38 protein-coding genes and 2 pseudogenes are annotated in these 46,758 nt (G+C 68.0%); 16 read left to right on the forward strand and 24 right to left on the reverse strand.

Going from position 1 to position 46,758, the window contains the following annotated elements; genetic code table 11:
• The first annotated feature begins 396 nt into the window (after window positions 1-396).
• The 3 genes from WDC87_RS15995 to WDC87_RS16005 are packed head-to-tail and all read left to right on the forward strand — an operon-like array spanning window position 397 to window position 2,802.
• The gene (locus WDC87_RS15995; protein WP_005420172.1) at window positions 397-969 is read left to right on the forward strand and encodes a DUF1190 domain-containing protein; all 573 of its coding nucleotides are present in this window, start codon (window positions 397-399) and stop codon (window positions 967-969) included.
• A gap of 7 nt (window positions 970-976) precedes the next feature.
• Entirely contained in the window at window positions 977-2,155 is a 1,179-nt protein-coding gene (locus WDC87_RS16000; RefSeq protein WP_139727962.1) for a glutathionylspermidine synthase family protein, read from the forward strand.
• Complete coding sequence (locus tag WDC87_RS16005; protein ID WP_111201605.1) at window positions 2,155-2,802, forward strand: hypothetical protein; 648 nt, start codon at window positions 2,155-2,157, stop codon at window positions 2,800-2,802. The genes WDC87_RS16000 and WDC87_RS16005 overlap by 1 nt, the downstream gene beginning before the upstream one ends.
• 85 nt (window positions 2,803-2,887) lie before the next feature.
• On the opposite strand, the gene WDC87_RS16010 is transcribed toward WDC87_RS16005, so the two are convergent.
• The 10 genes from WDC87_RS16010 to baeS form a co-directional block, all read right to left on the reverse strand.
• The gene (locus WDC87_RS16010; RefSeq protein WP_072168021.1) at window positions 2,888-4,186 is read right to left on the reverse strand and encodes a DUF58 domain-containing protein; all 1,299 of its coding nucleotides are present in this window, start codon (window positions 4,184-4,186) and stop codon (window positions 2,888-2,890) included.
• Complete coding sequence (locus WDC87_RS16015) at window positions 4,183-5,169, reverse strand: MoxR family ATPase (protein ID WP_061479013.1); 987 nt, start codon at window positions 5,167-5,169, stop codon at window positions 4,183-4,185. Before WDC87_RS16015 ends, WDC87_RS16010 begins: the two co-directional genes overlap by 4 nt.
• Window positions 5,166-6,350 carry a DUF4350 domain-containing protein gene (locus WDC87_RS16020; protein WP_072168019.1) on the reverse strand — a complete coding sequence of 395 codons (1,185 nt, stop codon included), beginning with the start codon at window positions 6,348-6,350 and terminating at the stop codon, window positions 5,166-5,168. The genes WDC87_RS16015 and WDC87_RS16020 overlap by 4 nt, the downstream gene beginning before the upstream one ends.
• Window positions 6,347-7,963, reverse strand: coding sequence for a DUF4129 domain-containing protein (locus WDC87_RS16025; RefSeq protein WP_252744924.1), 1,617 nt, complete (start codon window positions 7,961-7,963; stop codon window positions 6,347-6,349). Before WDC87_RS16025 ends, WDC87_RS16020 begins: the two co-directional genes overlap by 4 nt.
• Window positions 7,953-8,945: a stage II sporulation protein M gene (locus tag WDC87_RS16030; RefSeq protein WP_065177881.1), complete on the reverse strand. Its 993-nt coding sequence runs from the start codon at window positions 8,943-8,945 to the stop codon at window positions 7,953-7,955. The genes WDC87_RS16025 and WDC87_RS16030 overlap by 11 nt, the downstream gene beginning before the upstream one ends.
• Window positions 8,942-9,631, reverse strand: coding sequence for an RDD family protein (locus WDC87_RS16035; protein ID WP_111008351.1), 690 nt, complete (start codon window positions 9,629-9,631; stop codon window positions 8,942-8,944). Before WDC87_RS16035 ends, WDC87_RS16030 begins: the two co-directional genes overlap by 4 nt.
• Window positions 9,632-9,755: 124 nt before the next feature.
• Window positions 9,756-10,286: a gamma carbonic anhydrase family protein gene (locus WDC87_RS16040; protein ID WP_061479018.1), complete on the reverse strand. Its 531-nt coding sequence runs from the start codon at window positions 10,284-10,286 to the stop codon at window positions 9,756-9,758.
• A complete protein-coding gene (locus WDC87_RS16045; protein WP_336331312.1) occupies window positions 10,283-11,155 on the reverse strand; it encodes a nucleotidyltransferase domain-containing protein in 873 nt (290 codons plus the stop codon). The genes WDC87_RS16040 and WDC87_RS16045 overlap by 4 nt, the downstream gene beginning before the upstream one ends.
• Window positions 11,156-11,286: 131 nt before the next feature.
• Complete coding sequence (locus WDC87_RS16050) at window positions 11,287-11,976, reverse strand: response regulator (protein WP_072168014.1); 690 nt, start codon at window positions 11,974-11,976, stop codon at window positions 11,287-11,289.
• Window positions 11,973-13,364 carry a sensor histidine kinase efflux regulator BaeS gene (gene baeS / locus WDC87_RS16055; RefSeq protein WP_252744923.1) on the reverse strand — a complete coding sequence of 464 codons (1,392 nt, stop codon included), beginning with the start codon at window positions 13,362-13,364 and terminating at the stop codon, window positions 11,973-11,975. The genes WDC87_RS16050 and baeS overlap by 4 nt, the downstream gene beginning before the upstream one ends.
• 128 nt (window positions 13,365-13,492) lie before the next feature.
• Between baeS and smeA the strand changes: the two genes are divergently transcribed.
• From smeA to smeC, 3 genes are read left to right on the forward strand one after another with little or no spacing between them, the layout of a single operon-like run.
• A complete protein-coding gene (gene smeA, locus WDC87_RS16060) occupies window positions 13,493-14,689 on the forward strand; it encodes a multidrug efflux RND transporter periplasmic adaptor subunit SmeA (RefSeq protein ID WP_227837105.1) in 1,197 nt (398 codons plus the stop codon).
• Window positions 14,690-14,701: 12 nt separating this feature from the next.
• Window positions 14,702-17,851 carry a multidrug efflux RND transporter permease subunit SmeB gene (gene smeB, locus WDC87_RS16065; protein WP_252744922.1) on the forward strand — a complete coding sequence of 1,050 codons (3,150 nt, stop codon included), beginning with the start codon at window positions 14,702-14,704 and terminating at the stop codon, window positions 17,849-17,851.
• Window positions 17,848-19,263 carry a multidrug efflux transporter outer membrane subunit SmeC gene (gene smeC, locus WDC87_RS16070; RefSeq protein ID WP_252744921.1) on the forward strand — a complete coding sequence of 472 codons (1,416 nt, stop codon included), beginning with the start codon at window positions 17,848-17,850 and terminating at the stop codon, window positions 19,261-19,263. Before smeB ends, smeC begins: the two co-directional genes overlap by 4 nt.
• 133 nt (window positions 19,264-19,396) lie before the next feature.
• Here smeC and mnmG read toward each other — a convergent pair whose 3' ends face one another.
• Window positions 19,397-21,286: a tRNA uridine-5-carboxymethylaminomethyl(34) synthesis enzyme MnmG gene (mnmG, locus tag WDC87_RS16075; protein WP_005420137.1), complete on the reverse strand. Its 1,890-nt coding sequence runs from the start codon at window positions 21,284-21,286 to the stop codon at window positions 19,397-19,399.
• Window positions 21,287-21,872: 586 nt separating this feature from the next.
• Window positions 21,873-22,364, reverse strand: coding sequence for a hypothetical protein (locus tag WDC87_RS16080; protein ID WP_301655240.1), 492 nt, complete (start codon window positions 22,362-22,364; stop codon window positions 21,873-21,875).
• Between the two features lie 160 nt (window positions 22,365-22,524).
• Here WDC87_RS16080 and WDC87_RS16085 point away from each other — a divergent pair, with 160 nt between their 5' ends.
• A complete protein-coding gene (locus WDC87_RS16085) occupies window positions 22,525-23,487 on the forward strand; it encodes a pyridoxal-phosphate dependent enzyme (protein WP_088497029.1) in 963 nt (320 codons plus the stop codon).
• Window positions 23,484-24,116: a YdcF family protein gene (locus WDC87_RS16090; RefSeq protein ID WP_080376938.1), complete on the forward strand. Its 633-nt coding sequence runs from the start codon at window positions 23,484-23,486 to the stop codon at window positions 24,114-24,116. Before WDC87_RS16085 ends, WDC87_RS16090 begins: the two co-directional genes overlap by 4 nt.
• A 38-nt stretch (window positions 24,117-24,154) precedes the next feature.
• Here WDC87_RS16090 and bioC read toward each other — a convergent pair.
• The 5 genes and pseudogenes from bioC to bioB form a co-directional block, all read right to left on the reverse strand.
• A pseudogene (bioC, locus tag WDC87_RS16095) lies at window positions 24,155-25,024 on the reverse strand (malonyl-ACP O-methyltransferase BioC); the annotation flags it as partial.
• A 12-nt stretch (window positions 25,025-25,036) separates the two neighbouring features.
• Window positions 25,037-25,816, reverse strand: coding sequence for an SDR family oxidoreductase (locus tag WDC87_RS16100; protein WP_088497031.1), 780 nt, complete (start codon window positions 25,814-25,816; stop codon window positions 25,037-25,039).
• A gap of 29 nt (window positions 25,817-25,845) precedes the next feature.
• On the reverse strand, window positions 25,846-26,625 hold the full coding sequence (gene bioH / locus WDC87_RS16105) for a pimeloyl-ACP methyl ester esterase BioH (protein ID WP_072168004.1): 780 nt from the start codon (window positions 26,623-26,625) through the stop codon (window positions 25,846-25,848).
• Window positions 26,626-26,643: 18 nt separating this feature from the next.
• A complete protein-coding gene (bioF, locus tag WDC87_RS16110; RefSeq protein WP_252745194.1) occupies window positions 26,644-27,867 on the reverse strand; it encodes an 8-amino-7-oxononanoate synthase in 1,224 nt (407 codons plus the stop codon).
• Window positions 27,868-27,934: 67 nt separating this feature from the next.
• The gene (gene bioB / locus WDC87_RS16115; RefSeq protein ID WP_227837116.1) at window positions 27,935-28,978 is read right to left on the reverse strand and encodes a biotin synthase BioB; all 1,044 of its coding nucleotides are present in this window, start codon (window positions 28,976-28,978) and stop codon (window positions 27,935-27,937) included.
• Window positions 28,979-29,137: 159 nt separating this feature from the next.
• Here bioB and WDC87_RS16120 point away from each other — a divergent pair, with 159 nt between their 5' ends.
• Complete coding sequence (locus WDC87_RS16120) at window positions 29,138-29,446, forward strand: hypothetical protein (protein WP_072168001.1); 309 nt, start codon at window positions 29,138-29,140, stop codon at window positions 29,444-29,446.
• Here WDC87_RS16120 and WDC87_RS16125 read toward each other — a convergent pair.
• The gene (locus tag WDC87_RS16125; protein ID WP_180890741.1) at window positions 29,433-29,801 is read right to left on the reverse strand and encodes a hypothetical protein; all 369 of its coding nucleotides are present in this window, start codon (window positions 29,799-29,801) and stop codon (window positions 29,433-29,435) included. The genes WDC87_RS16120 and WDC87_RS16125 overlap by 14 nt on opposite strands.
• Between WDC87_RS16125 and WDC87_RS16130 the strand changes: the two genes are divergently transcribed.
• From WDC87_RS16130 to WDC87_RS16155, 6 genes are all read left to right on the forward strand, one after another.
• Complete coding sequence (locus WDC87_RS16130) at window positions 29,787-31,112, forward strand: chloride channel protein (RefSeq protein WP_252745195.1); 1,326 nt, start codon at window positions 29,787-29,789, stop codon at window positions 31,110-31,112. The two genes, WDC87_RS16125 and WDC87_RS16130, sit on opposite strands and share 15 nt — an antisense overlap.
• Before the next feature lie 145 nt (window positions 31,113-31,257).
• A complete protein-coding gene (locus tag WDC87_RS16135; protein ID WP_252745196.1) occupies window positions 31,258-32,427 on the forward strand; it encodes a major royal jelly family protein in 1,170 nt (389 codons plus the stop codon).
• 88 nt (window positions 32,428-32,515) lie between these two features.
• Window positions 32,516-33,199: a ComF family protein gene (locus WDC87_RS16140; RefSeq protein ID WP_252745197.1), complete on the forward strand. Its 684-nt coding sequence runs from the start codon at window positions 32,516-32,518 to the stop codon at window positions 33,197-33,199.
• A 39-nt stretch (window positions 33,200-33,238) separates the two neighbouring features.
• Complete coding sequence (locus WDC87_RS16145; RefSeq protein WP_252745198.1) at window positions 33,239-33,598, forward strand: hypothetical protein; 360 nt, start codon at window positions 33,239-33,241, stop codon at window positions 33,596-33,598.
• Window positions 33,599-34,665: 1,067 nt separating this feature from the next.
• A complete protein-coding gene (locus WDC87_RS16150; protein WP_049431885.1) occupies window positions 34,666-35,217 on the forward strand; it encodes an HdeD family acid-resistance protein in 552 nt (183 codons plus the stop codon).
• Window positions 35,214-35,684, forward strand: coding sequence for a hypothetical protein (locus tag WDC87_RS16155; RefSeq protein WP_065185868.1), 471 nt, complete (start codon window positions 35,214-35,216; stop codon window positions 35,682-35,684). The genes WDC87_RS16150 and WDC87_RS16155 overlap by 4 nt, the downstream gene beginning before the upstream one ends.
• Before the next feature lie 52 nt (window positions 35,685-35,736).
• Here the strand turns inward: WDC87_RS16155 and WDC87_RS16160 are convergent, their stop codons facing one another.
• The 6 genes from WDC87_RS16160 to WDC87_RS16185 all read right to left on the reverse strand — a co-directional run bounded on the left by WDC87_RS16160 (window position 35,737) and on the right by WDC87_RS16185 (window position 43,066).
• Window positions 35,737-37,515 carry an MFS transporter gene (locus tag WDC87_RS16160; protein ID WP_151354976.1) on the reverse strand — a complete coding sequence of 593 codons (1,779 nt, stop codon included), beginning with the start codon at window positions 37,513-37,515 and terminating at the stop codon, window positions 35,737-35,739.
• 192 nt (window positions 37,516-37,707) lie between these two features.
• Window positions 37,708-38,823 (reverse strand): N-acetylglucosamine-6-phosphate deacetylase, encoded by a 1,116-nt coding sequence (gene nagA, locus WDC87_RS16165; protein ID WP_188240528.1) that lies wholly within the window; start codon window positions 38,821-38,823, stop codon window positions 37,708-37,710.
• On the reverse strand, window positions 38,820-39,596 hold the full coding sequence (locus WDC87_RS16170) for a DeoR family transcriptional regulator (protein ID WP_049417055.1): 777 nt from the start codon (window positions 39,594-39,596) through the stop codon (window positions 38,820-38,822). The genes nagA and WDC87_RS16170 overlap by 4 nt, the downstream gene beginning before the upstream one ends.
• A 33-nt stretch (window positions 39,597-39,629) precedes the next feature.
• Window positions 39,630-40,964, reverse strand: coding sequence for a D-tagatose-bisphosphate aldolase, class II, non-catalytic subunit (locus WDC87_RS16175; protein WP_252745199.1), 1,335 nt, complete (start codon window positions 40,962-40,964; stop codon window positions 39,630-39,632).
• 16 nt (window positions 40,965-40,980) lie between these two features.
• Window positions 40,981-41,919: an ROK family protein gene (locus tag WDC87_RS16180; RefSeq protein WP_252745200.1), complete on the reverse strand. Its 939-nt coding sequence runs from the start codon at window positions 41,917-41,919 to the stop codon at window positions 40,981-40,983.
• Complete coding sequence (locus WDC87_RS16185; protein WP_252745201.1) at window positions 41,912-43,066, reverse strand: SIS domain-containing protein; 1,155 nt, start codon at window positions 43,064-43,066, stop codon at window positions 41,912-41,914. Before WDC87_RS16185 ends, WDC87_RS16180 begins: the two co-directional genes overlap by 8 nt.
• 322 nt (window positions 43,067-43,388) lie before the next feature.
• Here WDC87_RS16185 and WDC87_RS16190 point away from each other — a divergent pair.
• A pseudogene (locus WDC87_RS16190) lies at window positions 43,389-46,748 on the forward strand (TIM-barrel domain-containing protein).
• Window positions 46,749-46,758 lie beyond the last annotated feature (10 nt).

A 46,758-nucleotide genomic window follows, 5' to 3' on the forward strand; every position in this document is an offset into this window, starting at 1 on the left:
CTACGAACACCCGGAGGTGTGCGGGCGCCGGCCCGCCCCGCGCCCCCCAACCCCAAGGCTGAGCGGACCGCCGGGGCAGGGGGGGCGCCGGGGGGGGGGGGGGGTGGGGGGCCGCCCCCCAAACCACCCCCCGCCCCCCGCGCCCCCCCCCCCCCGCCCCCCCCCCCCCCCCCCCCCCCCCCCACCCCGCCTTCGACAGTTTGCTGCGATCTGTTGGGGCCGGCGCTCTGCCCTTGGTAGGTGTCGACCTTGGTCGACACGATGGATCCACGTCATGCGTGGCTGATGGGGAACGACGAAAATGAAATTCCGTTCATCTTTCCCACTTTGCCGATTCCGGTTGTTGGTGAGGATTTGGCATCATTGGGCATTGATCCGTATACAGGGCATGAGGCCATGAAACGTTCCCGCACCACCGCGCTGCTGCTGATGAGCGCTGCGCCGCTGCTGTTCACCGCCTGCCAGAAGGAGCCGGAGGTGAAGGTGCAGGAAGGCCTGTACACCTCGGTCGAGGCCTGCACCGAGGCCACCGGTGATCCGTCGTCGTGCCGCAATGCCTTTGCCGAAGCGCAGAAGCAGGCCGCCGATGCGGCGCCGAAGTACGCCAGCAAGGAAGCCTGCGAGAAGGATTACAAGCCGGAGCAGTGCGTGCAGCAGCACACCTCGGCCGGCACCTCGTTCATCGGCCCGATGATGATGGGCTTCTTCATGTCGCAGATGCTGAGCAACCGCGGCGGCCTCGCCCCGCAGGCGCCGGCGTCGGCACCGGCATACCAGGACAAGAACGCTGGCTGGGCGCGCCCGGCACCGGGCGGCACCGGTGGCCTGAACACCGCCAGCGGCATCGGTGCCGGCAAGGCCGGCCTGGCGCCGGTCACCAGCGAGCCGAACCGTGCGGTCACTGCCAGCCGTGGTGGCTTCGGCAACACCAGCGCACGCCGCAGCACCAGCGGCAGCTACGGCGGCTGATCGACCCATGCAGCGCATCCGGATTGCCGAGCGTGCCCAGTGGCGGGCACGCGCGGAGGAAGCGGGTTTCCGTTTCCATACCATCGATGGCCAGCCCTACTGGGATGAAAGCGCGTACTACGCGTTCACCCTGCGCCAGATCGAACAGGACATCGAAGACCCCAGTGCCGAGCTGCACCAGATGGCGCTGGATCTGGTCGGTGATGTCATCGGCAGCGAGCGGTTGATGGACCAGCTGGCGATTCCGTCGCATTACCGCGACTGGATCGCCGACAGCTGGCGCCAGCGCCAGCCGCACCTTTACGGCCGCCTGGACCTGGCCTACGACGGCACCGGTCCGGCCAAGCTGTACGAGCTGAACTACGACACGCCGACCTCGCTGTTCGAGGCCAGCTTCTTCCAGTGGCAGTGGCTGGAAGACCAGCGCAACGCCGGCCGCCTGCCGCAGCATGCCGACCAGTTCAATGCGATCCATGAGGCACTGGTCGAGCGCTTCGGCGAACTGGCCACGCAGCTGCCGCCGCCGCTGTACTTCAGCGCGGTGGGAAGCTCGGAAGAAGACCGTGGCACGGTCGAGTACCTGCGCGACTGCGCGTCGCAGGCCGGCCTGCATGGCCAGGCCATCGCGATCGAGGACATCGGCCTGTCCGAGGACGGCCGCTTCACCGCGCTGGATGATTCGGTGATCGGCACGCTGTTCAAGCTGTACCCGCTGGAAGACCTGATGGCCGAAGAGTTCGGCCGCGCGCTGCCCGGTTCGGGCGTGCAGTTGCTGGAACCGGCGTGGAAGGCAGTGCTGAGCAACAAGGGCATCCTGCCGTTGCTGTGGCAGCGCAACGTGGGCCATCCGAACCTGCTGGAGGCGCACTTCGATGACGGCAGCACGCTGGCCCCGGGCTGGGTGCGCAAGCCGCTGTTCTCGCGCGAAGGTGCCAACATCGAGATGCACCTGGCCGATGGCAGCACCCAGCGCAGCGACGGTCCCTATGACGGCCCGGCGATCATCCAGCGCGCCCATCCGCTGACCCGCTTCGAAGGTGGCTACCCGCTGATCGGCAGCTGGGTGGTGGGTGACCACGCCTGCGGCATCGGCATCCGCGAGGACGACAGCGCGATCACCCGCGACAGTGCGCGCTTCGTGCCGCACGCGATCGTCGACGAGGCGCCGACGCGGATCTACGTCTGATGACGGTGCGGCGTTGGCCTGGCCGGCATGGACGTGCCACGCCCGCGCCGGGCCGGCATTTCGATGACGGGCGCAGCCTGCAGGCCGTCGCGGACCGCGTCGCGGTGCGTTGCCACCGCTGCGATGCCCCCGGTTGGGTGATCGCCCGCTGGGAACCCTATCGATGGACCGCGCGTTTCCGCTGCACCGCTTGCAGCGCTGCATTGGACAGCGGCGACTGGGTGGGTGCAGTCCGCATTCTGGGCCGCCAGCCCTGTGGATTCTGCGGGCATCAGTGGCTGCATGTGTGTCGGCCGATTCCCGCCGGCATCCCCGCGCCTGCATCCTTCCCCGCCCGATGCGCACAGTGCGATCGCAGCACCGAGGTCACGGTGTTGACGCGTCCCCTGCGTGACGCCGAGCCTGCCGATCCGCATTTCGGTCTGCCGCTGCGCCTGGTCGAATCGACCCGCGCGGGCCTGCTGTGGGCCTACAACGCCGAACATCTGCAGGCACTGCACGAATACGCGGGCGCGACGCTGCGCGAGGGCCGCGGCCATCATCGATCCATGTTCTCGCGCCTGCCGCAGTGGATGAAGCTGGCCCGCAACCGGGTGCTGCTGCAGCGTGCGGTGGAGCGGTTGCAGCGGCGCTTGCTGCAGGGGTAGGTAGTGCCGGCCGCTGGCCGGCAGCCGAGCATGGGCTCGGCGCTACAGACAACCCGATTCTTGTAGAGCCGAGCCCGCGCTCGGCTCAGAGCCGCCCTTCGCGCTTCACCGCCAGGTAGCGCTCCACCAGCGCGCCGGGCAGGGCGTCGGCGGTGACGTCCAGCACCATCACCTTCTCGCTGCGCAGCGCTTCGTGCGCCTTCGCGCGCTGCTGCAGGTACAGCGCGGCGGCACCGGCCTGGGTGGCGTCTTCCAGTGTCTGCACTTCGCCCTCCAGCACGCCGTCCAGCTCGCGCTCGCGCAGGCTGGCCACGCACACCAGGTGGCGCCGCTGCAGCAGGCGCACCGCCGCCAGCAGGTCTTCGATGTCCTCGTCGCGCACGTTGCTGACCAGCATCACCAGTGCTCGCCGGCGCTGGCGCAGCGACACCTCGGTGGCAGCGGCCAGGTAATCGGTGGCCACCGCGCGTGGCTGCAGGTCGTAGCTTGCGCGCAGCAGGTGCTCGACCGTGCCCATGCCGCGCTGCGGCGCGACCCAGCGGCGTTCGCCACCGGCAGCGAACAGGCCGGCGGCATCGCCCTGGCGCAGCGCCAGGTAGGCCACAACCAGCGAGGCATTCAAGGCATGGTCGAAGTGCGAGAGCCCGCCTTCGCTGGCCAGCATGCGCCGGCCACTGTCGAGCATCAGCAGCAACTGCTGGTTCTTCTCGTCCTGGTACTCGCGCGAGATCAGCTTGCGCGCACGCGCGGTGGCCTTCCAGTCCAGCTGGCGCAGGCTGTCGCCGACGCGATACTCGCGCATCTGGTGGAAGTCGGTGCCTTCACCACGGCGGCGCTTCACGTGTGCACCGACCAGCCGCGAGGCCTGGTCGGCACTGAACAACGCAAAGCGCGTGAGCGGGACGAAGTTCGGATAGACCCGCACGTCCAGTACGGGCGGCAGCGTGCGTTGCTGCCACCACAGGCGCCACGGCGAGCGCATGCGCAGGTGCACGCCTTCGAAGCGGAAGTGCCCGCGCTGCAGCGGCTGCAGGTGATAGTGCAGCGTGGAGGCGCTACCGGCCCGCAGGCGCACGCGCTGTGGCAGCGATTCCAGCGGCCAGCCGCCGGGGACCAGGTCGAACACCTGCACCGTCATCGCTTGCTCGGCCTGCAGCCGCAGCGCCGCCTCGCGGCGCACGCCCAGCGCCAGCGCTTCGGGCAGTTCGCGCTGTACCTGAGGCGACGGACGCCGCGATTGCCGCCACAGGTCGAACAGCGCAGGCAACGCGATGGCCGCCGCGGCCAGCGCCCAGCTCCAGCGCGGCAGCAACCCGCCCAGCACCAGGCCGCCCAGGGCGGCCCAGGCCAGCAGCAGCGCCAGCAGCAGCGGGGCAGGCCTCATCGGCGCGGTGCTTCCACCTTGGCCAGCAGTGCGCCCAGCACGTCGTCGGCGTCCTGGCCTTCGATCTGCAGCTCCGGGGCCAGTGCAATGCGGTGGCGCAGTGCCGGGCGAGCAATGTCGCGCACGTCGTCCGGCGTGACGAAGTCGCGGCCGGCCAGCACCGCCTGCGCACGCGAGGCACGCACCAGCGCGATGCTGCCGCGTGGGCCGGCGCCGACCGCGATGCCCGGCCACTGCCGGGTCGCCGCGACGATGCGTACTGCGTAGTCGATCACTTCGTCATCGACGGTGATCGCCGCGGTGGCGCGCTGCAGTTCCAGCAGTTCGCCAGCCCCCAGTACACGCGGCACCTGGCTCAGGTCGAAGTCGCTGGCGGCACGGCCACTGGTGATCGCGGTCACCATGCGCTTCTCGTCCTCCAGTTGCGGGTAGTCGATCAGCACCTTCAGCAGGAAGCGGTCCAGCTGTGCCTCTGGCAGCGGGTAGGTGCCTTCCTGCTCCAGCGGGTTCTGCGTGGCCAGCGCCATGAACGGCGGCGCCAGGGTGAACGCCTTGCCTTCGATGGTCACCTGGCCTTCCTGCATCACTTCCAGCAGTGCCGACTGGGTCTTGGCCGGCGCACGGTTGATCTCGTCGGCCAACAGCAGGTTGGTGAACACCGGGCCACGGCGGATCCTGAAGCTCTCGCTCTTCGGGTCGTACACCGCATGGCCACTGACGTCGCTGGGCATCAGGTCGGGGGTGAACTGCACGCGGCCATAATCCAGCTCCAGCGCCTGCGCGAGTGCCCGCACCAGCAGGGTCTTGCCCAGCCCGGGCACGCCCTCGATCAGCACGTGGCCACCGGCCAGCAGCGCCACCAGGATCTGGTCCAGTACATCGGCCTGGCCAATGAAGGCGTGGCCGACGGCATCGCGGATGGCATCGACGCGTTCGATCAGGCGGGCGTTGGCGGCCGCCGGCAGCTCGGGGACTTCGGTCATAGCAGGGATCTCATCTGGAGCAGCAAGCGGATGCGCTCGCGCAGGGCGGAGGAATCGTGCGGCGGAGGGGGCGTGAGCGCGCTGGCAACGCGGTCTTGCGGCCACTTCAGCAGTTCGGCGATGGCCTGTTCGCGGGGGGCGCCCTCCAGTGCTGCAGCCACCGGTGCGCGCAGGCGCAGGCGATGCAGGAACAGGGCGAGCACGGCGTGGTACAGGCGCGCGCCGTGGCCGAAGCGCAGCAGCAGCTCGCCGCTGGCCCGCACGTGTTCCAGCAGCGAGCGGCGTTCCAGCACCGGCGACGGCAGGCGGCTGCCGAAGCGTTGCGAACGGCCCCACAGCCAGCCCAGCAGGGCCAGCAGCAGCGGCGCCCACACCGGCCAGCCCTGGTAGAACAGGCGCGCCCACAGCGACGGCGGGCGGCTGGCGTAGACCAGCCAGAAAGTACCCTTGCCGTAGTTCGGATCGAGCAGATAACGGGTCAGGTCGCGGTGCGAGAGATCGTGCAGGCCGTCGCTGGCCTTGCCCGCAGCCGACGCCAGGCGTGCTGCCGGCGAATCCACCTCGCCGCGCATGAACTCCATGTCGGCCAGCACGCTCACCTTGCCCTGCCCGTGGCGCAGTCGCGCGAACACCAGGTTGCGCTCGTTGCCCCAACGCCGTTCGGCTTGTGTACGGGCGGCAAAGCCCAGCGTGAAGCGGCGACCACCGCAGAACTCCACATGGCTGGGATCGTCGATGACGTGGAACGGCTGGCAGTCGCTCTGCTGGTACAGGCTGTCCACGCCGAGCTGGTCCAGCAGCGGTCCCTGCGTACTGCTGGCGTCGTCCTCTGCGGGTGGCGGCGTACGAACCAGCAGATGGCCACCACCATCGACCCAGGCCAGCAGGGCCCTGGCCGCCGGTGCCGGCAGTTCGCTGCTGTCCTGTAGCAGCACCACCGTATCGCGCGGACCCAGCGCCATCTGCTGCAGGTCCAGCCGCGGCCGCGAGTGCACGTCGATGCCATCGGCGCGCAGTGCCTGGCCAAGCACGTACAGCGGGTTGTAGCCAGCTTCGCCCTGCGGCGGCAGCTGCACGGTCTCGGTCACCCGCTCATGCGTGCGCAGAAAGAGGATCGTCAGCGGTACGCCGAGCAGCACCAGCCCGCCCAGCAACAGCGACCAGAACAGGCGCGGGCTCATGCCAGCCACCGGTATTGCTGGCGCAGCGTGTCGGCCAGTGCATCGAAATCGGCGCGGCTGGGCAGGCGGCCACCGTAGGCGGCGTACTGCCACATGCGCACGATGCGCGCGAACAGGTCACGGTCGGTGGCATCGGGCATGCGCCGCGACGCGCGCAGGCATTGCGCTTCGGTGGCACCGGGCGGAAGCGCGATGCCGCTGCGCTCGCCCACGGTGCGTACGCTGGCGCGGTACAGCAGGGCCAGCGCCTGACGTGGCCGGCCCTGGTCCCACAGCAGGCCGGCCTGGGTGGCCACGTCCGGCGGCAGCACGACCGGCAACTCCACCTGTTCCACCACTACCTGTGGTGCAGCCTCGGCCTTGCGCCGGCCACTGCCGCGCAGCCACGGCAGCCACAGACGGGCGGTCAACAACAGCACCAGCAGCAGGACGCCCAGCAGGCCCCACAGGCCCCACTCGGCCAGGCGCGCCAGCCAGGCAATGCCGGCCTTGCGGTTGCTGCGCTCGCCCTTGCTGCTGCCGTCGCTCTGCAGCGTCTTGTCTTCCTTCTTTTTTTCCTCGGCCTGTTCGATCGGCTTCCAGCGCGTGACCTGGCGGGTCGGGCGCTGCAGCGGATCCTCATAGGCGCGGTTCACCGCCTGGCGGAAACCGGCGGTGTCCACCGGCGCCGCACCGAAGATCATCGTCGGCGTATTGGCCGGATCGTTGGCCGCAGTGGCGGGTTCTTCCGCACGGTCCTCGTCCTCTTCGGCACCGTCGGCCTGCTCAGCGACTGTCTGCGCGTCCTGCGCATGCACTGGCGCGGAGGCCAGCGGCAGGGCAAGGCACAGCAGCAGCGCCAGCGTCGATGCTGCCGGCAGCAGCCGCTCGCGCAGGCGGCGCAGGGCGATCTCCACATCCCACGCTTCCATCTGCGTACGCCGGTTCAAGTACAGGCCGAAGCCGGCGCCGACATAGAACGGTCCGATCAGCACCGATGCCAGCCAGCACGCCAGGTTGAAGCCCAGCTGCGCCCAGGCAGGCGTGTCCTGGCCGATCATGTCCCATGCGGCACGCCATGATTCGGACATCAGCTCCAGTGGCATGAACATGAACACCGCGCCGATCGCGCCGGACACCAGCACGCCTTCAAAGGCCATGCAGGCCACGGTCAGCACGACGGCGGCGCCCGCGGCACCGGCCGCCACGGCGCGGCGGCGTGCACCGCGCTGGGCCGGCGCGCTGCCTTCCAGCAGGTTCACCGGCAGGCACAGGCTGCGCAGCACGCTGAAGCGGCGCCAGCCCAGGTAGCCCCAGAAGCCTGCATTGCCCCAGCTGCGCTGCGCACGCAGCGCTGCCAGCGCGCCCAACGGCTCACCGAAGATGCCGCGCGACAGCACGTACAGCGGTGCGCGCTCGAACAGCGGCTTGCACCACCACATCGCCAGCCAGGCCCAGCCGAACGCATCCAGCCACCAGCCCAACGCGTTGAAGATCACGAACAGCGGCGCACTGGCCAGCAGCCAGCTGCCCCATACCGCACGTGCGTGGCGGCGCGACAGGGCGCTGCCCAGCTCCATTGCTTCCCAGCCACTGCGCGCGCGCAGCGCCACGTCCAGGCGGTCAATGCGCATTGCCGCCTCCGCGCCCGCCGCGCCACAGCCACAGCAGCACGCCGGCCCACAGCACGCCGGCCACGCTGAACTTGCCCCACGCCGGCACTTCGGCAATCGACGACCAGAACGCTTCGATGAACGCGGCCACCAGCAGCATGAACGCCACGCCCAGACACAGCCGGGCCCCGATGCGGCCGCCTTCGACCAGGGCATCCAGGCGGCTGCGCCGGCCGGGGGCCAGCAGTTTCATGCCCAGCTGCAGGCCGGCACCGCCGGCGATCACGATCGCGGTCAGCTCGAACGCACCATGGCCTGCGACGAAGCGCCAGAACGGATCGCCATGGCCGATGTGCTGCAGGTGGCCGGCCACTGAACCGATGATCACGCCGTTGAACAGCAGCACCAGCAGCGTGCCCAGGCCGGCCAGCAGGCCACTGGCGAAGGTACGCAGGGCGATGCTGATGTTGTTCAGGATGTAGTGGCCGAACATCATCCAGTCCGTGCCGCTGTCACGCCCGAGGCGTTCGGCCGCTGGATCGTACATGCGCTCCATCTCGGCGATCTGGCGGTTGTCCATCACCATGTGGATCAGGTCCGGGTAGAGCTGCGCCAGCACGAAGCAGGCCACCGCCGGCAGCGCGAACATCGCCAGTGCCACCCACATGCTGCGCGCCTGGCTGCGCACCAGCAGCGGGAAGTCGGCCACCAGGAATTCCAGTGCACCGCGCCAGCGCGTCGGCGGCGTGCGGTACAGCACACTGTGGCCCTGCTGCATCAACTGCTGCAGGCGCTGCACCAGCTGCGGGCTGTAGCCGCGCTCGCGGGCCAGTGCCAGCTGCTGGCATAGGCGCCGGTAGCGCTGCGGGAAGGCGGCGTCGTCCACTGCCAGCGCGCTGGCCTTGCGCCGCGTGCGGCGCGCAGCACCAGCACGCAGCAGCAGCCAGTGTTCCAGGTCCTGCCATTCCTGCTGGTAGCGGGCGACGAACTGTTCCTGCTTCATCGCCGCCCCAACAGCCAGTTGGCCATGGCATACAGGCGCAGTACGCCGACCTGGCCGTGGGTGCCGGTCAGCGGTTCGGCGATGCCGGCCAGTTCCTGCTGGCGGGCCGCCGACAGCCGTGGCGCGCGCTCGGCGAAGGCCATCAGCGCGGCCTGCTCTTCCGGTCGCAGCGGCTGCGGCGGGACCAGCACGCTGTCGATGGTGGGCGGAGGCGGCAGGTACAGCACGGGCGCATGCACCACCACGGTGCCGGCCACCAGATCGCCCAGGCGACGGCCATGGGGATCGAACAGGCTGCTGATCAGGCCCAGTGCATAGCCGAACGGCAGCATGTCCACGGTGCGCAGCAGGTTGCGGGTGATGGCAGCCATCCAGCCTACCGGCGCGCCATCGCGCGCAAGCACGCGCAGGCCCAGCACGCGCTTGCCGAGGGTACGACCCCACAGCGCTTCGCAGACGATCGGGTAGGCCCAGTACACCAGGAACATCAGCACCAGGCCGAGCCCGGAGCCGAACGAATCCAGCAGTGCCAGTGGAATCGACATCACCACCAGTACCGCGATGCGCACGCCCAGATCCACCAGCCACGCCATCGCCCGTGGCACCGGGCCGGCTGCCGGCAGCTGCAGCGGCACACCCTCCGGCGTCACCACCTCGCGGTAGGTATCGAGCATCGGTGCGGCCATCAGTGCGATAGCCTTCGTTGTGGGCGCCGGAGTCCTCTCCGGCAGGCAGCCACAGGCATGGGGGGTCTCGACAGGTCCTGGTCGGGCCCAGACTTTAGCAGAGCCGCATGGCGGCGTTGGCTGCTCAGCCCAGGTATTCGTCCTTCAGCCGCACGTAGTGGTCGGCCGAGTAGTGCAGCGACTCGATCTCCTTGTCGCTCAGCGTGCGCGCCGGGCGGGCCGGATTGCCCACCCACAGCTCGCCTTCGCCGACCACCTTGCCCGGGCCGACCACCGCACCGGCGCCGACGAAGCCATGGCGCTCGACGCGCGCACCGTCGAGGATGCAGGCGCCCATGCCGATCAGGCTGTAGTCGCCGATCGTGCAGGCATGGATGATGCAGCCGTGGCCGACGGTCACGCCTTCGCCGATCAGGGTCGGGTAGCCGGCCTTGTTGTAGGGGCTGTGGTGGCTGACGTGGATGATGGTGCCATCCTGCACGTTGGTGCGCGCGCCGATGCGCACGTGATTGACATCACCGCGGATGACCGTGCCCGGCCACACCGATACGTCCTCGGCCAGCTCCACGTCACCGATGACGGTGCAGGCAGGATCGATGTACACGCGCTCGCCGAGGACGGGCATCTTGTCGCGGAAGGGGCGCAGCGGGTTCATCGATGTCTCCGGAAATCAGGGCGTTCGCGACGATGATACCCGTGTGGTAGTGCCGGCGCGTGCCTGGCCAGCACCTGCCGGAACAGCTCATCCAGCCACGCCGCATCACCGCGTCCAACGGGCAGCTGTGGCGCCTGCGCAGTCCGGGTGGCCAGCTCACGATCGATGAAATCGCTGATCGCCGCGATGCGTGGTCCGGCATTGACCTCGGCACTGGCGCGTTTCACTACCAGCAGGGCATCGATGGCTTCACGCACCGGGCCATGTGGCAGCAGTCGATCCAGCAGATCCTCGAAGGCCATCGGCGGAGGTGTCTGCTCGTGCTCGATCCACTGGCAGGCCAGCAGTGGGCGCAGCACGTACAGGTACTTCTTGGTGCGTACCATCTCGCCACGCAGGTACCCGCGATGGTTCGAGCGTGCCATGCTGAAGTAGTGCCACCACGTGCCCAGCGGCGAATAGAAGGACTTTGCGGCCTCCCACAGCTGCGCCACGGCGGCGTCGTCCTGCCGGTACACGATCGGCGAACGCAGCCATTCGATCAGTGTCGGATTGGATTTTGAGACCAGCCGCAGTGCCTTGCGCAGGTCCCAGCCGCTGACGTCGAGCTCATCGTCGATCGGCAGTTCGATCACATCGCGCTGCGCTTCGCCGGGACCGGTGCTCTCGTTGACGCTGAGATACCACGGCTGGCGATGCACGTAGATGAAGCGTGCGTCGTAGTCGCTGTCCGGGGAGGAAAAGCCCCAGCCACGGCTACCCGACTCGCAGGCCAGCAGCACGCGTACGTCGTAGCGCTGTTCGATGTCGGCCAGAGTGGAAAGGATGGCGGCGCGCTTGTCCGGCGCGATCGGATGAATGTCGTCCATGCAGTCGTGTTCGTAATGTCGAGCGTGCTCGACTTTAACGCAGGTGCGCACGGGTAGTGCCGGCCGCTGGATGGCAACCACGGAAATCCAGGCGTGCCACGAGGCTGCCGGCCAGCGGCCGGCACTACCGGCTAGGGTTCGTAGCTGTAGCCCATGCCATACACCGAACGGATCGGTTCGCCTTCCATGCCGGCGTCGGCCAGCTTGCGGCGCAGGTTGCGCACGTGGCTGTCGACGGTGCGGTCGACCACCACGCGATGGTCCAGATAGAGGCGGTCGAGCAGCTCGTCGCGCGCCCAGATCCGGCCCGGCGTGGCCAGCAGCGTGCGCAGCAGGCGGTATTCGACCGGGGTCAGGTCCAGGCCCTTGCCGTTCCAGGTGGCGCGGGCTGCCGGTTCGTCGATATGCAGCCCGCTGTTGGCCCGCGCAGCGGGGTCCGGGCGGTAGCGACGCAGCACCGCCATCACCCGTGCGACCACTTCGCGCGGACTGAACGGCTTGCAGATGTAGTCGTCGGCACCGACTTCCAGGCCCAGCAGGCGGTCGATCTCTTCCACCCGTGCGGTGACCATGATCACCGGTACATCGCTGCTGGCGCGCAGTTCGCGGCACAGGTCCACGCCATCGCGCTGTGGCAGCATCAGGTCCAGCAGCACCAGGTCGGGCTGGTAGCGCGCGAATGCGTCGATCACCTGGCCGCCATCGTCCACCCATTCGCTGGTCATCCCGGCGGCGGCCAGGTAGTCGCGCAGCACCGAGGCCAGGCGTGGCTCATCCTCGACGATCAGGATCTTCGCGGACGCGGCGGGGGACGGGCTCATGCAGGCTCCGGCAGGGTGATGACCACGCGCAGCCCGCCCAGCGACGAGGGCTCGGCGTGGATGAGGCCGTGGTGGGCGAGGATGATGTTGTGGCTGATGGCCAGGCCCAGCCCGCTGCCGCCGCTGGCCCGGTTGCGGGAGCTCTCCACCCGGTAGAAGCGCTCGAACAGCAGCGCGCACTTGTCGGCCGGCACGCCTGGCGCGGTGTCTTCCACGATCAGCTGCACGCCGGCAGGCGCGCGCGCTGCCTGCACGCGTACGCGGCCCCCGGCGTGGGTGTAGCGCAATGCGTTCTCCAGCAGATTGGCCAGCACCTGCTGCAGGCGCCGTTCGTCACCGGATACCTGCAGCGGTGTGGCGGGCAGGTCCTCCTCCAGTGCCAGCCCCGCCGTGGAGAAGCGCACGCGCATGCCATTGAGCTCGCTGCGCAGCAGCGCCGCCAGGTCCAGCGGCGCGAAGCGGTAGGCCAGGCCGCCGGACTGGGTCATCGACAGGTCGTGCAGGTCGTCGATCAACTTGCCCAGTTGGCGGATCTCGCCCTGCAGGGCACCGAGGTTGGCGCGGTCCAGCGGGCGGATGCCGTCCTCGATGGCTTCCAGTTCGGCACGAACCACCGCCAGCGGCGTGCGCAGTTCGTGCGAGATGTCGGCGATGAAGGCACGGCGGTTGCGCTCGGTGTCGTCCAGCGCCTGCGCCATCCGGTTGAAGTCGTTGACCAGTGCATCCAGCTCGTCATCGCTGGTGCGCTCGATGCGGGTGGCGTAGTCGCCAGCGGCGAGCCGGTGGGTGGCCGCCGCCAGTTTTGCAAGGCGCTGGCGCAGCGCGCGCGATACCAGCCAGGCCAGCAGTACCGTCACCAGCAGCAGCGCGATGCCGATCACCCACCACGCGCGCACCTGGGTGTTGTAGAAGTTCAGGTCGTTGGTGGCGATGACGGTCTGGAACGGCACCATGCCCAGCCAGCCGACCGTGTGCCCGTCCACCTGCACGGCGTGCGGCTCGTCGTCGCTGGTGGCGTCGGGGTTGCCGGCTACGAACCGATGCTGTGCATCGAACAGGCCCAGGCGGGAGGGAACGCCGGTCTGGTCGGACAGCGGTGGCACGGGCCCCTCGTGCCCATGGGCCAGATCCGGGCGCAGCAGCCGCGCCCAGCGGTCACTGTCGCCGCGCAGATGCGCCCAGCCGCCGTGTGCGCTGTACTCGCGCTGCAGGTGCGGCATCACGCGCTGCATGCGCAGATCGCCCTGGTCATTGAGGTAGTCCAGGAAGCCGGTCTGGAACGCCACTCGGCTGGCAATGCCGTTCACTGCCAGCACCAGCAGGCAGGCGGTGAAGATCGCGAGGAAGGTCTTCGCGGTCAGGCCGAATTTGAGTCGAATCTTCGCCATCGCGTGGCCATTAGCGGCGCATGCGGCGCCGAAAGCAAGCGCCCGCTGAGCCGGTCGCACAATCTCCATATTCTCTGCACAGTTCCACGGCAGCGTGCACGGGTCAACGCAAGGCCCCCACACCCCCCATGTCACTCCTGCGCCCGCTGTCCCGTTCTCCCCGTCCGCTGTTGCTGCCCCTGCTGCTGGCCCTTGCGGCCTGCTCGGCGGGCAGGTCCGAGGCCCCGGCCATCCCTGAAGTGGGCGTCATCACGGCCAGCGCACAGCCGCTGGCGCTGCAGCAGATCCTGCCCGGTCGCGCCGTACCGTTCGAGGTGTCCGAGGTGCGCCCGCAGGTCGGTGGGTTGATCCGCCAGCGGTTGTTCACCGAAGGCCAGCAGGTCAAGGCCGGCCAGCTGCTTTACCAGATCGATCCGGCGCCGTACCAGGCCGCCTTCGATACCGCGCGTGGCCAGCTGGCGCAGGCCGAGGCCACTGTGTTGTCGGCGCAGCCGAAGGCCGAGCGCACCCGCACGCTGCTGGGCATGGATGCGGCGAGCAAGCAGGACGCCGACGACGCCACCTCGGCGCTGAAGCAGGCCCAGGCCAATGTGATCGCCGCGCGCGCTGCGCTGCAGGCGGCCCGCATCAACCTCGACTACACCCGGGTGACCGCCCCCATCGACGGCCGCATCGGCACCTCCAGCGTGACCGCTGGCGCGCTGGTCGCCGCCGGCCAGGACGCGGCGCTGGCGACCATCCAGCGGTTGGACCCGGTCTATCTGGATGTCACCCAGTCCAGCACGCAGATGCTGGCGCTGCGCAAGCAGCTCGATGCCGGCCTGGTGAAAGCCATCGACGGCAAGGCACAGGTGAAGGTGCTGCTGGAGGACGGCAGCACGTATGCGCATGAAGGCACCCTGGAGTTCGTCGGCAGCGCAGTCGACCCGGGCACCGGCAACGTGGTGCTGCGCGCGGTCATTCCGAACCCGGAGGGCCTGCTGCTGCCGGGCATGTACCTGAAGGCGGTGCTGCCGATGGCCACCGATGCGCGCGCCCTGCTGGTGCCGCAGAAGGCGGTGCTGCGCAATGAACGTGGCGAGCCGTTGCTGCGCCTGCTCGACGCAAAGGATCGCGTGGTCGAGCGCCGGGTCAGCACCGGCCAGGTAGTGGGCAACCAGTGGCAGATCACGCAGGGGCTGAAGGCTGGCGAACGGGTGATCGTCAGCAACGGCAGCGCGGTAGCGCCTGGCCAGCAGGTGCAGGCGGTGGCGGCCACCACCGCGCAGCTGGCCGCAATGCCGGCGATCGACCCGACCGGCAACACCGACGAAACGTCGCACTGAGGCCTGCCGCGCATGGTTCGTTTCTTCATCGACCGGCCGATCTTCGCCTGGGTGATCGCCATCGCGGTCAGCCTGCTCGGCCTGCTCGCGATCCTGATCCTGCCGGTCGACCGCTACCCGCAGATCGCCCCACCCACCATCACCATCCGCGCCACCTACACCGGTGCCTCGTCGCAGACCGTGGAAAACGCGGTGACCCAGGTCATCGAGCAGTCCCAGCAGAGCCTGGACCACCTGATGTACATGACCTCCACCAGCGCCTCCGATGGTTCGGCGCAGGTCAACCTGGTGTTTGCCACCGGCACCAATCCGGACACCGCGCAGGTGCAGGTGCAGAACCAACTGCAGGCGGCGATGGCGACGCTGCCGCAGGCGGTGCAGCAGAACGGCCTGACCATCACCAAGTCCAGTGGTTCGATCTTCGAGGTGCTGTCGTTCACCAGCGAGGACGGCAGCATGGACAACTTCGATGTCGCCAACTTCATGGAAGCGCGCATCGACGACCAGATCAGCCGCGTCAGTGGTGTCGGCAACATCCAGCCGATCGGCCAGGAATACGCCATGCGCATCTGGCTGGACCCGGAGAAGATGCGCCAGTACGCACTGATGCCATCGGACATCGAGACCGCACTGCAGGCGCAGAACACCGACGTTTCGGCCGGTGAGCTGGGTGGCCAGCCGGCGCTGAAGGGCCAGCAGCTGGACGCCACGGTCACCGCGCGCAGCCGCCTGCACACGCCCGAACAGTTCGCGCGGGTGGTGCTGAAAGCCGATGCCAGCGGCAGCGTGGTGCACCTGGGTGACGTGGCGACGATCGGCCTGGGCCCGGAGAGCTACGACAGCATCAGCACCTTCAACGGCAAGCCGTCGGCGTCGCTGGGCATCGAGCTGAATGCGGGTGCCAATGCCATCGCCGTGTCCAAGGCCATCGAGACCCGCCTGCAGCAGTTGCAGAAGCACTGGCCGCACGGCTACACCTACCACGTGGCGTTCACCACCACGCCGTTCGTGACGATCTCGCTGAAGGAAGTGGTGATCACCCTGATCGAGGCGGTCATCCTGGTGGTGCTGGTGATGTACCTGTTCCTGCAGAACTGGCGCGCCACCCTGATCCCGACCATCGCAGTGCCGGTGGTGCTGCTGGGCACCTTCGGCGTGCTGGCCGCGTTCGGTTATTCGATCAACACGCTGACCATGTTCGCGCTGGTATTGGCCATCGGCCTGCTGGTGGACGATGCCATCGTGGTGGTGGAGAACGTGGAGCGGGTGATGACCTTCGAAGGGCTGGCGCCGAAGCCGGCCACGTTGAAGGCGATGGGCCAGATCACCGGCGCGCTGGTGGGCATCGTGCTGGTGCTGACCGCGGTGTTCCTGCCGATGGCGTTCTTCAGCGGTGTCACCGGCGTGATCTATCGCCAGTTCTCGGTGACGATTGCCGCCGCGATGATCCTGTCGGTGCTGGTGGCGATGACCATCACCCCGGCCCTGTGCGGCAGCATCCTGCACCAGATTCCCAAGGGCGGCCATCCGCATGGCGACCACGGCGGTGAGCCGAGCCTGCTGGGCAAGTGCTTCATCTGGTTCAACCACCGTTTCGAGCGCACCTCCAACGGCCTGCGTCGCCGGGTGGATGGCTTCCTTGGCCGGCGCACGCTGGGCGTACTGTTCTACCTGGCGCTGAGCGTGGCCACCGGCCTGCTGCTGTGGCACCTCCCCGGCGCGTTCCTGCCCGACGAGGACCAGGGCATGCTCAACGCGCTGGTGAAGCTGCCGGCCGGTGCCACCCTGGAGCAGACCCGCGCGGTGATGGATCGCCTGAGTGCCGCCGCGGTGAAGGACGACGGCGTGCTGTCGATCCAGGCCACCGCTGGTTTCAGTGTCACCGGCAGCGGCCAGAACGTCGGCCAGGCCTTCATCCGCCTGAAGGACTGGGATGACCGCAAGGATGACGCCGACACCATTGCCGCGCGGTTGACCGCGGCCATGGCCAGCGTGCCCGATGCGCAGGTGTTCATCACCTCGCCACCGGCCATCCTTGGCCTGGGTGACGCAGGCGGCTTCACCCTGGAACTGCAGGACGAAGGCGGCGCCGGCCATGCCGCCGCCGTGGCCGCGCGCAACACGCTGTTGAAGGAGGCCGCCAGGGATCCGAAGCTGGTCAACGTGCGCTACGCCAGCCTGGAAGACGCGCCGGTGTATGCAGTGAAGGTGGACGACGCCAAGGCGCAGGCGATGGGCGTGAATCCGCAGGACATCAATGACACCTTGAATGCGGCCTTGGGTGGCGACTTCGTCAACAACTTCATCTACAAGGGCCGCATCAAGAAGGTGTTCATCCAGGGCACGGCCGAAGCGCGCATGCAGCCGCAGGACATCGAGCGCTGGAGCGTGCGCAACCAGGCAGGGCAGATGGTGCCGCTGTCGTCGCTGGTCAGCGCGCACTGGTCCAGCGCGCCGGCCGCGCTGCAACGCTACAAAGGCATCTCGGCGATGGAGATCACCGGCCAGCCCGCGCCCGGCGTCAGTTCCGGCGAGGCGATGGCCGAGATCGCGCGCCTGGCCGACAAACTGCCGGAAGGCTTCAGCCATGCCTGGTCGGACATGGCCTACCAGGAACAGCTGTCGGGCAATCAGGCGCCAATGCTGTACGCCATCTCGCTGCTGTTCGTGTTCCTGTGCCTGGCCGCGCTGTATGAAAGCTGGGCGGTGCCGTTCGCGGTGATGCTGGCGGTGCCGGTGGGCGTGTTTGGTGCGGTGCTCATGATGAATCTGCGTGGCCTCAACAGCGACGTGTACTTCCAGGTCGGCCTGCTGACCACGATTGGCCTGGCGGCCAAGAACGGCATCCTGATCGTCGAGTTCGCGCGCATCCTTGAACAGCAGGGCAGGAGCACCCGCGAGGCGATCCTGCAGGCCGTCTATCTGCGCCTGCGGCCGATCGTGATGACCTCGCTGGCGTTCCTGATGGGCGTGCTGCCGCTGGTGTTCGCCACCGGCGCCGGCTCGGCCGCGCGCCGCTCGCTGGGTACCGGCGTGGCCGGCGGCACGGTCGCCTCGATGGTGCTGGGCATGTTCTTCGTGCCGTTGTTCTACCTGCTCGTGCGCCGCCTGTTCCCGGGCCGCGCGCCGGCCCACGCCGCTGCCCCGGAGGCAAGCCCATGAAGCCGATGCTGCTGCGCGCCCTGGCGGCCGCAATGATCACCACGGTGCTGGGTGGTTGCGTGAGCATGGCGCCGCATTACCAGCGGCCCGAGGCACCGGTGCCGGCACAATTCGGCAATGCCGCCACGGGCGAGGCCGAGCCAGCACTGGCGGTGCCAGCCTGGCGCGAAGTCTTCCTTGAGCCACGCCTGCAGCAGGTGATCGCGCTGGCGCTGCAGAACAACCGCGACCTGCGCGTGGCCGTGCTGCAGGTGGAGAAGGAGCGGGCGCAGTACCGCATCCAGCGCGCGGCGCTGCTGCCGTCGGTGGATGCCAGCGGCAGTGTCACCCGCTCGCGGGTAAGCGATGCCAACAGCGAGACCGGTGCCACCCAGGTGACTGAATCCGATGCCGTGCAGGTGGGTATCAGCAGTTGGGAACTGGATCTGTTTGGACGCATCCGCAGCCTGAAGAACGAGACCCTGCAGAACTGGCTGGCCAGCGCCGAGAACCAGCGCGCCGCGCGCACCAGCCTGGTGGCCGAAGTGGCCGCGGCGTGGCTGGCGCTGGCAGCGGACGAGCAGTCACTGGCGTTCACCCGGCAGACCCTGGACAGCCAGCAGCAGACCCTGCAGCGCACCGAGGCCCGTCATGCACAGGGGCTGGCCTCGGGGCTGGATGTCTCGCAGGTACAGACCAGCGTCGAAGCCGCGCGCGGTGCGCTGGCCAAGCTGCAGACGCAGCAGGCGCAGGATCGCGATGCATTGCAGTTGCTGGTGGGGGCGCCGCTGGATGCGGCCCTGCTGCCAACCGCGCAGGCGCTGGATGGCAGCGTGGCACTGGCGCCGCTGCCGGCCAACCTGCCGTCCAGCGTGCTGCTGCAGCGCCCGGACGTGTTGTCCGCCGAACACGCACTACAGGCGGCCAATGCCGATATCGGTGCCGCGCGCGCCGCATTCTTCCCGACGCTGACCTTGACCGCCAACTACGGCCACAGCTCCACCGCGTTGTCGACGCTGTTCTCGGCCGGCACCCGTGGCTGGTCGTTCGCGCCCAGCATCACCGCGCCGATCTTCCACGCCGGTGCGCTGAAGGCCTCGCTGGATGCCTCGAAGATCGGCAAGGACATCGGCATTGCGCAGTACGAGAAAGCGATCCAGCAGGCCTTCAGTGAAGTAGCCGATGCGCTGGCCACGCGTGATCACCTGGCCACGCAGATGGACGCACAGCGCGCGCTGGTGGCCGCCAGCCAGCGCAGCTACACGCTGGCCGATGCGCGTTACCGCACCGGGCTGGACGGCTATCTGCAGGCACTGGATGCGCAGCGCAGCCTGTTTGCCGCACAGCAGGACCTGATCGCGCTGCAGCAGCAGGAAGCGGGCAACCGGGTGACGTTGTTCAAGGTGCTGGGCGGCGGTGCCCACGCACGGTAGCGCGTTCGCCAAGGTGGGTGCGTGTTCCGCTCCGGTGGGTGCCGACCTTGGTCGGCACACATGCACGGAGTGTCGCTATCGGATGATTCGTGCCGGCCGAGGCCGGCACCCACCAGAAGCGGACGGTCCCGCGTTACGCCACGCGGCCGCGGCGCGCGCGCTCCAGGTGCACCAGCAGCAGTGAGATCGCTGCCGGGGTCATGCCCGGAATACGCTGCGCCTGGCCGATGGTCTGCGGGCGCACCCGCTCCAGCTTCTGCAGTGCTTCGGCCGACAGCCCGCGCACGGTCGCATAGTCGAACGCCTCGGCGATCGGCGTGGCCTCATGCCGCTGCTGGCGCTCGATCTCCTCGCGCTGGCGGTCCAGGTAGCCGGCGTACTTCACGCCGATCTCCACCTGCTCGGCCACCTTGGCGTCGGCCACGGCCGGCCCCAGCGATGGCACCTGCATCAGCTGCGCGTAATCCAGCTCGGGGCGCTTGATCAGGTCCAGCACGTTGGTCTCGCGGCTGACCGCCACGCCCAGCGTGTCCTGCACTTCGCGGCCCAGCGCATTGGCCGGGGTTGCCCACAGCGCGCCCAGGCGTGCGCGCTCGGCAGCAACAGCGGCCTGCTTGGTCTCGAACGCACCCCAGCGACGATCATCCACCAGGCCCATCTCGCGGCCGGTCGGGGTCAGGCGCTGGTCCGCATTGTCCTCGCGCAGCTGCAGCCGGTACTCGGCGCGGCTGGTGAACATGCGGTACGGCTCGTTGGTGCCGTGGGTGATCAGGTCATCCACCAGCACGCCCAGGTAGGCCTCGTCGCGGCGCGGGCACCAACCGTCCAGCCCACGCACCTGGCGTGCGGCGTTGAGGCCGGCCAGCAGGCCCTGCGCGGCGGCCTCCTCATAGCCGGTGGTGCCGTTGATCTGGCCAGCGAAGAACAGGCCGTTGACCAGCTTGGTCTCCAGCGACGCCTTCAGCCCGCGCGGATCGAAGAAGTCGTACTCGATGGCGTAGCCTGGGCGGGTGATGTGCGCGTTCTCGAAGCCACGGATGCTGCGCACCATCTCCAGCTGCACGTCGAACGGCAGCGAGGTGGAAATGCCGTTGGGGTAGATCTCGACGATGCCCAGGCCTTCGGGTTCGACGAAGATCTGGTGGCTGGCCTTTTCGGCGAAGCGCACCACCTTGTCCTCGATGGACGGGCAGTAGCGCGGGCCGATGCCTTCGATCTGGCCGCTGTACAGCGGCGATCGGTGCAGCGCGTCGCGGATGATCTGGTGGGTCTGCTCGGTGGTGTGGGTGATCCAGCAGCTGACCTGCTGCGGATGCTCGTCCACCGAGCCGAGGAAGGACATCACCGGCCGCGGCGAATCGCCCGGCTGCTCGTCCATCACGCTGTAGTCCAGCGAGCGGCCATCGATGCGCGGCGGCGTGCCGGTCTTCAGGCGGTCCACCTGGAAAGGACGCTCGCGCAGGCGCGCCGCCAGCGTGGTGGCCGGCGGGTCGCCCATGCGGCCGGCGGCGTACTGGGTCGGGCCGACATGGATCTTGCCGGCCAGGAAGGTGCCGGCGGTCAGCACCACGGCACCGGCGTCGAAGCGCAGGCCGGTCTGGGTCATGACCCCGCGCACGGCGTCGCCTTCAATGACCAGGTCATCGACGGCGGCCTGGAACACGGTCAGGTTGGCCTGGCCTTCGACGATGGCGCGGATCGCCATGCGATACAGGTTGCGGTCGGCCTGGCAGCGGGTGGCGCGCACGGCTGGGCCCTTGGAGGCGTTGAGCGTGCGCCACTGGATGCCGGCGCGGTCGGCGGCATGCGCCATCGCACCGCCCAGGGCGTCGATTTCCTTGACCAGATGGCCCTTGCCGATGCCGCCGATGGCCGGGTTGCAGCTCATCGCGCCCACTGTTTCGATGTTGTGGGTCAGCAGCAGGGTGCGCACGCCGGTACGGGCCGCGGCAAGCGCGGCTTCGGTGCCGGCGTGGCCACCGCCGATGACGATGACGTCGTAACGATGGAAGGACGGGTTCATGGGGCTGTTCAGCTGGGGGCGGGCGCGGCCGGGGCGGCACCGGGGTGGCGATTTTAGCGCCATTCGGGGCCGCGACGTCGGCGCCGGCCGGCTTCCGTCGAAATCAGCCCTAAAGTTGGCAGGATTTTTGCAGATAACCCAATAGCACCCACCGTGGCTGGCGCCGCAGGCGCCCGTGACCGGAATTGGAACAGGGGCCGGTACAGGCGCACGGTGGGGGAGCAGGGGGCCGGCAGTCGGGGGACTGCGCGGCCCTGTTTTTTTCTGGAGGCTATCGGGAGAGCTCCATCCACGCATGGCGTGGATCTACTGATGACGGGCCTTGGGTAGATCCACGCATGCGTGGATGCCGTGGCGGCGGCACCAGAACAACGTGCCCCAAAAACAAACGGCCCCGCACTGCGGGGTCGTCTGCCTTCAGAGGTGCCGACATCCGACAGGGCCGGAACAGGGGGGATCCAGATGTTCCTGTCGGATATCGACGTAGAGCTTTTTGCGGCGGCCCGTGTCATTTTTGTCACTTTGTGACGCGGGCCGTCACTGGCCCCGTAGAGTGCGGCTTGGACCGTGTGAAATGCAATACGGTTCAGCGCTCAACTGTGCGCTGCGTCCCACGATCCATGTTGCGCCAGGGGGAACCGTTCATTCTTGGCGCACTCGGCGCCGGAGCCGGACGGGCCGGCGGCGGGGGCGCAGAGGGCTGGCTGTTCGATTGCGGCGGGCGGCGCATCGAGTCCATGTTCCGCCACGGCGAACCGCCGTTGTACGACGGCCGCGACGGCGGCGGCGGGCGGTTCTCGCCGCCGCTGCCGGGTGGGCGCGGTGGCGGGCGGTGGTTGTGCGGCGGGCGGTAGATCGGGCGCGAGTAGTACGGATTGCCATAGCCGCCGTAGTAGCCGCCATAGCCGCCGTAGTACGGGTAGCCGTAGTTGTAGGGATAGCCGGCGGGGTAGCGGTACTCCACCGACGGCGCACCGTGGTAGTAGCTGCCGCTGCGGCCACCGCCGACATAGTCGTAGGTGGTGCAGCCGGTCAGGGCCAGCATCAGGCCACCGGCAAGCATCAGGCGCGTTTTCATGGTGGGTCCCCCCATAGGACGGGTTGTACAGTGAGCTTCATGCGCAGGCGTTGAATCGGCCCTTAACTTCACTGTCCAGGATGAATGGAGGTGAAGGCTGCCATGCTGGCATGACCTGTGCCGGGGTCGCCAGCAGGGAGCCATACGTTAATCTTGCGTCATGAGCGATTCACTGTTGCCCCGTGCCGATGATGTCCTGGCTGCCGCTGCGCGGATCGCGCCGCACGCCAGCGTGACCCCGGTGCTGCGCTCGCGCACGCTGGATGCGCTGGCCGGCGCGCAGCTGGCGTTCAAGGCCGAGCATCTGCAGCGCGGTGGCGCATTCAAGTTCCGCGGCGCCTGCAATGCGGTGTGGTCGCTGGATGCCGATCGCGCCGGCGCCGGCGTGGTCACCCATTCCTCCGGCAACCACGGCGCCGCCCTGGCCCTGGCCGCGCGCACCCGTGGCATTCCCTGCCACGTGGTGGTGCCCGAAGGTGCAGTGGCGGCCAAGCTGGCCAACATCGCCCGCCATGGCGCCACGCTCTGGCGCTGCCCGCCGACCGTCGCTGACCGCGAGGCCAGTTGCGCCAAAGTACAGGCTGATACCGGCGCGACCCTGGTCCATCCTTATGCGGACCCGGCGGTGATGGCCGGGCAGGGCACCGCAGCACTGGAGCTGCTGCATAGCGACGGCCCGTTCGACGTGCTGGTGGTACCGGTGGGCGGCGGTGGCCTGGCCAGCGGTACCGCCCGGGCCCTGCAGCTCGCCAGCCCGCAGACCCGGCTGGTGCTGGCCGAGCCGGCCGGCGCGGACGACACCGCGCGCTCGTTGGCCGCTGGCGAGCGCCAGGGGCCGTTCACCCCGGACACGATCTGCGACGGTCTGCGCACCCTGATCGGCGCGCCCAACTTCGAGCTGCTGCGCGCGGCCAACGCCGAGGTGATCGTGGTCGATGACGCGGCGACGGTGGCGGCGATGCGCTTGCTGTGGGAGGTCCTCAAGCAGGTGGTCGAGCCGTCATCGGCGACCGTGCTCGCCGCGGTGCTGGCGCAGCCGCAGCGTTTTGCCGGCCTGCGCGTGGGCCTGGTGCTGTCCGGCGGCAACGTCGACCTTCCCGCACTGCGCTGGGGCGCGCCGTGAGCCGCGACCGGCACCGGCATCGCACTGGCCTGCTGGGCTGGCTGTGGCGGTTGTTTGTCCTGCTGGTGATCTGGCTGCTGGGCGTGACTGCCTGGATCGTCTGGGTCGGCGAGCGTGACCAGGCGGCCAAGGCCGACGCCATCATCGTGCTCGGTGCGGCGGCCTATGACGCCAAGCCGTCGCCGGTATTCGAAGAACGCATCCGTCATGGGCTGGATCTCTATGAGGCCCGGTTCGCGCCACTGCTGATCTTCACCGGCGGCTATGGTGGTACCGGCGCGCGCTTTTCCGAGTCACAGGTGGCGCGGCGCTATGCGCTCAAGCACGGCGTGCCGGACGATGCGATCCTGATCGAGACTGCCTCGCGCAACACCGTGCAGAACCTGGTGGAAGCCAAGCGGCTGATGGACCAGCGCAACCTGCACCGCGTGATCATCGTCAGCGACCCGCTGCACATGGCGCGCGCGCTGCGCCTGAGCAAGGCGCTGGGCATCGATGCACTGGCCTCGTCCACGCCCAGCACGCGCTTCCGCAGCTTCCACACCAGCTGGCGCTTCCTGGTGCAGGAAATCTACTTCTTCCACCGCGACCTGGTGCGGCCGCCGCTGAGTTCGCCGGCCAATACCTGAGGCGGGAGCCTGATTTGGGCGGCTACCATTCGGTAGTGCCGGATCGGAATCGCCGAAACCGGCACTGAGGCCACGTCATGCCCGCCTTCGCGGATCGGTGCGCCCGGGTCCGGTGCCCAGGCATGGGCATAGATCACTTCCCAGCTGCTGGGCAGCTTGCCGTCGGCGCGGCGCATCGGTTCATACGCCGCTGCCGCCGCAGCGAAACGGCCACGCCCGGTCAGCGTGTGGCGGCGATCCACCCGCGCATTGGTCGCGCCCATCGCGCGCAGCTCGCGCATCAACGAGGGCAGGTCGTCGTAGGTCAGGGTGAACAGATCGCGGTCCAGCACCGGGTCGCGGAAGCCCGCCATCATCAACGCATCGCCGAACTGGGCGATCTGCGCGAAGCGGCTCACGTGCGGGCGGTCATCGGCGGCGGCGAAGGCCTCGTTGAGCTCGACCAGTGTGTCCGGGCCGAAGGTGGAGCACAGCAGCAGGCCACCGGGCTTGAGCACGCGACGGAATCCGGCGAACACCGCCGGCAGGTCGTCCACCCACTGCAGGCACAGGTTGCTGAAGATCACGTCCACGCTGTTGTCGGCCAGCGGCAGCGCGGCGGCGTCGCCGCACAGGCGCTGGAACGGCTTCCACCAACCGGCCTGGCGCTTGGCCTGGTCCAGCATCGGCAGTGCCACGTCCAGCGCGATCACCTGCGCCTTCGGCCAGCGCTTCTTCATCAGCGCACTGGCGTGGCCGGTTCCGGCGCCAATGTCCAGCACCACCTCGGGCTTGCGTGCTTCCAGGTAGTCCAGCGATTCCACCAGCCGCGCCTGCACCTCGCGCTGCAGGGCGGCGGCGGCGTCGTAGCTGGTGGCGGCGCGGGCGAACGCGCGGCGGACATGGCGGGCATCGAAGTGGGACGGCATTGCGAAAGTCTCTTAGAACGTACCGGGGTAGGCGCCGCCGTCGATCAGCAGGTTCTGCCCGGTGAGGTAACCGGCGTGTGCGCTGCACAGGAAGGCGCAGGCGGCGCCGAATTCGTCCGCCGTGCCGAAGCGGCCGGCGGGAATCTGCTGGCGGCGGCGTTCGGCCACTGCGCCGGCATCGCCGTCCTTGCCCGCAGCGTGGGCGAAGTTGGCGCGCAGGCGGTCGGTGTCGAACTGGCCGGGCAGCAGGTTGTTGATCGTGACGTTGTGCGCGACGGTGCGGCGCGACAGGCCGGCGACGAACCCGGTCAGGCCGCTGCGCGCGCCATTGGACAGCGCCAGGATGTCGATCGGGGCTTTCACCGCCGACGAGGTGATGTTGACGATGCGGCCGAAGCCACGCGCGATCATTGCGTCCACGGTGGCGCGGATCAGCGCGATCGGCGCCAGCATGTTGGCGTCCAGCGCGGCAATCCAGTCGTCGCGCTCGAAAGTGCGGAAGTCGCCTGGCGGCGGGCCACCGGCATTGGTGACCAGGATGTCCACCTGCGGGCACGCGGCCAGCGCCGCGGCACGACCGGCGTCGGTGGTGACGTCGGCGGCGACCGCGCGCACCTCAGCGGCACCGGGCAGGGCGCTCAGCTCCGCGGCGGCAACCTGCAGTGCCTCCTCGCCACGGGCCACGATCACCACGTTGACGCCCTCGCGCACCAGCGCACGCGCGCAGCCCAGGCCCAAGCCCTTGCTTGCGCCGCAGACCAGTGCCCAGCGGCCGTTGATACCCAGATCCATGCGTCAATCCCGTGGAATGAGGAAGGCGCTCATTGTCCGCCATCGGCCGGTGACAGGCCGGCAACGAAGTGTTGCAGGGCGCTGGCCACCTCGTCGGCATGGCCGAGGAAGGGCGCGTGGCCGCCATGGGCGATGGTCAGCGCCTGCGCACCCGGGGCCAATGCCGCAGCGGCCTGCATCGCCGCCGGAGACACCAGCCGGTCGCGCTGGCCGGCGATCCACAGGCTGGGCCTGGCCAGCGTCGGCAGTGCGCCGCGCAGGTCGGTGCTTTCCAGCAGGCGCAGGCCTTCCAGCAGAGCGCGTTCGGTGGGCGCGCCGCGCTCGACCAGGCGCTGACGCAGCGTGCGCAGCTCCTCGCGGGCGTGCGCCGAGCCCATCACGTCCAGCGCCAGGAAACGCTCCAGGGTGCCACCGAAATCGGTCGCCAGCGCGCGCCCGAACTGCTCGAACACCGCCGGCTCCACCGCATGCGGCCAGTCGTCGCCACGCACGAAGCGCGGCGTGGCCGCGATCATCGCCAGCCCGCGCACCTTCGGAAGCGTCGCGGCGGCGTGCAGTGCGAACAGGCCGCCCAGTGACCAGCCGCACCACACCGCCGGCGGCGTGGCCGCGGCAATGGCGTTGACCACGAATGGCAGGCGCAACGGTGTGGTGTCTTCGCGGCTGTGGCCATGGCCCGGCAGATCAACCAGATGCAGGGTGAACCGCTCGGCCAGGCGCTGCACCAACGGTGCGAACACACCGCCCTGCAGGGCCCAGCCATGAATCAGTACCAGGTCCGGCCCCTGGCCGGTGACGTCGATATGCATGGGAAAACGACAGCAGGCTCAGGCAAAGACAGGCAACGGCGGTGGCGCGGCGTCACGCACCGCCAGATCCACGCGATCGCGCGCGCTGGCGATCGCGTCCACCAGGCCACGCACCTGTTCCGGCGTGTGCAGGGCGGACAGGGTGACACGCAGGCGCGCCTTGCCTTCGGGCACCGTGGGCGGACGGATCGCGCCGACCAGCCAACCGGCCTGTTCCAGTGCCTTGGACATCGCCACAGCGCGGTGATCGTCACCACACAGCAGCGGCTGGATCGGCGTTTCCGAAGCCATCAGGTCCAGGCCATGGCGGCGTGCCTCGCTGCGGAACAGCGCGATCAGGTCGGTCAGTTTCGAGCGGCGCCAGTTGTCACGGCGTGCCAGGCGCACCGCTTCCAGTGCAGCGGCGGCCAGCGGTGGCGGCATCGCCGTGGTGTAGATGTAGGGGCGTGCGGTTTCGGCCAGGTGCTCGACCAGATCGTCGCGGCCCAGCACCAGCGCGCCGGAACCGCCCAGTGCCTTGCCCAGCGTGACCAGCTGCAGCGGCACATCGTCCACGCCCAGCCCGGCGGCGGCCACGGCACCACGGCCGTCTCCGACCACGCCTACGCCGTGCGCATCGTCCACATAGAACAGCGCCTGCTGCAGGCGTGCCACAAGCGACAATGCACGCAGCGGTGCGATGTCGCCATCCATGCTGAAGACACCATCGGTGGCCAGCATCGCCGCGCCGTCGGGCGCGTGCTTGAGCTGGCGCATCGCGCCTTCGGCATCAAGGTGCGGATAACGGCGCAGGCGCGCACCGGCCAGCCGCGTCGCATCCAAGAGGCTGGCGTGGTTGAGCTTGTCCTGCACGCAGACGTCGTTCTCTTCGCTCAGCAGCGCCTGCTGCACCGCCAGGTTGGCGGCGAAGCCACTGCCGAACAGCAGCGCACGCGGATAGCCAAGCCATTCGGCCACCTCGCGTTCCAGCGCCTCATGCAGGGCATGATGGCCGCAGACCAGGTGCGAGGCACCTGCGCCAGCGCCTTCGCGTGCGGCGGCGTCCTGCAGCGCGTTGACCACGCTGAACTGCTGGGCCAGGCCGAGGTAGTCGTTGCTGCAGAAGCCGGTCAGCCACTTGCCGTCCACTTCCAGGCGCACGCCATCACGACGGGTGACCGTGCGTCGCGGGCGGCGACGGCCTTGGGCATCGCGCAGGGCGCGCTGGGCGTGGAGGCGGGCGGTCAGGTCGGGGCGGGCCATGGTGGCTGAATGCGTCGACGGGGCGGCTAGGGTAGCGCGTTGCCGCGGCGCCTGCTTGCGGCCCGTCTCAGGCCGCGTGAGCGCAGCCACAGCCGGGCGTATCGGCACTGATATCGGCGTGCACGGTACCGCCGTGGTCGTGGCCTTCGGCATCCACCTGCACCGCCATCGGCTGCAACCCCAGCCGAGCGAACAGGGCCAGGTCGCGCTCGCTTTCCGGGTTGCCGGTGGTCAGCAGCTTGTCGCCGTAGAAGATGGAGTTGGCGCCGGCCAGGAAACACAGCGCCTGCAGTTCGTCACTCATCGCCTCGCGCCCGGCCGACAGCCGCACCATCGAGCGCGGCATGGCGATGCGGGCCACCGCGATCATGCGCACGAACTCGAATGGGTCCAGTTCGGCGCTGCCATGCAGCGGCGTACCCGCCACCTGCACCAGCTTGTTGATCGGCACCGAATCCGGATGCGCCGGCAGCGTGGCCAGCGCCAGCAGCAGGCCGACGCGCTGCGCGCGCGTCTCGCCCATGCCGACGATGCCGCCGCAGCAGGTCTTCAGGCCGGCATCGCGCACGTGTTCCAGCGTATCCAGGCGGTCCTGGTACTGGCGCGTGTGGATGATCGAATCGTAGTAGTCCGGCGCGGTGTCGAGGTTGTGGTTGTAGTAGTCCAGGCCGGCGTCCTTCAGCGCACGTGCCTGCTCGCCGCTGAGCATGCCCAGCGTGGCGCAGGTCTCCAGGCCCAGCGCCTTCACCCCGGCGATCATCGCCGCTACCTTCGGGATGTCGCGGTCCTTCGGCGAACGCCACGCCGCGCCCATGCAGAAGCGCGACGCACCGGCGGCCTTGGCCTGGCGCGCCTTGGCCAGCACCGCGTCGGTGTCCATCAGCTTCTGCGCGTCCACCCCGGTGGTGTAGCGCTGTGCCTGCGGGCAGTACGCGCAGTCTTCAGGGCAGCCGCCGGTCTTTACCGACAGCAGCGTGGAGACCTGTACCTGGGCCGGGTCGAAGTGCTCACGGTGGACCGCAGCGGCGCGGAACAGCAGCTCGGGGAACGGCAGATCGAACAGCGCCTGCAGTTCGTCGTGTTGCCAGTCGTGGCGGATGGCAGCAGCCATGGCGGACCTTGGGTACGAGTGGAGCGAGGGCGGCAGTGTGGGTGGGCTGGTGAGCGCTGTCAACTTAATTTTATAGGTAAAGGTTTACATTGAACGGCCGCCATGAACGGGCGTTACGGTGTAAGTTCATTGCTGCATACGGACGCGCGAACACATGCCATGAACAGCTACCAGTCCTATTCGATCCGCCGCGACGCGGTGCTGTGCAGCCTGGCCGAACTACCTGACGGCGGCCTGCGCGTGGTGCTGGATGATCTGCGTCAGGCCGATGCGCCGGGGCAGTGGAAGAATCACACCTTCGTGACCTTCAAGGACTACCCGGCGGGGGAGCTCGATCCGGCGATGCTGCCGAAGGAGGAGCTTGAAGCATTCGGTCACTATGTCTTGGTTCGCTTGTTGGCGATAAACGGTTGCCTGCGTGATACGGACGAAGGCCCTGACAGCGATGTCCCTCTCACCGACCAGTAGCGGCAAAGCACCGCCGCGCTGACCGACGAAGGCAATCGCCCGGATCGATGCGCAACTGCGTTCCCACTGCGATGGACAGTTCCGAAACATCGCCTGCATCGAGGGGATGGCGATGTCGCTGGACCCGCAGCGCCACCCCGGCATTGCCGATGTCTTCTACGCCCAGCGTGTGCGCGAACGGGTCGCGCGCGGCGTACTGGAAGTGCGGGGTGCAAAAGCGCCGGTGGCGGGAGCGCCTGCGCGTCCAGCGATGTACGTCGGGGCATTTCACCGCATCCTGCAAGGCCTTCAGCCACAGTAGCCGCTGTCCGCCTTCCTCCGCAGCGTCCAAACTGCCCGCATGACCGATCTCCATCGCCTCCGCGGCCGCATCACCGCGCTGGTTCTCAGTGAGGCCTGGCGCCGCCGTGCCGCGCTCTGGGGCGGGGCTGTGGCCGTAGCGCTGGTGGCCATCCTGTTCGCCAAGGCCAGCGACGCGGCCTTCCATCTGTTCCAGCGCATCACCGCGCGCTCGCCGTGGTGGGCCCTGCTGCTCACGCCCGGCATCTTCGCGTTGCTGGCCTGGCTGACCAGTGGCGTGCTGAAGCCCACGCGGGGCAGCGGCATTCCGCAGGTCATCGCTGCGTTGGACAAGCCCGATGAGCCGTTCCGGAAAACCAACCTTTCCCCAGCGGTTTCGGCCGGCAAGCTGTTGCTGACCTCGCTGTCGCTGCTCGGCGGCGCGTCGGTTGGGCGCGAAGGTCCCACGGTGCATGTGGGCGCGAGCCTGATGTATCTGTTCGGCCGCTGGTTCGGCTTCAAGGATCCACGCGAACTCTCGCCCTTCCTGCTGGCGGGTGGTGCAGCGGGCATCGCCGCGGCATTCAACACGCCGCTGGCGGGCATCGTGTTCGCCATCGAGGAGCTCAGTGGCCGTTTCGAACATCGCTTCTCCGGCACCCTGTTGACCGCAGTGATCGTCGGTGGCGTGGTGTCGCTGGGCCTGCTGGGCAACTACACCTATTTCGGCCATGTGAGCGCGCGCCTGCCGCTCGGCCAGGGCTGGCTGGCGATCCTGCTGTGCGGCGTAGTGGCCGGGTTGCTGGGCGGATTGTTCGCGCGCGCGGTGCTGGCCAGTGCGGCGGGGCGCCCCCGTTGGCTCGGGCAACTACGGCAGCGGCATCCCGTGTTGCTGGCCGCAGGCTGCGGGCTGGTGGTGGTGCTGCTGGCCCTGGCGTTCGGAGAAGGCGCATTCGGCACCGGCTACGAACAGGCGCGCAGCCTGGTGCAGGGGCAGGCGATGGTGGGCCACGAGTTCGGTCTGATGAAGCTGCTGGCGAACCTCGCATCGTACGTAGCCGGTATTCCCGGCGGCCTGTTCTCGCCGGCGCTGGCGGTCGGTGCCGGCCTTGGCCACAACCTGGCCGTACTGATGCCGGGCGTGGACCCGCGCGCGTTCGTGCTGCTGGGCATGTGCGCCTACCTGACCGGCGTCACCCAGGCCCCGCTGACCTCGGCGGTGATCTCGCTGGAGCTGACCGACAGCGGTGATCTGCTGCTGCCGATCCTGGCCACGGTGCTGATCGCGCGCGGCGTGTCCGGGCTGGTGTGCCGCGTGCCGATCTACCGCGGGTTGGCGGAGATGTTGATGGAGCCGAAAACAGAGCCAGCTGATAGGCCTCACTGATTGCCTTGATCAACAGGACCAATCATCTCGAATCTTCACTCCAGCAGTGAAGCTGATTCCGCGCTGCACCGTCTACCCCATGCGCGGCGCGCCGCTGAAGATGCATCGACACCGGGGCTGCACCCGGACCCGCATCGAGAGCACCATGATCAACTGCCGTATCCGCAGCCTGGTGGCTGCCGTCCTGGCCCTGGCCAGTTCCCCCGCGCTGGCGATGTCCGGCGTGCCCATGCTGCCCAGCGAGCGCAACATCGGTACCCTCGAACCAGTGGCGCGTTTCGAAGGTGCCATGCCCACCAGCGTGGCGGTATCAGAAACCGGGCGCATCTTCGTCAACTTCCCGCGCTGGGGCGATGACGTGAGCTACAGCGTGGCCGAATGGCGCGACGGCCGCGCCGTTCCCTATCCGGATGCGCGCATCAACAGCGCGGACGGAGCCGACCCGGCTGCACACTTCATCAGCGTGCAGAGCGTGGTGGCCGATGGCCAAGGCCGGCTTTGGGTGTTGGACACTGCAGCGCCCGGATTCTCCGCACCGCAGGCCGGTGGCGCCAAGCTGGTGGCGATCGATCTGGCTACCAATACCGTGGCCAGGACACTGGTGTTCCCGGCCAACGTCATCGACGCGCGCACCTATGTCAACGATGTGCGCTTCGATTTCCGTGTTGGCCGCGAGGGCGTGGCCTACGTGACCGACTCGTCGCTGAGCGGTATCGGCGGCATCATCGTGATCGACCTCGCCACTGGCGCCGCGTCCAAGCGACTGGTCGGCCACGTATCCACCTCGGCCGATGCCGCCTTCGTGCCGATCGTGGAAGGGCAGCAGATGCGGCTGCGTAACGCGGATGGTTCGACGCAGCCGTTCACCGTGGCCGCCGATGGCATCGCCCTGTCGCCCGACGGCGCCACGCTGTTCTACACGCCCTTGTCCAGCCGTCATCTGTACAGCGTGCCGACCGCGCTGCTGCGCGATTCGAAGGTGAGTGAAGCGGAACTGGCGGCTGCGGTGGTCGACCACGGCGACAAGGGCGCCTCCGATGGCATGGAGATGGACGCCAACGGGCGATTGTATGCCAGCGACTACGAGCACAACGCCATCCATGCCCGCGACGCGCAGGGGCGATGGACGACGGTGGTGCACGACCCGCGCATCCTGTGGCCGGATACGCTGTCGATGGGGCCGGACGGCTATCTGTATTTCACCGCCAACCAGCTGCATCGACAGGCCGGCTTCAATGGTGGAGTGGATCGCCGGCAGACGCCGTACATGGTGTATCGCACCCGGGTGGATGCGAAGCCTGCGCCAACGCGGTGAAGTGCTCCGTAAACGGGTAAAGACGCCTACAGGTCAAGGAGCGTGCGTCTGATGGCCTCGGGGCAGCGGCGCGGTCACGCTGTAGCGCATGCCGACCAAGTCCACTCGCCTCCTGCAGGCGGCACTTCGCGTGCTGCTACCGCTGCGCTGCCTGGTCTGTGGCGAGCCGGGCCACGATGAACTTGACCTGTGCCGCGACTGCCTTGCCGGACTGCCCTGGGCCGGTCGTGCCTGCCTGCGCTGCGCCCTCCCGCTACCCGGGAACGCCCTGATCGTCTGCGGGATCTGTCGCGAGGAGGCGCCGCCGCAGGCCGCCACACATGCCAGCCTCCTGTACCTTCCACCCGTCGATCAGCTGCTGGTGCGTTACAAGTTCCACCAGGACTTGGCGGCCGGGCGCTTGCTTGCCCAGCTGATGCAGCGCGCACCACCGCCCTGGTCGTGTGCGCCGCTGGTGCCGGTGCCGCTGCATGGGCGGCGCCTGCGCCAGCGCGGCTACAACCAGGCCGGCGAGCTGTGCCGGTTGCTGCCGATGCCGGTCTGGCAGGGGGTGTACCGACGACGCCACACCGCGCCGCAGTCCGAGCGCAGCGCAGAGCAGCGCCGGGACAATCTCTTTGACGCATTCGGCACGCGCTTGTCGCCACCGACACGGCTGACCGTCGTGGACGATGTGATGACCACCGGCAGCACCGTGATGGAAATCGCCGAGACGTTGCGGCTGGCGGGTGCCAGGGACGTGCGAGCATGGGTGTGCGCACGGGTGCCGTGACGACGGGAGCGATTGACATCGCATGACGGCAGCTGAAGGATGCCCATCCTTCAGCGCGCGGTGCTCGACTGCATCGCCGCAATGGGTGCACGGATGCAAAGACCCTATCACTCTGCCAGGCATTTGATTGAAGCTGGAATAATTACGGAGAATTCTGGGTCAAAAGCCGCTCGGCAGGCATTTCAGGATATTGGGCGGGCTATTCTTACAAAACCAATAAAAACTTTTGATCACGTAATGGTTCAAGGCGGGCAGCCGGTTAAAGGCTTTTATGGGAAGATTAACGGAGAGGACGTTGTTATCTTTGTGGCGAAGGAGCCTCGCGGCAAGATAGCGGCTGGAGATATTGTTACAGCGATCAAGCCATCCCCGCAGCAGATCAAGAATTTCGGACTATGATAACGAAAGACAGCCTCGGAATATATTGGGCCATTCCAGACCAGTCTGGTCGTGTTGTTTATCAGGAGGAGGTATGCGGAATTATTTTCTACGGGTATTGGAGTTGTGGTTCGATTGGCGAATTTGGCAAGAATAGTGCCTCGTTTGAGGACATATGGAGTGGTCGCGTCGATGTGAGATTCAGGGAGTGGGAGGGGCAAGGTATGAGCAATTTGTCCGCCGAAGTTAAGATAAATTCCTGGCCTGATGAGGACGAGTGGTTGATATGCATTAGGCGATCACTGGAATGGTTTGTTGAGGGGGGCGCAATCATTTCCTGGTGTGGATCGGAACTGAGTAGCCCCTCCTTGGATGTGTTCTCATCAGTGGATAGCTCTGGTTCGGTATATGCCGCATATAGTGAACGTATCGGCTTTGTTTGTGGTTCGGGATTGAATTGTGAGTATCAGGATGTAAGTCCTTCGGAACTTGAACGTTTTAATAGGCTTGTCCTGGGGGCGGTGTAGATCTACTCATATTCTTGCATTTAGGGCGGGGTCGTTAGAGGTGGATGGATCTATAAGCTCGGATCAGATGCTCCAGAGCTGACAGCAGTATTTGTGAAGTAATTTATATATGAATTTTAGAATCAATGAAGGTGTACGCTTGTTGGAGGATATTCCTTCAGTGGGAATTTATCGTGGCAGTCTCGGGGTGGTAGTTGCCGTACTCTCCGAGCCAGAGGAAGCCTATGAGGTTGAGTTCTGCGATGGGGGCGGCGCAACAATTGCGCAGATTTCACTAAGGTCAGCGCAGTTTGAGGTCATGAGGTGATGAGCCTTGTTCTGCTGACCGATCCCGCGCCAGGATCAATGGCAGTGGCATCAGCCCCACCCGGCTCACCGTCGCTGGCGAAATGGGGCGCCGGGCGACGCGAAGAAGAACGACAGCTGTTGTCTATTGATGAGATCGGAGCAATTTCGTCCATGGCAGCGCCGGCCCACGACGAACCCGCCAACGATCACCGTCATCTCCCCCTTCATCTCGAACGGCTACGATGAACCCGGTTCCGGATCGAAGGAGTGGCCATGAATTCCCCCTTGTCTCCCCTGTTGTCGGCGGTTGGCCGTAGCTGGTGGATCCTCCTGCTGTATGGCCTGGTCGCTCTCGGCTTCGGCATCGTCGCCATCGGCTGGCCATTGTCGGCGGCCATGGCATTGGCCTGGACGCTGGGCGTGATGGCCATCATCGAGGGCGTCATCAGCCTGTTCGCATTGATCAATGGCGGCAGCGGCGCGTCCCGCGGCTGGCTGGCGCTGTACGCCCTCGCCTCGCTGGGCTTCGGCATCCTGGCGGTGATCAATCCGCTGGCCACCGCCAGCGTGCTGGTGCTGTTCCTGGCGGCGTGGCTGCTGGTGGCCGGCATCTATCGCATCGTGTTCGCGATCCGCGTGCGCAAGCAGATCCAGGGCGAATGGTTGCTGATCCTCAGCGGCGTGCTGGCGGTGGTGCTGGGCCTGCTGTTTGCGGCGAATCCATATGCCGGCGTGGCGGTAACTACGCTGTGGATCGGCATCGGCAGCCTGCTGTACGGCCTGCTGCAGGTGCTGGTGGCATTCAAGCTGCGGAAGCTGAAGTGAGGGCTGCGCTTCCGCTGTTGCTGGGCGTGGCCTTGACCCTGGCCGGCTGCATGCCGGGCGCCACGCCCGGTGGCTTGGCAGGGAAGGATCACGTGCCGCGCCCTGGCGTGGATGTGCGCCTGAGCGCGGTGGACGCCTCCGGCAAAGGCAAGCCGGCGCAATGGCAAGGCGAAACCCTGGCCCTGCGCGAGCCGCCGATTGCCGGCAGCACCGACATTGCCGACGTGCGCTACGTGCTGGATGAAGCCAAGCAACCTGGCCTGCAGATCCGCTATCGACCCGAAGCGCACCAGCGCATCCACGATGGCACGGCAGCACTGGTGGGCCAGCGCGCGGCGCTCAGCGTGGACGGCCGCGTGCTGATGGTGGCGACGGTGAAAGGCCCGTTCGGTGAATCGATGATGCTGAGCGGGCTGCCGAGCATTGCCGAGGCACAGGCGTTGGCGAAGCACATCACCGGTCAGTGACGGGCGCGCCAACACCACCGCGTTACGCGCGGAGGTCGACCAAGGTCGACCGCTACCGGGCGAACCGTGCCTCGATCTCCTCCAGCGACTTGCCCTTGGTCTCCGGCAGCCAGAACGCGGCTACCAGGAAGAACACGAAGGTGCACGCCGCCCAGAACACGAACATGCTGGCGTAGCCGTAGTGGCCCACCGTGGGCAGGAAGATGGCGGCGATGGTGGTCGACACGAACTGGTTGATCAGCAGCGCGATGCTCATGCCATTGGAACGGATGCGGTTCGGCATCAGCTCCGACAGTGCCAGCCACACGCACACGCCGGGGCCGACCGCGAAGAACGCGACGAACACCAGGATGCAGGCGGCCACGGCCCAGCCGTGTGCCGGTGGCGGCACCGGGCCGATGCGCGCCTGTTCGATGCGCAGCGGCGCCTGCGCGGCACTGGCCGGGTCGGCGAACGGGTTCAGATGCAGCTTGCGGAAGAATGCGCCGATCACGCTGTCTGGCTGTACGGTGCCGGTGCGGTCGATACGCAGTTCGCGATCAATCAGGTTGTCGCTGCGCACGGCGCGCACATTGGTGAAGTCGCCGTAGGCGTACGACACGGTCAGCTGCAGCGGCCGGCCCTCGCTGTCGATGCCAGCACCGAGGCGCTGCCACTGGGCTTCATCCAGCACCAGCTGCAGGCCATCGCCGTTGACCGCCGCCTGCAACTGCGGCTGCACATCAGCGCGACCGCGCTCGGCCTGGAAGAACAGCGTGGCCGCGGCCAGCAGGGCCACGCAGATACCACCGCTGCCGAGCATCAGCAGGAACTTGCGGCCCTTGCGGTCGACCAGCAGCAACGCGACCACGGTCATCACCGCATTCAGCAGCTTGATCGCCACGTCGGCGCCGTTGGCCACTGAACCGGACAGGCCGGCCTGATTGAGGATGTTCACCGCGTAGGCCAGTACCGAGTTGATGCCGGTGGCCTGGGTGCAGGCCAGCACGACGCAGGCGAGCAGGAACGGCACCACGTAGCGGCGGCTGAGCAGCGGGTCGCGCTTGCTGTCGCTGCTGCTCGATTCCGGCGCCTGGATCTGCGCAAGGGTGGGCTCCACATCGGCAGCGGGCAGTACGCGATGCAGGCTGCGGCGGGCTTCATCAATGCGGCCCCGGCGTACCAGCCAGCGTGGCGATTCGGACAGCCAGAAGATGCCCGCGCAGAACAGCAGGCCCGGCGCCAGGCAGGTCCAGAAGATGGTGCGCCAGGCGTGGTCCTTCACCGTGAACAGTTCCTGCGCCTGCTGCGCGACCGGCAGCGAACGCACGGCTTCGGCGGCGGCATCGACGGCGTGGGCGTGGTACAGGCCGATCAGGGCTGCCAGCACCAGGCCAACGGTCAGCAGCAGCTGGAACATCGCCGCGCCGCGCCCACGTCGCTCGGGGCTGAGCACTTCGGCCAGGTACAGCGGAATCACTACGCCGATCAAACCGCCACTGATGCCCTGCAGCAGGCGGCCCAACAGCAGCGGCGTGTAGCCGGAGGCCAGTGCCATGATCGGAATCGAGGCGGTGAACAGCAGGCCGGCCAGCAGCATCGCGCCGCGGCGGCCGATCAGGTCGGCGATCATGCCGGCGAACAGCGAGGACAGCACGCTGCCCAGCAGTACCGCGGCCACCACGAAGCCAAGCTGCTGGCTGCTGAGCTGCCAGGCATGGCTGGCCGTTGCTTCCAGGTAGGGCAGGGCACCGGCGATGATGCCGATGTCGATGCCGTACAGCAGGCCGCCGAGGCCGCCGATGAAGAGCAGGTAGCGTACGGGCCAGCGCGGAGCGGTGCTTGCAGTCATCGGCAGTTCCTGTGGTAGCGCCGGGCCAGGCCAGGCGGCGGTTCGTCGCAGAGTGCATTCTGTAGAGCCGAGCCATGCTCGGCTGCTTTCCGTTCCGATATCGAGGTTCCCCATGCCGCGCTTCGTGCGGTGAGCCGAGCATGGCTCGGCTCTACAGGGAGCCCGCGCGGCATCCGGGCCGCATCGCTTGCGTCAGGTCAGATCGATCACGCGCCCACCAATGACCACCTGCTGCAGGCGCAGTTCGGTGTCCAGCACCACCAGGTCGGCACGGGCGTCGGGCGCGATGCGGCCGCGATCGCCCAGGCCCAGGTAGTCGGCTGGGAAGGTGGAAACACGTTGCGAAGCGTCGGCCAGCTCCAGACCCACGCGCACCAGGTTGCGCAGCGCCTGGTCCATGGTCAGCGCGCTGCCGGCCAGTGAACCGGTCGCCAGGCGCACGCAGCCGCCGCACTTGTGCACGCGCTGCTCGCCCAGCGCGTACTCGCCGTCGGGCATGCCGGTGGCGGCCGTCGCGTCGGTCACCGCATACAGGCGCGGGATCGCGCGCGCGGCCAGGCGGATCACGCCGGGATGGATGTGCTGCAGGTCGGGAATGATCTCGGCGTACTGTGCATGCGCCAGCGCCGCCGCGGCGATGCCGGGTCGGTAATGGTCGACACCGGTCATGCCATTGAACAGATGGGTGAAGCCGGAGGCGCCGGCCTGCAGCGCGGCTACGCCTTCCTCGTAGGTGCCGGCGCTGTGGCCGAGCTGCACGCGGATGCCCATCGCCGAAAGCGCGGGAATCAGTGCGGTGTGCCCGCCGATTTCCGGTGCCAGCGTCATCACTCGGATCGGCGCCAGTGCGTGCAGTTGCTGCACCAGCGCCAGCGTCGCCTCGATCGTACGGTTGGGCTGTGCACCGAGCCGCTGCGGGCTGATGAACGGTCCTTCCAGATGCACGCCGACGATGCGGGCGGCGTCGGCATCGGGCGCCGCCATCGTCGCAGCCACCCCCTGCAGCGCGTGCTCGATCTCATCCAGGCCGGCGGTCATGGTGGTTGCCAGCAGCGTGGTGGTGCCGAAGCGCAGATGGGTGCGCGCGATGGTGCGCGCCACGTCGCCGCCCTGCATCAGGTCCACCCCGGCCGCACCGTGCACATGCAGGTCGATGAAGCCGGGCAGGATGACCGGCAGCTGCAGGTCGTCAGCACCACTGTGGTCATCCACCTGCAGCTGGCGCACGTGTGAATCGAAGTGGACCTGGCCACGCCGCCAGCCCAGCGGGGTGAGGATGCGGCCATGCAGGGAACGGATGTCGGTCATGCGGGAGGCTCGGCAATGATCACTTCGATACCCAGCCGCTGCAGCCCTTCGCGGGTTGCGTCGTCGATGCCGGCGTCGGTGATGATGGCGTGGATCTGGTCGAGGCGGGCGATGCGGTGCAGGCTGACGCGGCCGAACTTGGAGGCGTCGGTCAGCACCACGATGCGGCGCGCGCGCTCGACCATGCGGTGGTTGAGGCGGGCTTCGGCCTCGTCGTGGGTGGTCAGGCCGAACTGCAGGTCCAGGCCATCCACGCCCAGGAACAGGGTGTCGAAGCTGTACGAGTTGAGGCTGGCCTCGGCCTGGCTGCCCTGCAGCGACAGCGACTGCTGGCGCAGCAGGCCACCGGTCAGCAGCACGGTGATGCCCGCGGCATTGGCCAGTTCCCAGGCGATGTTCAGGCCATTGGTCATCACCGTCACATCGCGATGCGCGCGCAGGTGGCGGGCCAGCGTCATCGTGGTCGAACCGGAATCGATGATGATGTTGTCGCCTGGCTGCACCAGGCGCGCAGCGCGCGCACCGATCGATTCCTTCAACGGCAGGTTCAGCGCGTCCTTCTCATGGATGTCCTGTTCCTGCGGCGGCGTGCGCACCAGGGTGGCGCCGCCGTGGGTGCGGTTGGCCAGGCCCTGCGACTCGAAGTGGGTCAGGTCGGCACGGATGGTTACCGCCGACACGCCGAAACGCTCGACCAGATCGGCCACCTGCACCGAGCCGTGCTCGATCAGCAGCTGCAGGATCTGTTGCCGGCGGGAGCGGGTGTTGCGCATGGCCATTCTCGGTTTCGCGGGGAAAGGTAGAGATTAGCCGTTCGCAGCAACTGCGGCAGCCGAACGTGCGTTCTGTATGCGGGTTCCGGCCTGGTTGGCGCTGCAGGCGCGCGCGTACTCGCCCAGGCACAGGCCGATGCGGTGCTGCACCAGCGCGGTGGGGGTGTTGGCCAGCGTGCCCTCACGCACGGCGCGGTACTGCTCCGGCAGGTACTGGCTGAGCAGCACCAGTGGCGGCGCGTGCTGTTCCAGGTTGGCGAACAGGGTCTGCACCGCCTGCACCAGCGCGGGCTCGCCCCAGTAGTAGCGGCAACGGTCACTGAAGGAGTAGCTGCGCAGCAGGCGCAGCGCGGCGTCATCGCCCTGGTAGTAGGACTGCCAGTACTTCGGCTGCGCCACCATCACCTCGTCCAGCACCTGCGGCAGGCGCGAGCACTGTGCCGCCGGCAGCAGTTCGGCCTCGATCGCGGCCAGCGCGAACAGCGCTTCGCGGTAGGCGAAGGTGGCCGCGGGCCCGACCTTGAGGATGGCGAAGTGGTCGCGTACCAGCGCGTGCAGGCCGCTCTCGCGCTGGTAGTCGGTGGAGTGCGCTTCGAACACGATGCGTGGCTGCTGTTCGAGGAAATCGGCCAGCGTACTGGCAGCGGCGGCGTCGTACTCGTGCACGCTGCTGTGGTCGAAGTCCACGCCCGGCTGCACCACCATCGCGATCACGCGCTCCCACGCATCGCGCAGCTGCGGGGTATCGAAGGCCTGCCGGTGGATGGCCAGGGTCTGCGCGGCGGCGGCCGGCGTGGTCACCTGCAGGCCCTCGGCCAGCGAGGCTTCGCCTCCGGGAATCGGCACTTCGGTACCGATCACGTAGACCGGCGGCGGCAGGCCATGTTCGGCGGCGGTGCGTTCGGCGATTTCGGCCAGCTCGGCCGAGCGCGCAGCGACGATGGCATCGGGCAGCGGCACCGGATCATCGGCGCAGGACATGCTGCAATCCAGATGGATCTTGTGGAAACCGGCGGCGACGTAGGCTTCGATCAGCACGCGCGCGTGGGTCATCGCTTCGGCCGCCGGGCGCTTCTGCCAGGCATTCGGGCCGAGGTGGTCGCCGCCCAGCATCAGCCGCTCGCGCGGGAAGCCTTCCTCATCGGCCAGGGTACCGACGTAGTCGCGGTACTGCGGCGGGGTCATGCCGGTATAGCCGCCGAACTGGTCGACCTGGTTGGAGGTGGCCTCGATCAGCAGCACGGTGCCATGCGCCAGGGCGACGTGCATGGCCGCGCGCAGCACCTGCTCGTTGCTGCAGCAGACGCTGTACAGGCCGACATTGGCGCCGGCGCGGTGGGAAGCAAGCAGGGTCTGCAACGGGGACATGGTCAGGCTCCGGAGATCAGGAAAACGAGCGTTGGCAGGCGAGCAGGGCGGCACCACGTGCGCCACCGGCATCGCCGAACCGTGGCGGCACGATCGGGGGGACCTGCACGCCATTGAACAGATGGGCGGCGATGGCGGCCGGCAGCTGCTGGTACAGCGGCGCGTACTGCGACAGGCCACCGCCGAGCACGATCACGTGGGGGTCCAGCGCCAGCACCAGCGCGGCCAGGCTGTGGCCGAGCAGGTCACGATGGATGTCCAGCGCCTTGCGTGCGCGCGCATCGCCGGCCTCGGCCAGGGCAATCACCGCGCTGGCGTTGGCGGCGCTGCCACCGAGATGGCGTTCGATCATTGCTACACCACTGCCGGAGACATAGCGCTCCACGCAGCCCTGCAGGCCGCAGCCGCAGTCCAGCAGCGGCAGGCCATGGCGCTGCAGCAGATGGCCGGGCACGCTCCAGTGGCCCCACTCGCCGGCCAGGCCGTTGAAGCCGGACAGCAGCCGGCCCTGCAGGCAGAAGCCACCGCCGGCACCGGTGCCGAGGATGGCGCCGAACATGCTGGGGTAGCCATCGGCGGCGCCGCCGTGCGCTTCCGACAGGGCAAAGCACTGCAGGTCATTGCCGAAATGCAGCGAGCGTTGCAGCCGCGCCTGCAGATCCTTCGCCACGCATTGGCCGGTCAGTGCGGGCACGTTCGCGCTGAGCTGGCGGCCGCTGCGGCGGTCACGCACGCCGGGCAGGGCAATGCCGATGGCCGCATCATTCCGGCCCAGCGCGGCGTCGGCCTCGGCCACCAGCGTCACCACGGCCTGCAGGAAACCATCGTAGTCGCCCTGCGGCGTGGCCACGCGGCGGCGCCAGGTGACCTGCATCGCTGCATCGCACGCCACCAGCTCGATCTTGGTGCCGCCGATGTCGATGCCGTAGCAGGCGTGGGCGATCAGCTCAGCCATGGTGGATGGTGACGCCCTTGACGACGCGGTTGACGGTGCCATCCGGGAACGGGTTGTCCGGGGTCAGTCCCAGCGCGGCCGAGCGCTGCAGCGCGAACAGCTGCGCGAAGCCCAGCCACACCGGTGCCAGCCACGGATCGTCCAGCGCCGGTACGGTGAGGGTGTAATCGTCATCGGCGCCGATATCCGAATGCGGACCAATCGCCAGCACCTGCCCGGCCACGCCATCGCGGCGCAGTTCTTCCAGCAGGTCCTGCTCGTAGCGGCGCGCGAGCGGCTGCACGCTGCGCAGCGCCACCACCAGGGTGTTGCCATCCAGCGTCGACTTGGGGCCGTGACGGAAGCCCAGCGGCGTGTTGGCCAGCGCCAGAACGCGGCCAGCGGTCAGCTCCAGCACCTTCAGTGCACACTCGCGGGCCAGCGCTTCCAGCGGGCCGCTGCCAAGGTAGATCACGCGGTTGAACGGGCGCTGCGCAAGCGTTGCCACTGGTGCGTCCCACTGCGCCTGCCCTTCGCGGGCCAGCGCGGCGATCTGCTTCAGGCGCGCCACGCGCGCATCCCACGGCGAGCGATCGAACACCGTCGGTGCGGCCAGCAGCATGCAGGTCAGGCTGCTGGTCATGGCGAAGGCACGATCGCAGCTGGCCGACGGCATCAGCAGGGTGCAGGTATCGGCACGACCGGCGCCACGGCGGGCCAGTTCGCCATCGGCGTTGCAGGTGATATCGAGGAAGCGCGCGTCGTCCACGTCGCTGCGCACGCGATCCACCGCTGCCACGCTTTCCGGGCTGGAGCCACTGCGGCCGAACGACACCAGCAGGGTCGGGCGGTCACGCTGCAGGTACAGCGCCGGGTGGGTCAGCAGGCTGGTGGTGTGCACCACGCGCACCTCGGCCGGCCACTGTGCGTTGATCGCGTCAGCCACCATCTCGGCGATGAAGCCGGAACTGCCGGCGCCGGTGAACAGCACGCGCTGGTTGGAATTGTTGAGGCTGTCGCCAAGGAAGGCCTGCAGGCGGTCGCGGGCACGCGACAGGTCCTGTGCGAGTGCTTCCCACAGCGCAGGCTGCTGGGCGATTTCGGTTGCGGTGTCGGCTCCGCCAAGGCGCTGCCAGGCGGACACATCGGAAAGCAGGGTGACGTCCATTCGGAGGTTCCAGTTGGGCCAGCGCACCATCTGCGTTTTCTTTCGAAATGTCAAACATCGAAAGTAAAAAGAAAGAAAATGGCCGAGTCGCTTTCCCAGTCGCGGCATGACCAGGAAAACGAAAGGACGGGTCAAATGCCGTATCGCACAATGCTTAACAGGCGACTGCAAGCGCTTACACAAAGTATTGCGACGCAACAACTTTCGTTTCAATGGAATATATCTTCCTTTTTCCTTTCAATTTGTTGACATCTTTCGAACCGCTGCCCTAGAGTCGGCCCAATCGCTTTCGAAACGCCCGGTGAACGGGTTGGGAGTCCGCGTGGAAAACTGCGTTCGTCGCTCGGCGCTGATGCTGGCCCTGGTGCCGGCCTTGATGCTGGCGTCCATGACGGCCCGGGCCGAGCCGGTCGGCAACCTGCGATCGGTCAGCGCCAGCGCCAGCCGCGACGGCGTGCAGGGCTGGGACCTGCAGACCGACAAGGGCGCGCGCATCCGCATTGAACTGCCGGCGACTGACATCATCCGCGTGCAGGCCGGCCGCAACGGCACGTTGACCGGCGCCGGCGACAAGGCCGCACCGATCGTTCTGCCGCAGCCCAAGGCGAACGTGCAGGCGCAGCTGGAAGAAGACGCGCAGGAAATCCGCGTGCGTACCGACGCACTGGTCCTGCATGTGCAGCGGCAGCCGCTGCGCCTGCGCCTGGAACGTCTGGACAACGGCCAACCCACCGCGCTGTGGCAGGAACTGCAGCCGCTGGACCTGGAGGCCACGCAGAGCGTGCAGGTGCTGTCCTCGCAGGCCGATGAGGGCTATTTCGGGGGCGGCCAGCAGAATGGCCGTTACCAGTTCAAGGGCCGCGAGCTGGAAGTGTCCTATTCCGGCGGCTGGGAAGAGGGTGACCGCCCCAGTCCTGCACCGATGCTGCTGAGCAGCCGTGGCTGGGGCATGCTGCGCAATACGTGGAGCGATGGCAGCTACGACCTGCGCCAGCCCGACCAGGCCACGCTGCTGCATCGCGAAGACCGTTTCGACGCGTACTACTTCGTCGGCGCCGACCTGCCCAAGCTGATCGAGCGCTACACCCAGCTGACCGGCCGCCCGAACATGGTGGCGCGCTGGGCGCTGTCCTACGGCGATGCCGACTGCTACAACGACAGCGACAACAGCAAGAAGCCCGGCACCGTGCCCGAAGGCTGGAGCGACGGCCCGACCGGCACCACGCCGGATGTGATCGACAGCGTGGCCAAGCAGTACCGCGCCCACGACATGCCCGGTGGCTGGATCCTGCCCAATGATGGCTACGGCTGCGGCTACAAGCAGTTGCCGGAAACGGTGAAGGGGCTCGCCGGCTACGGCTTCCGCGCTGGCCTGTGGACCGAGAACGGCGTCGACAAGATCGCCTGGGAAGTCGGCAAGGCCGGCAGCCGCGTGCAGAAGCTGGACGTGGCCTGGACCGGCAAGGGCTATCAGTTCGCGATGGATGCCAACCGCCAGGCGTTCAACGGCATCCTCGACAACTCCGATTCGCGCCCGTTCCTGTGGACGGTGATGGGCTGGGCCGGTATCCAGCGCTACGCCGTCGCGTGGACCGGCGACCAGAGCAGCAGCTGGGATTACATCCGCTGGCACGTGCCGACCCTGGTCGGTTCGGGCCTGTCCGGCATGGCCTACGCCAGTGGCGACGTCGATGCAATCTTCGGCGGCAGCGCCGAGACCTTCACCCGCGACCTGCAGTGGAAGGCGTTCACGCCGGTGCTGATGGGCATGAGCGGCTGGTCGTCGAATGCGCGCAAGCACCCGTGGTGGTACGACGAGCCGTACCGCAGCATCAACCGCGATTACCTGAAGTTGAAGATGCGCCTGACCCCGTACATGTACGGGTTGGTGCACGAGGCCGCGCAGACCGGCGCACCGCCGGTGCGGGGGCTGATGTGGGACTACCCGCGCGACCCGCATGCACAGGATGAGACCTACAAGTACCAGTTCCTGCTCGGCCGCGACCTGCTGGTGGCGCCGGTGTACCGCAGCCAGGCCGCCAGCCGTGGCTGGCGCCGCGACATCCACCTGCCGGCCGGGGGGTAGATCGACTACTGGGACGGCCGCCGCGTGCAGGCCGGTGCCGACGGCCGCCAGCTGGACCGCCAGGTGGACCTGGCCACGCTGCCGGTGTTCGTGCGTGCCGGTGCGATCCTGCCGATGTACCCGTCGATGCTGTTCGATGGTGAAAAGCCGCTCGATGAAGTGACCTTCGACCTGTACCCGCAGGGCGATTCGCAGTACACGTTGTACGAAGACGATGGCAACACGCGCCGTTACCAGCAGGGCGAGTCGAGCACGCAGCAGATCCGCGTGCAGGCGCCTGCACTGGGCAGTGGCCCGGTGCAGGTGCAGATCGACGCGGTGCAGGGCCAGTACAACGGCCAGCTGGCGCAGCGTCGTTATGGCCTGCGCGTGCTCAGCCGGCAGGCGCCGCGTGCAGTGCAGGCCGATGGCCGCGCCTTGCCGGCGCTGGCCGATGCGGCGGCGTTCAACGGTGCGGCTGAAGGCTGGTACTTCGATGCCAAGGAGCGCCGTGGCACGCTGCACGTGCGTACCGCTACCCAGGACATCCGCCAGCCGCTGCAGCTGCAGCTGGACTTCGCGGTGGCCGCTGCGGCCGCCGACGATGCCTATCCGGCCGCGCCGGTACTCGGCCGCGAACTGCCTGCAGACAGCCTGCTGGTGGTCAACCGCCCGGCCGAGGAGCCCGGCCATGCGCTGGAGAACGCCTTCGATGACGATCCCAACACCTGGTTCCGCAGCGTGCGCAACCAGGCCGTGCGCACCGGCGCGCACGAGTGGGTGATCGGCTTCGGCGAGCGCAGGATGATCGATGGCATCGACATCGCGCCGCGCAACGACAAGAACTGGAAGCACGGCCAGGTGCGCGATTACGAGGTGTACCTGGGCGACAGCAATGGTGAGTGGGGCGAGCCGATCGCCCGTGGCCGCCTGCAGCTGAAGGAAGGCGTGCAACGCATCGACTTCCCGGCCCATGCCGGCCGCCTGCTGCGCTTCCGCGTCCTGAGCGTGCAGAACCCGGAAGGCGATGGCGCCAGCAGCACCGATCCGATGGTTACGGCCGCACAGGGCAGTGGCCGCGCCTTCGATGCGCTGCAGCCGCGCGACGTCGGCCCGATCGCACTGTCCACCTTCCACATTCTCGAACACCAGGAACCGGAGCGACCGGCCCGGCAGCGCTATCTCTCCGAGCTGCCGGTGCCGGCCGCGCTGGCCAGCCAGCTGCGTACCGACCAGTCCTTCCGTGGCGACGCCGGCATGCGCATGAACGGCCTGCAGTTCCGCCGTGGCCTGGGGGTCGGCGCCAACAGCCGCATCGATCTGCGCCTGCAGGGCGGCTGGCACCTGCTGCGTGCCGACCTCGGCATCGACGACGCCTGCCGCAACGCCGGCGGCCTGCAGTTCCAGGTATGGGGCGACAACCGCCTGCTGTACGACAGCGGCCTGGTGAAGGCGCCCGGCGTGGTCAAGCCGGAGCTGGACATCCGTGGCCTTTCCACCCTGAGCCTGCGCACGCTGGGTGCGCAGGGCAGCCAACCCGCCCAGGTCTGTGCCAACTGGGCCAACGCCGTACTGATCGGCCAGGAGGGCGACTCCGCCAGCATCGTCGCCCCATGACCCCCACGTA

The organism is Stenotrophomonas maltophilia group sp. Smal12 (assembly GCF_037079935.1).
Taxonomy (GTDB): Bacteria; Pseudomonadota; Gammaproteobacteria; order Xanthomonadales; family Xanthomonadaceae; genus Stenotrophomonas; species Stenotrophomonas sepilia.

Bases quoted from the DNA above. Each gene is read 5' to 3' on its own strand.
- WDC87_RS15995 (WP_005420172.1), top strand. From the start codon at position 397: ATGAAACGTTCCCGCACCACCGCGCTGCTGCTGATGAGCGCTGCGCCG.
- WDC87_RS16000 (WP_139727962.1), top strand. From the start codon at position 977: ATGCAGCGCATCCGGATTGCCGAGCGTGCCCAGTGGCGGGCACGCGCG.
- WDC87_RS16005 (WP_111201605.1), top strand. From the start codon at position 2,155: ATGACGGTGCGGCGTTGGCCTGGCCGGCATGGACGTGCCACGCCCGCG.
- WDC87_RS16010 (WP_072168021.1), bottom strand. From the start codon at position 4,186: ATGAGGCCTGCCCCGCTGCTGCTGGCGCTGCTGCTGGCCTGGGCCGCC.
- WDC87_RS16015 (WP_061479013.1), bottom strand. From the start codon at position 5,169: ATGACCGAAGTCCCCGAGCTGCCGGCGGCCGCCAACGCCCGCCTGATC.
- WDC87_RS16020 (WP_072168019.1), bottom strand. From the start codon at position 6,350: ATGAGCCCGCGCCTGTTCTGGTCGCTGTTGCTGGGCGGGCTGGTGCTG.
- WDC87_RS16025 (WP_252744924.1), bottom strand. From the start codon at position 7,963: ATGCGCATTGACCGCCTGGACGTGGCGCTGCGCGCGCGCAGTGGCTGG.
- WDC87_RS16030 (WP_065177881.1), bottom strand. From the start codon at position 8,945: ATGAAGCAGGAACAGTTCGTCGCCCGCTACCAGCAGGAATGGCAGGAC.
- WDC87_RS16035 (WP_111008351.1), bottom strand. From the start codon at position 9,631: ATGGCCGCACCGATGCTCGATACCTACCGCGAGGTGGTGACGCCGGAG.
- WDC87_RS16040 (WP_061479018.1), bottom strand. From the start codon at position 10,286: ATGAACCCGCTGCGCCCCTTCCGCGACAAGATGCCCGTCCTCGGCGAG.
- WDC87_RS16045 (WP_336331312.1), bottom strand. From the start codon at position 11,155: ATGGACGACATTCATCCGATCGCGCCGGACAAGCGCGCCGCCATCCTT.
- WDC87_RS16050 (WP_072168014.1), bottom strand. From the start codon at position 11,976: ATGAGCCCGTCCCCCGCCGCGTCCGCGAAGATCCTGATCGTCGAGGAT.
- baeS (WP_252744923.1), bottom strand. From the start codon at position 13,364: ATGGCGAAGATTCGACTCAAATTCGGCCTGACCGCGAAGACCTTCCTC.
- smeA (WP_227837105.1), top strand. From the start codon at position 13,493: ATGTCACTCCTGCGCCCGCTGTCCCGTTCTCCCCGTCCGCTGTTGCTG.
- smeB (WP_252744922.1), top strand. From the start codon at position 14,702: ATGGTTCGTTTCTTCATCGACCGGCCGATCTTCGCCTGGGTGATCGCC.
- smeC (WP_252744921.1), top strand. From the start codon at position 17,848: ATGAAGCCGATGCTGCTGCGCGCCCTGGCGGCCGCAATGATCACCACG.
- mnmG (WP_005420137.1), bottom strand. From the start codon at position 21,286: ATGAACCCGTCCTTCCATCGTTACGACGTCATCGTCATCGGCGGTGGC.
- WDC87_RS16080 (WP_301655240.1), bottom strand. From the start codon at position 22,364: ATGAAAACGCGCCTGATGCTTGCCGGTGGCCTGATGCTGGCCCTGACC.
- WDC87_RS16085 (WP_088497029.1), top strand. From the start codon at position 22,525: ATGAGCGATTCACTGTTGCCCCGTGCCGATGATGTCCTGGCTGCCGCT.
- WDC87_RS16100 (WP_088497031.1), bottom strand. From the start codon at position 25,816: ATGGATCTGGGTATCAACGGCCGCTGGGCACTGGTCTGCGGCGCAAGC.
- bioH (WP_072168004.1), bottom strand. From the start codon at position 26,625: ATGCATATCGACGTCACCGGCCAGGGGCCGGACCTGGTACTGATTCAT.
- bioF (WP_252745194.1), bottom strand. From the start codon at position 27,867: ATGGCCCGCCCCGACCTGACCGCCCGCCTCCACGCCCAGCGCGCCCTG.
- bioB (WP_227837116.1), bottom strand. From the start codon at position 28,978: ATGGCTGCTGCCATCCGCCACGACTGGCAACACGACGAACTGCAGGCG.
- WDC87_RS16120 (WP_072168001.1), top strand. From the start codon at position 29,138: ATGAACAGCTACCAGTCCTATTCGATCCGCCGCGACGCGGTGCTGTGC.
- WDC87_RS16130 (WP_252745195.1), top strand. From the start codon at position 29,787: ATGACCGATCTCCATCGCCTCCGCGGCCGCATCACCGCGCTGGTTCTC.
- WDC87_RS16125 (WP_180890741.1), bottom strand. From the start codon at position 29,801: ATGGAGATCGGTCATGCGGGCAGTTTGGACGCTGCGGAGGAAGGCGGA.
- WDC87_RS16135 (WP_252745196.1), top strand. From the start codon at position 31,258: ATGATCAACTGCCGTATCCGCAGCCTGGTGGCTGCCGTCCTGGCCCTG.
- WDC87_RS16140 (WP_252745197.1), top strand. From the start codon at position 32,516: ATGCCGACCAAGTCCACTCGCCTCCTGCAGGCGGCACTTCGCGTGCTG.
- WDC87_RS16145 (WP_252745198.1), top strand. From the start codon at position 33,239: ATGCCCATCCTTCAGCGCGCGGTGCTCGACTGCATCGCCGCAATGGGT.
- WDC87_RS16150 (WP_049431885.1), top strand. From the start codon at position 34,666: ATGAATTCCCCCTTGTCTCCCCTGTTGTCGGCGGTTGGCCGTAGCTGG.
- WDC87_RS16160 (WP_151354976.1), bottom strand. From the start codon at position 37,515: ATGACTGCAAGCACCGCTCCGCGCTGGCCCGTACGCTACCTGCTCTTC.
- nagA (WP_188240528.1), bottom strand. From the start codon at position 38,823: ATGACCGACATCCGTTCCCTGCATGGCCGCATCCTCACCCCGCTGGGC.
- WDC87_RS16170 (WP_049417055.1), bottom strand. From the start codon at position 39,596: ATGCGCAACACCCGCTCCCGCCGGCAACAGATCCTGCAGCTGCTGATC.
- WDC87_RS16175 (WP_252745199.1), bottom strand. From the start codon at position 40,964: ATGTCCCCGTTGCAGACCCTGCTTGCTTCCCACCGCGCCGGCGCCAAT.
- WDC87_RS16180 (WP_252745200.1), bottom strand. From the start codon at position 41,919: ATGGCTGAGCTGATCGCCCACGCCTGCTACGGCATCGACATCGGCGGC.
- WDC87_RS16185 (WP_252745201.1), bottom strand. From the start codon at position 43,066: ATGGACGTCACCCTGCTTTCCGATGTGTCCGCCTGGCAGCGCCTTGGC.